49 protein-coding genes (1 of these 49 only partly in view) are annotated in these 57,342 nt (G+C 61.8%); 34 read left to right on the forward strand and 15 right to left on the reverse strand.

The genetic code is table 11. The annotated features are described in order from the left end of the window. Positions 1 to 154: 154 nt before the first annotated feature. The 5 genes from HX807_RS27240 to HX807_RS27260 all read right to left on the reverse strand — a co-directional run bounded on the left by HX807_RS27240 (position 155) and on the right by HX807_RS27260 (position 7,094). Entirely contained in the window at positions 155 to 1,570 is a 1,416-nt protein-coding gene (locus tag HX807_RS27240) for an efflux transporter outer membrane subunit (protein WP_008433861.1), read from the reverse strand. Continuing rightward, entirely contained in the window at positions 1,567 to 4,746 is a 3,180-nt protein-coding gene (locus tag HX807_RS27245) for an efflux RND transporter permease subunit (RefSeq protein WP_003210869.1), read from the reverse strand. Before HX807_RS27245 ends, HX807_RS27240 begins: the two co-directional genes overlap by 4 nt. 15 nt (positions 4,747 to 4,761) lie before the next feature. Continuing rightward, positions 4,762 to 6,003: a multidrug efflux RND transporter periplasmic adaptor subunit MexE gene (gene mexE / locus HX807_RS27250; RefSeq protein ID WP_008433857.1), complete on the reverse strand. Its 1,242-nt coding sequence runs from the start codon at positions 6,001 to 6,003 to the stop codon at positions 4,762 to 4,764. Between the two features lie 225 nt (positions 6,004 to 6,228). Next, positions 6,229 to 6,639 carry a DUF3757 domain-containing protein gene (locus tag HX807_RS27255; RefSeq protein ID WP_177051653.1) on the reverse strand — a complete coding sequence of 137 codons (411 nt, stop codon included), beginning with the start codon at positions 6,637 to 6,639 and terminating at the stop codon, positions 6,229 to 6,231. A 68-nt stretch (positions 6,640 to 6,707) separates the two neighbouring features. Further along, positions 6,708 to 7,094 (reverse strand): cupin domain-containing protein, encoded by a 387-nt coding sequence (locus HX807_RS27260; RefSeq protein ID WP_177009926.1) that lies wholly within the window; start codon positions 7,092 to 7,094, stop codon positions 6,708 to 6,710. 265 nt (positions 7,095 to 7,359) lie between these two features. Between HX807_RS27260 and HX807_RS27265 the strand changes: the two genes are divergently transcribed. Genes HX807_RS27265 through HX807_RS27280 form a run of 4 tightly spaced genes read left to right on the forward strand, consistent with a single transcriptional unit; the run spans position 7,360 to position 11,831 of the window. Beyond that, the gene (locus HX807_RS27265) at positions 7,360 to 8,346 is read left to right on the forward strand and encodes a sugar ABC transporter substrate-binding protein (protein WP_003210861.1); all 987 of its coding nucleotides are present in this window, start codon (positions 7,360 to 7,362) and stop codon (positions 8,344 to 8,346) included. Beyond that, positions 8,346 to 9,881, forward strand: a complete 1,536-nt coding sequence (locus tag HX807_RS27270) for a sugar ABC transporter ATP-binding protein (protein WP_177051655.1) — start codon at positions 8,346 to 8,348, stop codon at positions 9,879 to 9,881. Before HX807_RS27265 ends, HX807_RS27270 begins: the two co-directional genes overlap by 1 nt. After that, positions 9,868 to 10,860 (forward strand): ABC transporter permease, encoded by a 993-nt coding sequence (locus HX807_RS27275; RefSeq protein WP_102369138.1) that lies wholly within the window; start codon positions 9,868 to 9,870, stop codon positions 10,858 to 10,860. The genes HX807_RS27270 and HX807_RS27275 overlap by 14 nt, the downstream gene beginning before the upstream one ends. Beyond that, positions 10,857 to 11,831 carry an ABC transporter permease gene (locus HX807_RS27280; protein WP_177051657.1) on the forward strand — a complete coding sequence of 325 codons (975 nt, stop codon included), beginning with the start codon at positions 10,857 to 10,859 and terminating at the stop codon, positions 11,829 to 11,831. The genes HX807_RS27275 and HX807_RS27280 overlap by 4 nt, the downstream gene beginning before the upstream one ends. A 30-nt stretch (positions 11,832 to 11,861) precedes the next feature. Here HX807_RS27280 and HX807_RS27285 read toward each other — a convergent pair whose 3' ends face one another. From HX807_RS27285 to HX807_RS27300, 4 genes are read right to left on the reverse strand one after another with little or no spacing between them, the layout of a single operon-like run. Then, positions 11,862 to 12,713 (reverse strand): DUF1989 domain-containing protein, encoded by an 852-nt coding sequence (locus tag HX807_RS27285; protein ID WP_008433843.1) that lies wholly within the window; start codon positions 12,711 to 12,713, stop codon positions 11,862 to 11,864. Positions 12,714 to 12,727: 14 nt separating this feature from the next. Beyond that, on the reverse strand, positions 12,728 to 13,393 hold the full coding sequence (locus HX807_RS27290; RefSeq protein ID WP_003210850.1) for a GntR family transcriptional regulator: 666 nt from the start codon (positions 13,391 to 13,393) through the stop codon (positions 12,728 to 12,730). Positions 13,394 to 13,410: 17 nt separating this feature from the next. Beyond that, positions 13,411 to 14,919 (reverse strand): amino acid ABC transporter permease/ATP-binding protein, encoded by a 1,509-nt coding sequence (locus HX807_RS27295; protein ID WP_102369136.1) that lies wholly within the window; start codon positions 14,917 to 14,919, stop codon positions 13,411 to 13,413. Positions 14,920 to 14,935: 16 nt separating this feature from the next. Further along, positions 14,936 to 15,781, reverse strand: coding sequence for an ABC transporter substrate-binding protein (locus HX807_RS27300; RefSeq protein ID WP_177051659.1), 846 nt, complete (start codon positions 15,779 to 15,781; stop codon positions 14,936 to 14,938). 263 nt (positions 15,782 to 16,044) lie between these two features. Between HX807_RS27300 and HX807_RS27305 the strand changes: the two genes are divergently transcribed. From HX807_RS27305 to HX807_RS27340, 8 genes are all read left to right on the forward strand, one after another. Continuing rightward, complete coding sequence (locus tag HX807_RS27305) at positions 16,045 to 17,445, forward strand: DHA2 family efflux MFS transporter permease subunit (RefSeq protein ID WP_177051661.1); 1,401 nt, start codon at positions 16,045 to 16,047, stop codon at positions 17,443 to 17,445. 118 nt (positions 17,446 to 17,563) lie between these two features. After that, positions 17,564 to 18,523 carry an AraC family transcriptional regulator gene (locus HX807_RS27310; RefSeq protein ID WP_008433834.1) on the forward strand — a complete coding sequence of 320 codons (960 nt, stop codon included), beginning with the start codon at positions 17,564 to 17,566 and terminating at the stop codon, positions 18,521 to 18,523. Positions 18,524 to 18,608: 85 nt separating this feature from the next. Beyond that, on the forward strand, positions 18,609 to 19,985 hold the full coding sequence (locus tag HX807_RS27315; protein ID WP_003210841.1) for a Rieske 2Fe-2S domain-containing protein: 1,377 nt from the start codon (positions 18,609 to 18,611) through the stop codon (positions 19,983 to 19,985). Next, entirely contained in the window at positions 19,982 to 20,470 is a 489-nt protein-coding gene (gene benB / locus HX807_RS27320; RefSeq protein ID WP_102604627.1) for a benzoate 1,2-dioxygenase small subunit, read from the forward strand. Before HX807_RS27315 ends, benB begins: the two co-directional genes overlap by 4 nt. A 10-nt stretch (positions 20,471 to 20,480) precedes the next feature. Further along, complete coding sequence (gene benC, locus HX807_RS27325; protein WP_003210837.1) at positions 20,481 to 21,503, forward strand: benzoate 1,2-dioxygenase electron transfer component BenC; 1,023 nt, start codon at positions 20,481 to 20,483, stop codon at positions 21,501 to 21,503. 10 nt (positions 21,504 to 21,513) lie between these two features. Next, a complete protein-coding gene (locus tag HX807_RS27330; RefSeq protein WP_177051663.1) occupies positions 21,514 to 22,275 on the forward strand; it encodes a 1,6-dihydroxycyclohexa-2,4-diene-1-carboxylate dehydrogenase in 762 nt (253 codons plus the stop codon). A gap of 55 nt (positions 22,276 to 22,330) precedes the next feature. After that, entirely contained in the window at positions 22,331 to 23,665 is a 1,335-nt protein-coding gene (locus tag HX807_RS27335) for an MFS transporter (RefSeq protein ID WP_008433830.1), read from the forward strand. Positions 23,666 to 23,695: 30 nt separating this feature from the next. Then, a complete protein-coding gene (locus tag HX807_RS27340; protein WP_102604629.1) occupies positions 23,696 to 24,943 on the forward strand; it encodes an OprD family porin in 1,248 nt (415 codons plus the stop codon). On the opposite strand, the gene HX807_RS27345 is transcribed toward HX807_RS27340, so the two are convergent. After that, on the reverse strand, positions 24,940 to 25,158 hold the full coding sequence (locus HX807_RS27345) for a DUF2790 domain-containing protein (protein ID WP_008433828.1): 219 nt from the start codon (positions 25,156 to 25,158) through the stop codon (positions 24,940 to 24,942). The genes HX807_RS27340 and HX807_RS27345 overlap by 4 nt on opposite strands. Before the next feature lie 110 nt (positions 25,159 to 25,268). Here HX807_RS27345 and HX807_RS27350 point away from each other — a divergent pair, with 110 nt between their 5' ends. Continuing rightward, on the forward strand, positions 25,269 to 26,186 hold the full coding sequence (locus tag HX807_RS27350; protein ID WP_177040585.1) for a LysR family transcriptional regulator: 918 nt from the start codon (positions 25,269 to 25,271) through the stop codon (positions 26,184 to 26,186). Between the two features lie 2 nt (positions 26,187 to 26,188). On the opposite strand, the gene HX807_RS27355 is transcribed toward HX807_RS27350, so the two are convergent. After that, complete coding sequence (locus tag HX807_RS27355; RefSeq protein ID WP_003217152.1) at positions 26,189 to 26,983, reverse strand: helix-turn-helix domain-containing protein; 795 nt, start codon at positions 26,981 to 26,983, stop codon at positions 26,189 to 26,191. Positions 26,984 to 27,110: 127 nt separating this feature from the next. Between HX807_RS27355 and HX807_RS27360 the strand changes: the two genes are divergently transcribed. Genes HX807_RS27360 through HX807_RS27375 form a run of 4 tightly spaced genes read left to right on the forward strand, consistent with a single transcriptional unit; the run spans position 27,111 to position 30,292 of the window. Continuing rightward, the gene (locus tag HX807_RS27360; RefSeq protein ID WP_177051719.1) at positions 27,111 to 27,299 is read left to right on the forward strand and encodes a DUF1656 domain-containing protein; all 189 of its coding nucleotides are present in this window, start codon (positions 27,111 to 27,113) and stop codon (positions 27,297 to 27,299) included. A 10-nt stretch (positions 27,300 to 27,309) separates the two neighbouring features. Further along, positions 27,310 to 28,218, forward strand: coding sequence for an HlyD family secretion protein (locus HX807_RS27365; RefSeq protein ID WP_177051665.1), 909 nt, complete (start codon positions 27,310 to 27,312; stop codon positions 28,216 to 28,218). Beyond that, positions 28,218 to 30,086 carry an FUSC family protein gene (locus HX807_RS27370; RefSeq protein WP_177051667.1) on the forward strand — a complete coding sequence of 623 codons (1,869 nt, stop codon included), beginning with the start codon at positions 28,218 to 28,220 and terminating at the stop codon, positions 30,084 to 30,086. Before HX807_RS27365 ends, HX807_RS27370 begins: the two co-directional genes overlap by 1 nt. A gap of 20 nt (positions 30,087 to 30,106) precedes the next feature. After that, a complete protein-coding gene (locus HX807_RS27375) occupies positions 30,107 to 30,292 on the forward strand; it encodes a hypothetical protein (protein ID WP_177051669.1) in 186 nt (61 codons plus the stop codon). A gap of 75 nt (positions 30,293 to 30,367) precedes the next feature. On the opposite strand, the gene HX807_RS27380 is transcribed toward HX807_RS27375, so the two are convergent. Then, positions 30,368 to 31,282 (reverse strand): LysR family transcriptional regulator, encoded by a 915-nt coding sequence (locus tag HX807_RS27380; RefSeq protein WP_003217142.1) that lies wholly within the window; start codon positions 31,280 to 31,282, stop codon positions 30,368 to 30,370. Between the two features lie 248 nt (positions 31,283 to 31,530). Here HX807_RS27380 and HX807_RS27385 point away from each other — a divergent pair, with 248 nt between their 5' ends. The 4 genes from HX807_RS27385 (at position 31,531) to pgm (ending at position 37,809) form a co-directional block, all read left to right on the forward strand. Beyond that, positions 31,531 to 32,553 carry a zinc-dependent alcohol dehydrogenase family protein gene (locus tag HX807_RS27385; RefSeq protein ID WP_003217140.1) on the forward strand — a complete coding sequence of 341 codons (1,023 nt, stop codon included), beginning with the start codon at positions 31,531 to 31,533 and terminating at the stop codon, positions 32,551 to 32,553. 651 nt (positions 32,554 to 33,204) lie between these two features. Then, positions 33,205 to 34,626: a hypothetical protein gene (locus HX807_RS27390; protein WP_177051671.1), complete on the forward strand. Its 1,422-nt coding sequence runs from the start codon at positions 33,205 to 33,207 to the stop codon at positions 34,624 to 34,626. A 24-nt stretch (positions 34,627 to 34,650) separates the two neighbouring features. Then, positions 34,651 to 36,063 carry a PLP-dependent aminotransferase family protein gene (locus tag HX807_RS27395; protein WP_177051673.1) on the forward strand — a complete coding sequence of 471 codons (1,413 nt, stop codon included), beginning with the start codon at positions 34,651 to 34,653 and terminating at the stop codon, positions 36,061 to 36,063. Positions 36,064 to 36,162: 99 nt separating this feature from the next. Beyond that, complete coding sequence (gene pgm, locus HX807_RS27400; RefSeq protein ID WP_087694418.1) at positions 36,163 to 37,809, forward strand: phosphoglucomutase (alpha-D-glucose-1,6-bisphosphate-dependent); 1,647 nt, start codon at positions 36,163 to 36,165, stop codon at positions 37,807 to 37,809. Positions 37,810 to 37,933: 124 nt separating this feature from the next. On the opposite strand, the gene HX807_RS27405 is transcribed toward pgm, so the two are convergent. Then, on the reverse strand, positions 37,934 to 38,629 hold the full coding sequence (locus HX807_RS27405) for a pirin family protein (RefSeq protein ID WP_003217133.1): 696 nt from the start codon (positions 38,627 to 38,629) through the stop codon (positions 37,934 to 37,936). 218 nt (positions 38,630 to 38,847) lie between these two features. Here HX807_RS27405 and HX807_RS27410 point away from each other — a divergent pair, with 218 nt between their 5' ends. Continuing rightward, positions 38,848 to 41,316 carry a UvrD-helicase domain-containing protein gene (locus tag HX807_RS27410; protein ID WP_134326667.1) on the forward strand — a complete coding sequence of 823 codons (2,469 nt, stop codon included), beginning with the start codon at positions 38,848 to 38,850 and terminating at the stop codon, positions 41,314 to 41,316. Between the two features lie 148 nt (positions 41,317 to 41,464). On the opposite strand, the gene HX807_RS27415 is transcribed toward HX807_RS27410, so the two are convergent. After that, complete coding sequence (locus HX807_RS27415; RefSeq protein WP_003217129.1) at positions 41,465 to 41,737, reverse strand: DUF1652 domain-containing protein; 273 nt, start codon at positions 41,735 to 41,737, stop codon at positions 41,465 to 41,467. A gap of 262 nt (positions 41,738 to 41,999) precedes the next feature. On the opposite strand from HX807_RS27415, the gene HX807_RS27420 reads away from it, so the two are divergent. The 4 genes from HX807_RS27420 to HX807_RS27435 are packed head-to-tail and all read left to right on the forward strand — an operon-like array spanning position 42,000 to position 45,780. Then, on the forward strand, positions 42,000 to 42,815 hold the full coding sequence (locus HX807_RS27420; protein ID WP_003217127.1) for an AraC family transcriptional regulator: 816 nt from the start codon (positions 42,000 to 42,002) through the stop codon (positions 42,813 to 42,815). Between the two features lie 49 nt (positions 42,816 to 42,864). After that, entirely contained in the window at positions 42,865 to 44,271 is a 1,407-nt protein-coding gene (locus HX807_RS27425; RefSeq protein ID WP_003217124.1) for an FAD-binding oxidoreductase, read from the forward strand. A gap of 27 nt (positions 44,272 to 44,298) precedes the next feature. Next, entirely contained in the window at positions 44,299 to 44,640 is a 342-nt protein-coding gene (locus HX807_RS27430; RefSeq protein WP_003217122.1) for a cupin domain-containing protein, read from the forward strand. A 60-nt stretch (positions 44,641 to 44,700) separates the two neighbouring features. Continuing rightward, positions 44,701 to 45,780: a polyamine ABC transporter substrate-binding protein gene (locus tag HX807_RS27435; protein ID WP_003217120.1), complete on the forward strand. Its 1,080-nt coding sequence runs from the start codon at positions 44,701 to 44,703 to the stop codon at positions 45,778 to 45,780. 104 nt (positions 45,781 to 45,884) lie between these two features. Here HX807_RS27435 and HX807_RS27440 read toward each other — a convergent pair whose 3' ends face one another. Next, a complete protein-coding gene (locus HX807_RS27440; RefSeq protein ID WP_008433783.1) occupies positions 45,885 to 46,679 on the reverse strand; it encodes a helix-turn-helix transcriptional regulator in 795 nt (264 codons plus the stop codon). Positions 46,680 to 46,876: 197 nt separating this feature from the next. Between HX807_RS27440 and HX807_RS27445 the strand changes: the two genes are divergently transcribed. The 8 genes from HX807_RS27445 to HX807_RS27480 form a co-directional block, all read left to right on the forward strand. Next, entirely contained in the window at positions 46,877 to 48,241 is a 1,365-nt protein-coding gene (locus HX807_RS27445; protein WP_003217116.1) for an APC family permease, read from the forward strand. 9 nt (positions 48,242 to 48,250) lie between these two features. Next, entirely contained in the window at positions 48,251 to 49,351 is a 1,101-nt protein-coding gene (locus HX807_RS27450; RefSeq protein ID WP_177051675.1) for a P1 family peptidase, read from the forward strand. 364 nt (positions 49,352 to 49,715) lie between these two features. Next, positions 49,716 to 51,164 carry a serralysin family metalloprotease gene (locus tag HX807_RS27455; protein WP_003217113.1) on the forward strand — a complete coding sequence of 483 codons (1,449 nt, stop codon included), beginning with the start codon at positions 49,716 to 49,718 and terminating at the stop codon, positions 51,162 to 51,164. 74 nt (positions 51,165 to 51,238) lie between these two features. After that, positions 51,239 to 51,607: an AprI/Inh family metalloprotease inhibitor gene (locus tag HX807_RS27460; protein ID WP_050550305.1), complete on the forward strand. Its 369-nt coding sequence runs from the start codon at positions 51,239 to 51,241 to the stop codon at positions 51,605 to 51,607. A gap of 104 nt (positions 51,608 to 51,711) precedes the next feature. Continuing rightward, positions 51,712 to 53,463, forward strand: coding sequence for a type I secretion system permease/ATPase (locus HX807_RS27465; RefSeq protein WP_177051677.1), 1,752 nt, complete (start codon positions 51,712 to 51,714; stop codon positions 53,461 to 53,463). Then, positions 53,460 to 54,794, forward strand: coding sequence for an HlyD family type I secretion periplasmic adaptor subunit (locus tag HX807_RS27470; protein WP_177051679.1), 1,335 nt, complete (start codon positions 53,460 to 53,462; stop codon positions 54,792 to 54,794). The genes HX807_RS27465 and HX807_RS27470 overlap by 4 nt, the downstream gene beginning before the upstream one ends. A gap of 2 nt (positions 54,795 to 54,796) precedes the next feature. Beyond that, complete coding sequence (locus tag HX807_RS27475) at positions 54,797 to 56,134, forward strand: TolC family outer membrane protein (protein WP_177051680.1); 1,338 nt, start codon at positions 54,797 to 54,799, stop codon at positions 56,132 to 56,134. A gap of 251 nt (positions 56,135 to 56,385) precedes the next feature. Then, on the forward strand, positions 56,386 to 57,342 hold the start of the coding sequence (locus HX807_RS27480; RefSeq protein WP_177051683.1) for an autotransporter serine protease. It continues 2,001 nt past the right edge of the window; 957 of the gene's 2,958 nt are visible here — the first part of the coding sequence; the start codon lies at positions 56,386 to 56,388; its stop codon lies off the right edge, out of view.

A 57,342-nucleotide genomic window follows, 5' to 3' on the forward strand; every position in this document is an offset into this window, starting at 1 on the left:
AGCCGCTGTAAGAGCGGAACCGATATAAGCCATCACCCAAATAACGGATATGCACACACCACAAGCGAGCAAAAAAAAAGCCCCGCGACCGAATGACGGCACGGGACTAAAAATTGGCTGGATGCGACCAACCAAAGGAGCTCTTTAAGTCAAATCACTTGGCACTGGCAATCGTGGTACTCGGCTGCCACCCACCGCCCAACGCCTTGTAGATCGCGACGATCCCACGATACAGATCCACTTCGGCCTGAGCCTGGGAGTCCTCGGCGGCCAAACGCTCACGCTGCGCGTCCAGCAACACCAGGAAGTCCACCGTCCCTTCGCGGTAACGAATCTCCGCCAGATCCGCAGCAGCCCGGCTCGACTCACTCTGACGAATCAGCGAGACCAACCGCTGCTGGCGTTTGCCGTAATCACTGAAGGCATTCTCCGATTCTTCCAGCGCCAGCAACACCTGCTGCTCATAAGTCGCCAGGGCGCCATCCGCTTCGGCATCCGCACCACGCAACCTTGCCCGCACACTGCCCAGGTCAAACGCCGCCCAGGTAATGCTCGGACCCAGCGACCAGGCATTCGCCGCCGCCGACCCAATCTGCGAACCCCGCCCAGCGGTAAACCCGAGGAACCCACTGAGGCTCACCCGCGGAAACAGATCAGCCTTGGCCACCCCAATCCGCGCCGTGGCCGCTGCCAACTTACGCTCGGCACTGAGAATGTCCGGACGACGTTGCAGCAGTTGCCCCGGATCACCAATCGGCAACGCCTTGGCAATCGCCGGCAAATCTTTCGGGCTCAAATCCACGCTCAACTTGTCCGGCCGCTCACCGAGCAGGGTAGCGATACGATTACGCTCGCGAACTTCCTCGGCCTGCAGCTGCGGCACACTGGCTTCTACAGCCGCCAGACGCGCATCGGCCCGCACCACATCGAGCTGATCGCCCACACCGGCATCCCGCAGGCTGACCGTGATACCGCGTGAGTCTTCCTGGTTCTTCAGGTTGGCCACCGCGATTTTCTCGCGCAGTTGCGCGCCCCGCAGTTGACCGTAAGCGTCCACCAGCTCGGCAATCATCGTCACTTGCAGCTGATACAAGTCAGCTTCGGCAACCTGTTGGTCAGCGTCGCTGGCCTCCAGGTTGCGGCGGATGCGGCCGAACAAGTCCACTTCCCAGGCCATGTCCAGGCCCAGGTCATAACGCTCGCTGTTGACACGTTGGGTGGTCTGGCCGGGGATCTGGCCTTTGCCCACATCGCTGCTGACACGGCTGGTGATCACCGGCATCACGTCATTGGCAGCGTCGTCACGAATCGCCCGGGCTGCCCGCAGGCGGGCAAATGCCACCCGCAGGTCACGGTTGCCTTGCAGGGATTGAGTCACCAACTGGTTAAGGGTCGGGTCCTCGAACTGTTGCCACCAGATGCCTTCGAACTTCGCGTGGTCGTACTGCTTGGCGTCGGCGGCGGCCGTTACGTTGGCCGCCTCCAGTGGCTGGGTTTTATAGTCCGGGCCCACGGCACAGGCGCTCAGCGCCAGTACCAGCAAGCTCGGCAAAAATACTTTCACGCTCATTGCTGTGTCTCCAGCTTCAAGGCCTTGGCCGCTTTGCGCGCTTCACCGCGTTCAACAAACCGGCGGATCAGTACATAGAACACTGGCGTCAGCAGCAGACCGAAGAAGGTCACGCCGATCATCCCGGAGAACACCGCCACACCCATGGCATGGCGCATCTCGGCACCGGCACCGCTGGACATCACCAGAGGCACTACACCCATGATGAAGGCGAACGAGGTCATCAGGATCGGCCGCAGACGCAGACGGCAGGCTTCCAGTACCGCAGCGAGCGGATCGAGGCCTTCCTGCTGTTTATCCTTGGCGAACTCGACGATCAGAATCGCGTTCTTACAGGCCAGGCCCACCAGGACGATCAGGCCGATCTGGGTAAAGATGTTGTTGTCGCCGCCAGAGATAATCACCCCGGTGATGGCCGACAGCAGGGTCATCGGTACGATCAGGATCACCGCCAGTGGCAGGCTCCAGCTTTCGTATTGGGCGGCCAGTACCAGGAACGCCAGCAGTACGCAGAGCGGGAACACGAACAGCGCAGTGTTGCCCGAGAGGATTTGCTGATAGGTCAGGTCGGTCCACTCGTAGGTCATGCCGTTGGGCAGTTCGTCTTTCAACAGTTTCTCGATCGCCGCCTGGGCCTGGCCGGAGCTGTAGCCCGGTGCGGCGTTGCCGTTAATCTCGGCGGTGATGAAGCCGTTGTAGTGCATCACGCGGTCCGGGCCCGAGGTGTCGCTGACCTTGATGAAGGTCGCCAGGGGAATCATCTCGCCTTTGTTGTTGCGCACTTTCAGCTGGCCGATCTGGTCTTCATCCTGGCGGAACTGTTGCTCAGCCTGCACGTTGACCTGATAGGTGCGCCCGAAGCGGTTGAAGTCGTTGGCATACAACGAGCCCAGGTAGATCTGCAGGGTGTCGAAGATGTCGCTGATCGCCACGCCGTGGGTCTTGGCCTTTTCGCGGTCGATGGCAGCATCGACCTGGGGCACGTTGACCGTGTAGCTGGTGAACAGGCCGAACAACTCAGGCACGCCACGGCTCTTGGTAATGATGTTCTGCACTTCTTTGTACAGCTCGTCGTAACCCAGGTTGCCACGGTCTTCGACCTGCAGGCGGAACCCGCCGATCGTACCCAGGCCCTGTACCGGCGGCGGTGGGAAGATCGCCATGTAGGCTTCCTGGATGCTGCTGTACTTGCCATTCAGTGCACCGGCAATCGCACCGGCAGACAGGCTCGGGTCTTTACGCTCATCGAACGGCTTCAAGGTCACGAACACGATGCCGTTGTTCGGGCTGTTGGTAAAACCGTTGATCGACAAGCCGGGGAAGGCGATCGCGCTTTCCACGCCGGGCTGTTTCATGGCGATGTCGGACATGCGCTTGATCACGTCTTCGGTACGGTCCAGGCTCGCGGCGTCCGGCAATTGCGCGAAGGCCACCAGGTATTGCTTGTCCTGGGCCGGTACGAAACCGGTCGGCGTGTGGGCAAAGCCCATCCAGGTCAGGACCATCAGGCCGGCGTACAGGAACAGCGCGATACCACTGCCGCGGATCACCCTGCGTACCGTGCCGACGTAACCATGGCTGGCCTTGTCGAAGAAGCGGTTGAACGGTTTGAACAACCAGCCGCCCAGCATCCTGTCGAGGAATCTGGAGAACCCGTCTTTCGGAGCGTTGTGGCCTTTGAGCAATACCGCTGCCAGTGCGGGCGACAGGGTCAGCGAGTTGAACGCCGAGATCACGGTCGAGATCGCAATGGTCAAGGCGAACTGCTTGTAGAACTGGCCGGTCAAGCCGCTGATAAATGCCGCTGGAATGAACACCGCACACAGTACCAACGCGGTCGCGATGATCGGGCCGGTTACTTCGCTCATGGCCTTTTCAGTGGCCGGGAACGGTTCCAGGCCCAATTCGATGTTCCGTTCGACGTTCTCCACCACCACGATGGCGTCGTCCACCACGATACCGATCGCCAACACCAGCCCGAACAGCGACAGCGCGTTGAGCGAGAAGCCAAACAGGTGCATCACCGCAAAGGTACCGATCAACGATACCGGCACCGCCACCAATGGAATGATCGACGCACGCCAGGTCTGCAGGAACAGGATCACCACCAGCACCACCAGGATCAGTGCTTCGAACAGGGTGTGAACCACGGCCTCGATGGAGCCACGTACGAAGACGGTAGGGTCATAGGCGATGCGGTAATCCATGCCCTCCGGGAAGCTCTGTTTCAGCTCCGCCATCTTGGCGCGCACTTCATTGGAGATGTCGATTGCGTTGGAGCCCGGGCGCTGGAAGATCGGGATCGCCACGGCCGGCTGGTTGTCGATCAACGAGCGCAGGGCGTACTGGCTGGAGCCCAGCTCAACCCGTGCAATGTCCTTCAAACGCGTGATTTCGCCGTTGGCGCCGGCACGGATGACGATATTCTCGAACTCTTCCTCAGTGACCAGTCGGCCCTGGGTGTTGACCGACAGCTGGAAGCTGGTGTCATTCGGCGCAGGTTGCGCGCCTAAGGCACCGGCCGCCACCTGGCGGTTCTGTTCGCGAATGGCCGTGACCACATCGGTGGCGGTCAGGTTGCGCGAGGCGGTCTTGTTCGGGTCCAGCCACACACGCAGGGAGTAATCGCCCATGCCGAACAGCTGCACATCACCCACGCCGCCCAGCCGTGCCAGCTCATCCTTGATATTGAGGATCGCGTAGTTGGACAGGTAGAGCATGTTGTAGCGCTGGTCGGGGGAGGTGATGTGCACCACCATGGTCAGGTCGGGAGAGGCCTTGTCCACGGTAATACCGATGCGCGTCACTTCCTCGGGCAGTTTGGGCTGAGTCCGGGTTACCCGGTTCTGCACCTGTACCTGCGCGTTATCCAGGTCGGTGCCCAGGGCGAATGTGATGGTCAGGGTCAGCTTGCCGTCGGCGGTTGACTGCGAGGACATGTACAGCATGTTCTCGACGCCGGTGATGGCTTGCTCCAGAGGCGCGGCCACGGTTTCACCGATGACCTTGGGGTTGGCGCCCGGGAAGTTGGCACGGACCACGACGGTCGGCGGCACCACTTCCGGGTATTCACTGATCGGTAGCTGGAACAGTGAAATCGCGCCGGCGATCAGGATCAACAGCGACAGCACCGCTGCGAAGATCGGCCGCGAAATGAAGAACTTGGAAAAATTCATCTTGAGTCGTATCCCTTAACCGCGTGGAGTCGCTGTACTTGCGAGCTTGGGCGCGGCTTTATCCGGCGCCACTTGCTCCAGGTTGCTGGCTTCAAGCGCTTGTCGTTGTTGTGCCAAGGCGGCGAGGGTTTCCTTGCTGGCCATCGGGATGGTTTCCGGTGCAACCGGCGACCCCGGGCGAACGCGCTGCAAACCCTTGACGATGATCGTGTCGTCCTTGGTCAGGCCGCTGCGCACGATGCGCAAACCTTCGATCTTCGGACCCAGCTCCACCGCGCGGTAGGCAGGCTTGTCGCCGTCCATCACCAGCACGAATTTCTTGCCCAGGTCGGTGCCCACGGCTTCGTCGCTGATCAGCACGGCGGAGTAGGTGCCACTGCCTACCAGCTTCAGGCGCGCATACAGGCCTGGGGTGTATTCGCCCTTGCTATTATCAAACACGGCGCGACCACGAATGGTGCCGGTGGCCGGGTTGACCTGGTTGTCGACGAAGTTCATCTGGCCCAGGTGCGGGTTGCCGTCTTCATTGGACAGGCCCAGGTACACCGGGGTGGTCGCGCCACGGCGACCTTGGCGCGCGAGTTCGGTGTACTTGAGGTACACACGTTCATCGGCGTCGAAGTAGGCGTAGACCTTGTCGGTGGACACCACGCTGGTCAGCGCGGTGACATCGGCGGTCACCAGGTTGCCGGCGGTGATCTCGGCACGGCTGACGCGGCCGCTGATGGGCGAGCTGACACGGGTGAAGCTCAGGTTCAGCTTGGCCAGGTCCAACTGCGCCTGGATGCCGGCGACAGTCGCATGGGCTTCCTGGGCGGCGGTGGTGCGCGAGTCGGCCAGCTCGGCGGAGATCGCATTGCTCTGGCGCAGGCGTTCGCCGCGCTGGGCTTCGTTATCGCTGCGGGTGGCGGCGGCCTTGGTTTGTGCGAGTTGTGCTTCAAGGCGGCGCACTTCGGCCTGGAATGGGCGTGGGTCGATCTGGAACAACAGGTCGCCTTTCTTGACCAAGGCACCTTCGGTGAAGGCGACCTGATCGATCTGGCCCGACACGCGCGGACGGATCTGCACGGTTTCCGGCGCTTCGAGCCGGCCGGTGAATTCGTCCCACTCATTGACCGGTTGTTCCAGCACCTTGGCCACGCTGACGTGGCTTGGTGGCATGGCGGCTGCCTGTTCGGGCGCTTTGCCGCAGGCGCTCATCACCATCACGGCCAAAATGGCCAAGGGATAGCGCAAATGTTTGAGTGACTGTTCCATGAGGTGCATCCGCCAATGTATTTAAGATGGGCGGATCATGCTCGGCAGGGTGCTATCTCACGAATCGAATGAAACAAAGGTAACTATCATTCGGAATGATATAAGCGTAAAGCGAGCCCTCTAGCATGGGGCTTTCGTTAGGGAGCTATCAATGCTGTTGATGACAAAGGACTGTTGCGCAAGATGCAAGGAACAGCGCGCCGCATAAATTGTCGGGCGTGTCTGCTATTCAAATGTACAGAGCGCCGGGTTGGTTGTCGTGCATTCGTTGCCTGACCATGCGCTGCCCAGAGGCCTGGCATTGAGCTGGTTTTTCAGGGTCATGCTTACCGGTTCATGGTTCTGATCCAGGTAGTGGCATGCCACAGACGACTGGCCCTGGCTGCTTTGGATCACCGCCTTTTCAAAGTGGACCTGGTGCAGGTCCTTCTGCTCTGTCATCGGGTTTTGCCCGGTCCATTGCCGACCGTCCGGGCCGGACGCGGTGTAGGCGACCACTTCGCCGGTCGGCGTCTTTTTGTACGTATCTTTAAGGGCATCGGTGGGCGGGCAGGCGCCAGTGCCAGCGTAGACGTTGCCCATCAACGCCATCAGGGCAATCACGAGGGCTGAGGTTTTCTTGAGCTGCCTGTTCATCACGCGTGCTCCTGGTCTGGAGTAACTGTGAGGTAAAGACTAGCCCAAACAGGCAACGCCGGAAGGTGCTAAATCCACACGTCGTTGATTGCCGTGCGCTCGCCACCCTCGCTGCCGGTGTTCAGCACGCCGCAGGGTTCGATCAACAGCAACTTCACCTCACCCAATGCGTGCGGCTTGTGCTCGACGCCCTTGGGCACCACGTACATTTCCCCTTGGCCGATGGTCACCGCGCCGTCGCGGAAGTCGATGCGCAGGGTGCCTTCGAGGACGATAAAGGTTTCATCGGTGTCGGCATGGTCGTGCCAGATGAAGTCACCTTCAATCTTCACCACCTTGAACTGGTAGTCGTTCATCTGCGCGACGACCTTGGGCGCCCATTGCTCGCTGAACAGGGCGTATTTCTGGGCGAAGTTGATCGAGGCGTAATTCGTCGAAGCGTGGGAGGCGGGCATTGTAGGTTCCAGGGTTTCAGGACATTGGAGCCTTAAGTTAGGCCTAACGGCTGGCCGGATATTGAATGATCGTGCAGCGCGCGACGGTCCCGGGTGTGTGCAACTGTTGGCTGGGCAACAGCAGTCGGGCAGTTGTGGTTTGCTCGAGACAGCAAGGCCTTGTCCATTGTTTTTATCGCGTTGATTTTATTGAAAATAATTTATGGCATGGGCTCTGCAATGCACACAGGTGAACCCTTTCACCCGTTGCTCAGCGGAGCCCTGTATGCCTTGCACCTTTTTCTCGCGTTCACGTTACATCTTGCTCGGCGCAGCGTTGTTGCTGGGCCACGCCGCCGTGTCCCAGGCCGCCGAGGGCGATGACGCGGTGCCGTCCCTGGCCGGCAAGCGCATTGCCGTGAGCATGACCGGCACCAGTCACTACTTCGATATCAAGGCCTTCCAGGCCCAGGTCGATGAGATCAAGCGCCTCGGCGGCACGCCGATCACCCTGGATGCAGGGCGCAATGACAAGAACCTGGTGACCCAACTGCAAACCGTGGTCACCCAGAAGCCCGATGCGGTGATCCAGACCCTCGGCACCCTGAGCGTGATCGACCCGTGGCTCAAGCGCATCAGCAAGGCCGGCATCCCGCTGTTCACCATCGACGCGCCGTCGCAGTACAGCCTCAACAACACCACCTCGGATAATGTCGCCACCGGCAAGGCCCTGGCCGACCAACTGATCAAGGATGCTGGCGGCAAGGGCAAGATCCTGGTGTTCAACGGCTTCTACGGCGTGCCGGTGTGTGCGATTCGCTACGACCAGTTGAAGCTGGCGCTCAAGGATCACCCGCAACTGGAAATCATCGAGCCGGAGCTGCGGGATGTGATCCCCAACACCGTGCAGGATGCCTATTCCCAGGTGTCCGCGTTGCTCAACAAGTACCCGGCCGGCAGTGTCTCGGCGATCTGGGCGGCATGGGACATTCCGCAACTGGGGGCAAGCAAGGCGTTGATCGACGCCAAGCGCACCGAGATCAAGACCTACGGCGTGGACGGTACGCCGGAGGTACTGGAGCTGCTCGGCCAGGCCAATTCGCCGGTGGGCGCGGTAGTCGCCCAGCAACCGGCGCTGATCGGCAAGACTGCTGTGCAGAACGTGGCCCGCTACCTGGCCGGGCAGCGTGACCTGCCCAAGGAAACCCATGTGCCGACGCTGCTGACCACCGCCGCCAACCTGGCGCAGGTCCAGCAACTGCGGGGTGATTGATGGCCGCGTTGCACTTGCAGCACCTGCGCAAACGCTTCGGCGCCACCCTGGCGCTGGATGATGCGAGCCTGAAGGTCGAGCGCGGCACCATTCACGGCCTGGTTGGCGAGAACGGTGCCGGCAAGTCGACCTTGATCAAGGTCCTGGCGGGGATCCACAAAGCGGACTCGGGGCAGGTGAGCATTGACGGCCAGCCGTATGCCGCACTGTCGCCGCGCCAGGTGGACGCGCTGGGCGTGCAGTTCATCCATCAGGAGCGGCTGTTACCGGCGAGTTTTACCGTGGGCGAGGCGTTGTTTTTCGGCCATGAATTACGCCGGGGTCCGTTTGTGGATCGGCGCCGGCAGCAGCGCGAGGCCGAGCGCTTGCTGGCGGAATATTTTGAGCTGCAACTGCCCGCCGACGCGTTGGTAGGCGAGCTGAACAGCGCCGAGCGCCAGGTGCTGCAAATCACCCGGGCGTTGATTCGCCAGCCGAAGATCCTGGTGTTCGACGAGCCCAGCGTGGCGCTGGTCAAGCGCGAAGTCGACCAGCTGCTGCGGATCGTCAAGCGCCTGCGGGACCAGGGTTTGTCGATTCTCTACATCTCCCATTACCTGCAGGAAATCGACAGCCTGTGCGATGAAGTGACGGTGTTGCGCAATGGTCGAGATGTGGCCGTGGTTGAGCCACGGCACACCTCCAGCGCGCAGATTGCGCGGTTGATGGTCAACCGCGAGGTCCAGGAGATGTACCCCAAGGCGCAGGTCGAGCGCGGCGAACCATTGCTGCAGGTGCGTGGGCTGAACCTGGCCCGGCGCTACCGGCAGATCGACCTGGAATTGCGTCGGGGCGAGATCGTCGGCCTCACCGGGCTGGTCGGCTCGGGCGCCAAGGACCTGCTCAAGACCCTGTTCGGTGTGGTGCGCGCCGACAGCGGCAGCATTCATCTGGAGGGGCGTTTGTTGCGCCTGCGTTCACCCGGAGAAGCCATTGCCCAAGGGATTGCACTGGTGCCGGAAGAACGCCGCAGCCAGGGGATTTCACCGCTGCTGTCGGTGCTGGAAAACCTCACGCTCGCCGGGCTTGGGCGTTTCAGTCGCTGGGGGTTACTGAGCCAGCGTAAGGAGCAGGCCGAAAGCCTGCGGCTGATCGACGAGTTGGCGATCAAGACGCCGGGCCCGCAGGCTGCCGTCAGCCAGCTCAGCGGCGGCAACCAGCAGAAAGTCGCCCTGGGCAAATGGCTGAGCCGGCGCTCGGCGGTGTACCTGTTGGACGAACCGTGCGTAGGTGTGGACGTCGGCGCCAAGGTCGAGATTTATCGCGTGATCGGGCGGCTGGTGGAAGAGGGCGCAGCGGTGCTGGTGCTGTCTTCGGATTTGCCCGAGCTGCTGGGGATCTGCGACCGCATCCTGGTGTTGCATCGCGGCGAAATAGCCGGGGAGTTCCATGCCGGTGAGGCGGACAGTGATCAACTGTTGGCGTGTGCCACGGGTGCGGTGCAGTCCACAGTGGCTGTGCAGGTGAAACAGGAGGTGGCGCATGTCCCTGCTTGAAGCTGCTACTCCTGGCTTGTCCCAACGGTTATGGGTACTGCTGTTGCGGCGCGGCTCGGTGGGCGTATTCCTCGCGATTTTGCTGGGCTTTGCCGTCGCCGCGCCGAACTTCTTTTCAGTCGGCAATATCGCGAATGTGTTCAGCCAGTCGGCGATCCTCGGCGTACTTGCCTTTGGCCTGACCTGCGTGATTATCGGCGGCGGCTCCAACGTGGTGGCGGGCGGGCTTGATCTGTCGCTGGCGGCCAATTTGGGCTTGTGCGCGGCCGTGTTCAGTCGACTCAACAACGCAGGCCTCGACCTGTGGGCAAGCCTGCTGCTGACCTTGGGTTGCGGCCTGGCGGTGGGCCTGCTCAATGGCCTGGCCGTGGTGGTGCTGCGCTTGCCACCGTTGCTCGCAACGCTGGCAAGCATGAATGTACTGGCCGGGCTGGAGCTGGTCCTCACCGAAAACACCGTGGTCTCGACTGACTCACCGTTGCTCGACCTGCTCAGTGGCGGGACCTGGCTGGGCGTGCCGGCACTCGCCTGGGTGTTGCTGGTGACGGCCTTTGTGTTGACGCTGCTGATCCAGCACACCGCCTATGGGCTGCGCCTGCATGCCGTCGGCGAGTACCCGCACGCCGCCGAGGCCGCCGGGATTCGAGTGCCGGCCTACGTACTCTCCAGTTATTTGCTCTCTGGGCTGTGTGCCGCGGTGGCGGCTTTGTGTTCAGCGGCATTTTTCAGCGGCAGCACCACCGGCTCCGGTGACATGCTGTTGTCGGTGGTCGCCATAGCCTTTCTTGGCGTGGTGTTTTCCCGGCGACTGGTGGCAAGCATCCCCGGCACCTTGCTCGCGACGCTGTTGATCGGCTTTTTGATCAACGGGTTTCAGTTGCTCAACGTATCGAGCTTCTGGGTCAACGGTGTCCAGGGCGTGCTGATTCTGCTGGTGGTCGCCGCTTCCAGCGCATTGAACCGGGGAGAACATTCATGAGTCAGGTATCCATCCTGCAAGCCCATGGCGGCTGGCGTTCGCTGTTGCCCCTGACGTTGCCGCTGGTGTTCGTGGCCATCGTGGTGGTGTTTGCCTGGCAGGCCCCGGGGTTTCTCAGTGGCGGCAACCTGAAAAGCCTGGTGCTGAATAACTTCGTGCTGCTGGCGATTGTTGCGATCGGCATGACCTATGCGGTGGCGGCCGGTGGCATCGATCTGTCGGTAGGCACCGCGCTGGATTTCGCCAGCTTCAGCTTCGTGGTGTTGCTTAACGCCGGGCACGGGCTGGGTGTGGCGATTGCCGGTGCGTTGGCCGCCGGGCTGCTGGTAGGACTGTTCAATGCCGGCTTGATCGCGGGGCTGCGGATCAGCCCGTTCCTGGCCACCCTCGGCACCTTGTTTATCGGCACCAGTGCCCAGCAACTGCTCTCGGACGGCGGCCAGCCAATTTATATCGCCCAGGGTTTCAAGCCGGAACTGGCGAGCTTCAGCCCGTTGGGCGAGCCCTTGCCGCTGTTGATCTTGCTGGTATTGGCCGTGGTCTACGGCCTGTTGCTGGCCCGTGGACGCCTGGGGCGCGAACTGCTGGCCCAGGGTACCCAGCCGCTGCTGGCGTATTACTCGGGGTTGTCGGTGCGGCGCATCGTCACCACCACGGTGCTGGCGGCGGCGCTGGCGTGCGCGGTGGCGGGGATCCTGCTCAGTTCGACGGTGAGCGCCTACGTGCCGCTGTCGGGCAATGCGTTCCTGCTGAATGCGATTGGTGCGGTGTTTATCGGCACCACATTGAACCGCCAGGGCCGGGCGAATATTCCGGGCACGTTGCTGGGGGTGCTGTTCATCAACGTCATCGCCAATGGCTTGCTGTTGATCGGCTGGAACTTCTACTGGCAGCAGGTGGCAACCGGCGTGCTGATTTTTATCGTGCTGGCCTTCAGTTTTGTCAGCCGCAGGATTGCGCAGAACACCTGAGGCGCCGCGCCCCAGGTGTGGGTCTGCCCTTTACTTTTCCCAGTCGGCCTTGGCAATCAACAGGCCATGGTTGCCGTTATAGGCCGCGCGCTCGGGTTGTTTCCAGCCCTCCAGCAGCGCGTCGTCGAGGCGGTAGATTTCCACCCCCAGCGGACGGCAGACCTTCAACGGGTCTTCCGCATCCGGACCCCACATCGGCAGCGACAGGTCGCCACCGGGGCAGGTGGAGAGGGCACACAGCAGGTCGATTTCGGCGAAGAACTCCAAATAATCGCCCTGCTTGGCCGGGCAGGCTTTCATGAAGTACATGTCGTCGTGATTGAGGCCGGTGCACTGGAAAATGTTCAGCACGTCGTGCACGTCGAACTCGGTCAGGCCATGGGGCAGCACGGCGCGGGTCAGGTTGGAGTGGCAGTGGTGGTGGAAGTCTTCGCCGGTGAGCATCTTGTTCACGTAAGGGTCGCAGCGCGTGCCCAGCAAGTCATGCAGGCGCCCGCCGTGTTCGTCGATGCCATAGTCGGCCAGGCTGTCGTCGGTGATGGTGACCATCGGCCGCAAAAACGGCAGGTTCGACCACAGGCGGTCGTAGGTGGTGACGTGCGCGCCTTGCAGCTGGCGGGTGCGTGCCGCCCACATGCGTTCGCGGGGGTCGTTGGCGCTCCACACGTTGAAGTCGCCAACCTGCGGGCCAACCGGCGTGGTCACGCGGAACACATGGCCTGCCGGTACTTTCCAGGCTCGGCCGGTGCGGATCGGCACTTCGAATTGCTCGATCAGGGTGCGGCCGTCCCGGGACTCGCGCACGCGGTCATAGAAGGCTTTGTCGACCTGCAAGGCAGCGCCTTTGCTGACTTGGTAGGCCGCTGGGTAGTCCTTGTACATGGTGGGTCCTCGCTTCAGGGTTTTGGAATGCTGCTCAGGATGTCCAGCAGCAGCGATTCGGAGTCATTGAGGTAGCTGGCCAGGGCTTCGCCGGCGGCTTGCTTGTGGCCGTCAACCAGCAAGTCGTGAATCTGCCGGTCGCGCTCAAGCCAGGGCTTCTGGAAGGTTTCCTCGCTGGGCGCGTTGGAAAACACCAGGCGCATCTGGGCTGCAATATGGGTAAAAAACTCGTCCAGCAACGGGCTGCGCATCAGCCCGACAATGTGTTGATGAAAGCGCAGGCTGTGGGTGCCGAAGGCTTGCCAGTTCTCGCGGTCCTGGGCCAGTTGCGCAGCCTCGATGGACTCCAGCATCAGGTCGGACTGGTATTCGCGCAGCGGCTTGCTGGCGGCGATGGCCTGCAGCTCCAGGGTGCGTCGCACCTTGAAGATGTCACGCACTTCCTCCACCCCCAGGCGGCGCACGATCACGCCTTTGTTGCGCACGTAGCTGGTCAGGCCTTCGCGGCCCAGGTGGTGCAAGGCTTCACGCACCGTGTTGCGCGAGGCGTTGTAGGCGTTCACCAGTTCGCTTTCCACCAGCGGCATGCCGGGCAGCAGGCGGCCGCCGATGATGTCTTCGCGCAGTTCGATGGCAACCTGGTCGGCCAGCGACAGGCTGGGTTCCTTGGCTTGGCTCACGTCGGGGCTCCTTGGGCTCACGCCAGTTGGACGTCTTTGAGGAACTTGGTCATGCGTTCGCTGCGTTGCTCGAGCATGTCACGCGGTGCGGCGTCCTGGATAATCTCGCCGCCTTCCATGAACACCACACGATCGGAAAGCTTGAACGCGAAGTTCATTTCATGGGTGACGATGACCATGGTCATGCCCTCGCGAGCCAATTCCTCGATTACCGCCAGTACGTCGCCCACCAGTTCCGGGTCGAGGGCCGAGGTGGGTTCATCGAACAGCATCACCGAGGGCCGCATCGCCAGGGCGCGGGCAATCGCCACCCGTTGCTGTTGCCCGCCGGATAGCTGGTGCGGGTATTTGCCGGCGTGCTCCAGCATGCCGACCTTGCGCAACAGGGCCAGGCTCAACAGGCGCAGTTCTTCGCCGCTACCATGGGCATGGTAGACCGGCGCGAGCATCACGTTCTCAAGGGCGGTTTTATGCGGGAACAGGTTGAACCCCTGGAACACCATGCCGACATGCACGATGCCGCGCATATGCACCTTGTGCCCCAGCGCGCCTTGCGGCTCCTGGCTGCCACGCAGGAACGGCTGGCCTTGCAGGGTGATTTCGCCACGGTCGAGGCTTTCGAGGCCGTTCATGGTACGAATCAGCGTGGTCTTGCCAGAGCCTGACGGGCCGATGATCGACACCACCTCGCCCCAGCGCACATTCAGTTCGACGCCCTTGAGCACTTCCAGCTCGCCATAGGCCTTGCGCACCCCGCGAGCCTGCAAGGCAAACTCACCGGGCTCGGCCTGGCCGGGGGCACGACGCGTCGCCACTTGGTCGAGCACGGCGGGGGCGATGGCCTTGGGTTTGCGCCGGGTCACGTCCAGGTGATTCTCCAGCACCCGCAACAGCCAACTGAACACCGTCACGATGAACACGTAATAGAACGCCACGGCCAGCATGGTCTCCATCACCAGGAAGTTCTGGGTGTAGAGTTGTTGGCCCACCAGCAGAATTTCCGAAAGCGAAATCACCGACACCAGCGAGGTGAGCTTGACGATGGTGATGTATTCGTTGGCCAGTGTCGGCAACGCAACCCGCAGCGCCTGCGGCACCACAATCAACCGCTGCACGCCGCGATAACCCACGCCCAGCGCCTTGCCGGCTTCGCGCTGCCCCTTGACCACCGCTAGCAGGCCGCCCCGATGGATCTCGGCGATGTAGGCCGCCTCACTCAGCACCAGGGCGATCAGGCCCGCGGAGTAGGGGTTGGACAACACCACGCTGGTGGACGGAAACACCTGCGGCAGGTTGTAGACGAAGATCAACAGCACCAGCAACGGCAGGCTGCGGAAGAACCAGATGTAGACGCCAGCGGAGTCCCGCAGCCAGCGGCGCTCCGACTGCCGCGCCAGGGCCAGGAAAAACCCCAGCACAATGCCCAGCAGCCAGGTTTCCAGGCTCAGTTCGACCACGGTGCCGACGGCTCGCCAGAAGTCGCCGTTCCATAACAAGCCCAGGGTGTAGTGCCAATCGAATTGCATAAAGGTGCTCCGCGTTTCAGTTACCCAGTGCCGCACTGATCTCGGCGGCGTTCGGCTCGGCCAGGTTGTAGCGCGCCAGCAGCTTGCCGTAGCTGCCGTCCTGCTTGATCTGGCTCAGGGCGCCGGTCAGCGCCTGGAGCAGTGCCGGGTTTTCCTTGCGCACGGCCAGGCCGACCACCACCGGGTAGATCAATTCGTTGGAGCTGATCACGGTTTTGCCCTGCAGTTTTTCCACGGTGATCTTGGCGACCGCCGCGTCTTCCATCTGCACGTCCACCGCCTGGGCGAGCAGGGCCTGGGCGGCTTCCGGCGACGTCGGGAACTCACGCGACTCGATCGCTGGCTTGCCCGCTGGGAGGCAGTAGTCCGCCGAAACCTTGTTCAGCTTTGGCACCCACGACGCGCCCTTGATCGACCCGACACGCTTGCCGCACAGGTCTTCCGGGCGCTGGGGCTTGAAGTCGCCGGCGCTGAGCACCATCAGCGAAGAACCGGTCTTCAGGTAGCTGAGGAAATCCACCTGCTTGGCGCGTTCTGGCGTGACATACAGTGCCGAGGCCACCACGTCGAAACGCCGGGCGTTGACGCCGAGGATCAGGTTGGCGAAGCGGGTGTCGAGAAAACGTGGTTTGAGCCCCAGTTGCTTGCCCATCAGTTGCATGAACTCCGGGTCGAAACCGGCCGGGGTCTTTTGCTCAAGGTAGGTGTAAGGCGGGTAGGTGAGGTCGGAGCCGATGGACAGCTCTCCCGGTTTCAGGGGGCCCTTGATTTCGGCAGCCGACAGCAGCGGCGTCACGCACGCCAGGGTGATCGCTAGCGCCAATGTGCGCAGGGTGTTCTTGCCCGTCAGACCTTTTTGCATGTTCGTCGCCTCGGTTGCTGGATGCAGGGAGATTTGGATTGTTCAACAATCCTGTATTAGCTAATAAGCGGTTATCGTGCCAACTAATGACTTTTCCAGGTTTTTGATGGGTTTTGACGCGTGAGACAGCCGTTTTTTGCAAGCGCGCACCCCAATTCGGGGCAATTCGTTACCGGGCGCCACGTTGTGAGGCAGGCATTTCGCGGACCATAAAGGACGCACTTATTGATAAAGTGCCGGTTCGAAACCATGAGTGAACAGCAATGACGTCGACCTCCCAACGCCGCTCAACCCTGATTGCCTTGTTGGTCGCCGTCACCTTCTTCATGGAGAACCTCGATGCCACCGTGATCGCGACCGCGTTGCCGGACATCGCCAAAACCTTCGGCGTGGGCGCGGTGGACGTGAACATCGGCATGAGCGCCTACATGCTCGCCGTCGCGGTGTTCATTCCCATCAGCGGCTGGCTGGCCGACCGCTTTGGCTCGCGGCGGGTATTCGGTTGGGCAATCGTGCTGTTCAGCCTGTCGTCACTGCTGTGCGGGTGGAGCGACAGCCTGCAGACCTTCGTCGCCGCGCGCGTGTTGCAGGGCATCAGCGGCGCGATGATGGTGCCGGTGGGGCGCCTGGCGGTGCTGCGGGCTACCGAGAAAAAAGACCTGGTGCGGGCGATTTCATTCATCACCTGGCCCGGCCTGGTGGCGCCGATACTCGGGCCGCCTGTGGGCGGGTTTATCGTTACCCACGCGTCCTGGCCGTGGATTTTCTACCTCAACCTGCCGCTGGGCCTGCTGGCGCTGATCGCCACGCTGGTACTGATCCCCAAACACGACGAGGTGACGTCCCGCTCATTCGATTTCAGCGGCTTCCTGCTGGTGGGTGTCGCCAGCGCGGCGCTGTTGTACGGCGTGGAACTGCTCGGGCAAAGCCGTGGCAGCTTGTTGCAGGGCCTGTTACTCAGCGCTGCAGGCGTAATGCTCGGCGCCTTTGCCTGGCGCCATATGCGCCGGCATGCCCAACCATTGCTGGCGCTGGGTGTGGTGAGTGTGCGCACGTTCAGTGTGTGCCTGTGCGGCGGGTCGATTTTCCGGGTGGCCATCAGCACCTTGCCGTTCCTGCTGCCGCTGATGTTTCAACTGGCGTTCGGCCTTTCTGCATTCGATGCGGGGTTGCTGGTGCTCGCGGTATTTGCCGGCAACCTGGCGATGAAGCCGTTCACCACGGCGGTGATGCAGCGCTGGGGCTTTCGCTCGGTGCTGATGATCAACGGCATCCTTGGCGTACTGGCGATTGCGGCCTGTGCATTGCTGGACGAGCGCATGAGCTGGACGCTGATCCTGTTCATTCTGTTCGTGGGTGGCCTGTCACGCTCCATGCAGTTCACCTTGTTCAACACCCTGGGGTTCGCTGATATACCCAAGGCGCAGATGAGCGACGCCTCAACCTTGTTCAGCATGTTCTTCCAGCTGAGCATGGCCATGGGCGTGGCGATTGGCGCGCTGTTGTTACGTTTTGCCATGAATTTTCACGGCAATACCGGGCAGGCCGCCACCGCCGATTTCCAGCTGACGTTTCTTTTAGTGGCGGTGATCGCCGGCGTGGCGCTGCTGGATAACCTGCGGCTGCCGCCCCAGGCCGGTGAGTCGGTTTTGCAGCGAAAGTGAACCCACGATACCTTCGGGGTATGACGCAACACCTATTGAATATTGGACGGCTTGCGTCCCCCGCATCACTCTGCGGTGAAGTACATACGCAGGGCCCATAACAATAAAAGGCGCAACCATGACCGTGCTATTGAGTGAGCGCAGCCAGATTTTCGACCGTGCAGATGCCTATGCCGTGTCCGACTACGTCAACCAGCATGTCGGCAGCCACTGCATCCGCCTGCCGCCCAAGGGCCGCCCGCAGGCGAGCATCAGCCACCGGACCTTTTCCAGCCTGGACCTGTGCCGCATCAGCTACGGCGCGCCGGTGCGGGTGACCTCGGTGGCGCTGGAAACCATCTACCACCTGCAGATCCTGCTGCATGGCCACTGCCGCTCGAGCTCCCGTGGCGAAGAGCAGGTGTTGGGCCCCGGCGAAGTGTTGCTGATCAACCCGGATGACCCGGTAGACCTGACCTATTCCGCCGACTGCGAAAAATTCATCGTCAAGGTGCCCGTGCGCCTGCTGGAAAACGCCTGCCTTGAGCAGCACTGGACGTTGCCGCAGCCGGGCATCCGTTTTGCGGCGCCGCGCCACGCACTTGCCGAAATGGGTGGGTTCCTGCAATTGCTGGGGCTGATCTGCCATGAGGCCGAAAACGCCGCCGAACCCGAAGTGCAGGGCCTGTACGAGCGCATTGTGGCGAACAAGCTGTTGGCGCTGCTGGCCAGCAACGTCCTGCGGGTGATTCCGCGACCGGATCAGGGTGGGGGCTTTGAAGCCGTGCGTCAGTTCATCGAGGAGCACCTGGCCGACGACATCAGCGTCGAACAACTGATGGCCATCGCCAGGGTCAGCGAGCGTTCGTTGTATACCTTGTTTGAACGCCAGGTCGGCCTGTCACCCCGTGACTACATGCGCCAGCGCAAGCTGGAGCGGGTGCACGCCATGCTGCAACTGGCCACGGCGCGCAGCGTGACGGAGGTGGCGCTGGATCATGGGTTTGTGCATTTGGGGCGGTTCTCCGAGGCCTATCGCAAACGCTTTGGCGAGCTGCCCTCGCAAACGTGGAAGCGCCGGCTCGCGCCAGGCGGATAACGAATTGCAGTCAGCGGATATTGAGGGGTAGGGCAAGCACATAAGGTGGGGGGGCCTGATACAAGAACAACCGAGGGCCTACCCCATGATCAGCACATTCGACCGACTCGCCCGACAATTGCGCGACTCTGTCCAGGAAGATCCCGCCACCGGGGTGTTCCGCTGCCGCCGCGACATCTTCACCGACCCCGACCTGTTTGCCCTGGAAATGAAGCACATTTTCGAAGGCGGTTGGGTCTACCTGGCGCACGAAAGCCAGGTGCCGGAGATCAACGACTACTTCACCACCTGGATCGGCCGCCAGCCCGTGGTCATCACCCGCGACAAACACGGCACGCTGCACGGCCTGGTCAACGCCTGCGCCCACCGTGGCGCCATGCTCTGCCGCCGTAAGCAAGGCAACAAAGGCTCGTTTACCTGCCCGTTCCACGGCTGGACCTTCAGCAACGCCGGCAAGCTGCTCAAAGTGAAGGACGCCAAGACCGGCGCCTACCCCGACAGCTTCGACTGTGACGGCTCCCACGACTTGAAACGCCTTGGTCGCTTCGAAAACTATCGCGGCTTCCTGTTCGGCAGCCTCAGCGAGACGGTGCCGGAGCTGAGCGACTACCTGGGTGAGACCCGGGTGATCATCGACCAGATGGTCGATCAGGCCCCGCTGGGGCTGGAGGTGCTGCGGGGCAGTTCGTCATATGTGTATGACGGCAACTGGAAGCTGCAGATCGAAAACGGCGCCGACGGTTATCACGTCAGCTCCGTGCACTGGAACTACTCGGCGACCATGGGCCGGCGCAATTACGAAGCCGAAGGCACGCGCACCGTGGATGCCAATGGCTGGTCGAAAAGCCTGGGCGGCGTGTACGCCTACGAGCATGGCCATATCCTGCTGTGGACGCGCCTGCTCAACCCCGAAGTGCGTCCGGTGCATGCCCATCGCGAGGCGCTGGCCGAGCGCCTGGGCCAGGAACGCGCCGATTTTATCGTCGACCAAACCCGCAACCTGTGCCTCTACCCGAATGTGTACCTGATGGACCAGTTCTCCACGCAGATCCGCGTGGTACGGCCAATCGCGGTCGACAAGACCGAAGTCACGATCTATTGCATGGCGCCCAAGGGCGAAAGTGCCGAGGAACGCACCACGCGCATCCGCCAGTACGAAGATTTCTTCAACGTCAGCGGCATGGGTACACCGGACGATCTGGAAGAATTCCGCGCCTGCCAGACCGGCTACCAGGGCGCGACCACCTTGTGGAATGACCTCAGCCGCGGCGCCAAACAGTGGGTCGAAGGCCCTGACGAAAACGCCCGGGCCATGGGCATGAATCCGCAGCTCAGTGGCGTCAAGACCGAGGACGAAGGCCTGTTCGTGCGCCAGCACGCCCACTGGGCCCAGAGCCTGCAACGCGCTATCGAACGGGAGCAGCAAGGCTTGATCGCGACGGACAAGGAGGTGCTGGCATGAGTGCTTCCCGTGACCGCCTGCTGGACTTTCTGTACCGCGAAGCCCGCCTGCTGGATGACCGCCAGTGGGATGAGTGGCTCGAATGCTATTCACCCAAGGTCGAGTACTGGATGCCGGCCTGGGACGACCACGACACGCTGACCGAAGACCCCCAGAGAGAAATCTCGCTGATTTATTACCCCAGCCGCGACGGCCTGGAAGACCGGGTGTTCCGGATCAAGACCGAGCGCTCCAGCGCCAGCACCCCGGAGCCGCGCACCGCGCACCTGATCACCAACCTCGAAGTGCTGGCCGACGACGGGCAGCACGTGGAGTTGCGTTTCAACTGGCAAACCCTCAGCCATCGCTACAAGACCACGGATACGTACTTCGGTACCTCGTTCTATCGCCTCGACATCCGCGCCGAACAGCCGCTGATCACGCGCAAGAAGGTGGTGCTGAAAAACGACTACATCCATCAGGTCATCGATATCTACCACATCTGAGGACACGCCCATGACGTACTCCATTGCCCTGAACTTCGAGGACGGGGTAACCCGTTTCATCGACTGCAAGGTGGGTGAAAAGGTCCTCGACGCGGCCTTTCGCCAACGTATCAACCTGCCCATGGACTGCTCCGACGGTGTGTGCGGCACCTGCAAATGCCGCTGTGAAACCGGCGCCTATGATTTGGGCGACGACTACATCGAAGACGCCCTGAGCGAGGATGAAGCCGCTGAGCGCCAGGTGCTCACCTGCCAGATGGTGCCGCAGTCGGACTGCGTGATTGCCGTGCCGGTGCCGTCCGGTGCCTGCAAGACCGGCACCGCGCAATTTGCCGCGACGGTGGCGAGTATTACCCGGCATGCCGATGCAGCGTTGGAAGTCAGCTTCGAACTGGATCAGGCGCCGGTGTTCCTGCCGGGGCAATACGTGAATATCGGCGTGCCCGACAGTGGGCAGACCCGCGCGTATTCCTTCAGCAGTCGCCCCGGCGACAAACGCGCGAGCTTCCTGATCAAGCATGTGCCCGGCGGGTTGATGAGTGGCTGGCTGGAGCGTGCCCAGCCGGGCGACGCGGTGCCGATGACCGGGCCGCTGGGCAGTTTCTACCTGCGCGAAGTGGCGCGGCCACTGCTGTTGCTGGCAGGTGGTACGGGGCTGGCGCCGTTCCTGTCGATGCTTGAAGTGTTGGCCGAGCGCGAGGAAACCCGGCCGGTCACGCTGGTCTACGGCGTGACGCGGGACCAGGACCTGGTGATGGTCGAGGCGCTGGAGGCGTTCGCCCAACGCCTGCCCAACTTCGGTTTTGTCACCTGCGTGGCCGACCCCCAGACCGCGCACCCCCGGCAGGGGTATGTCACCCAGCACATGGCCGCTGACGTGCTGAACGATGGCGACGTGGATGTGTACCTGTGCGGGCCGCCACCGATGGTCGACGCGGTACGCCAGCACTTCAAGAACCAGGGCGTCACCCCCGCCAGCTTCCACTACGAGAAGTTCACCCCCAACGCCATCGTCACCGGCGACGCCGCCTGAGGAATCCCCCATGACTCCACGTTTCAACACCCAGGTTGCGCTGGTGACAGGCGCCGCCCAGGGCATCGGCCGGCGGGTTGCCGAGCGTTTGCTGGAAGAGGGCGCCTGGCTGGTGGCCGTCGATCGCTCGGAACTCGTGCATGAATTGCAGCATGAGCGGGCGCTGATCCTCACCGCCGACCTGGAGCAGCATGCCGAATGTGCCCGTGTGATGGCCGCTGCCAAGGCGCGGTTCGGGCGTATCGACATCCTGGTCAACAACGTCGGCGGGACCATCTGGGCCAAGCCCTTCGAGCACTACGCCGAGAACGAAATCGAAGCCGAGGTGCGCCGCTCGCTGCTCCCGACCCTGTGGTGCTGCCATTGCGTGTTGCCCTACATGCTGGAGCAGGGCAGCGGTGCCATCGTCAATGTCTCGTCCGTGGCCACGCGCGGAGTGAATCGCGTGCCGTATGGCGCAGCCAAGGGCGGCGTCAACGCCCTGACCGCGTGCCTGGCCCTGGAGACCGCCGGCAGCGGCATTCGGGTCAACGCCACCGCACCCGGTGGCACCGAGGCGCCACCGCGGCGGATCCCGCGCAACAGCCAGCCCCAGAGCGACCAGGAGCGCGTCTGGTACCAGCAGATCGTCGACCAGACCCTCGACAGCAGCCCGATGAAGCGCTACGGCAGCATCGACGAACAAGCCGGCGCGATTCTGTTTCTGGCCTCTGATGAGGCCTCCTACATCACGGGCGTCACCTTGCCGGTAGGAGGCGGCGACCTCGGCTGACCCAGCGCCGTACCTGCAGACACTGACTCACAACAACAATAATGAGAGCACTGCCATGCGTACCCATGACGTCAATTCGATTATCGATAATGCCCATTTCAATCGTTTCCACTGGCTGGTGGTCAGCCTGTGTGCTGTGCTGTTGATCTTTGACGGTTATGACTTGTTCATCTACGGCGTGGTCTTGCCGTCGATCATGAAGGAATGGGGACTATCGCCCCTGCAGGCCGGCGCTCTGGGCAGTTATGCGCTGTTCGGGATGATGTTCGGCGCGCTGGTCTTCGGCAGCCTGGCCGACAAGTTCGGTCGCCGCAAAGGCATCGCCATCTGCTTTGCCTTGTTCAGCGTCGCCACGGTGATTAACGGTTTTGCCAGCAACCCGACTGAGTTCGGAATCTGCCGGTTTATTGCCGGGCTCGGCTGTGGCGGCCTGATGCCCAATGCGGCCGCACTGATTACCGAATACGCACCGAAGAAAATGCGCAGCATCCTGATGGCGGTGATGTTTGGCGGGTACTCGCTGGGCGGCATGCTGTCGGCCGGCGTGGGGATTTTCATGCTGCCGCGTTTTGGCTGGTCGTCCATGTTCTTCGCCGCGGCGATCCCGCTGCTGCTGATGCCGTTGATTGTGTACTGGCTGCCTGAGTCCATCGGGTTCCTGATTCGCCAGGGCCGCAAGGAACAGGCGCGTGAGCTGCTCAAGCGCCTGTCGCCGCAGACCCGGATCGACCCGCAAGACCAACTGCTCGTCAGCGCCGGTAAAGGCAAGGGCGCTTCGGTGCTGGAGTTGTTCCGACACGGCCTGGCCTTGAGGACGGCGGCGATCTGGGTCGCGTTTTTCTGCTGCCTGTTGATGGTCTACGCCCTGAGTTCCTGGCTGCCCAAACTGATGGCGGGTGCCGGTTACAGCCTGGGATCGAGCCTGTCGTTCCTGCTGGCGCTGAATTTTGGCGGCATCGCCGGGGCGCTTGTCGGTGGCTGGCTGTGTGACCGGCTTAACCTGGTGAAGGTGGTGATCGGTTTCTTTATCGCCGCGCTGCTCTCCATCAGCCTGCTGGGTATCAAGAGCCCGATGCCGGTCCTGTACCTGCTGATCTTTTTTGCCGGCGCCACCACCATCGGCACGCAAATCCTGCTGTACGCCGGCGCCGCACAACTCTATGGCTTGAACATTCGAGCCACCGGCCTGGGCTGGGCTTCCGGTATCGGTCGTACCGGCGCCATCGTCGGCCCGCTGCTGGGCGGCGCGCTGATGGGGATTGAACTGCCGCTGCACCTGAACTTCATGGCCTTTGCCATCCCCGGGGCCATCGCCGTGCTGGCGATGACGGCGTATGCGCTGAATGAGCGTCGGGGCCGGCAGGAGGTGATCGCCGCCCCGGCGCAGTAACTGTCGATAACAATAACTAAGAGCAACGACATGAACACACAACGTATCTGGCTATCCCTGTTGGGCGTGCCCCTTGCGGCGACGGCGGCCGAGGGCGGGTTTTTCGAGGACTCCACCGCCACCTTGCAGGCGCGCAACTATTACTTCAGCCGCGATTTCTCGGACATCGTCGGCGCCAACAAGCAATCAAAGGCAGAGGAGTGGGGCCAGGGTTTTATCCTGACCTATAAATCCGGCTACACCCCGGGGCCCGTGGGCTTTGGCCTGGATGCCCTGGGCACCCTCGGCCTCAAGCTCGACAGCAGCCCGGACCGCACCAATACCGGCCTGCTCCCGGTCAAGGGCGACGGCAGCGCCCCGCATGATTACAGCCGTTTGGGCCTGACCTTCAAGGCCAGGTTTTCCAGGACCGAATTGAAGGTCGGCGAACTGCAACCGAACCTGCCGGTGCTGGCCTTCAGCGATATCCGCTTGCTGCCGCCGAGCTATCAGGGCGTGAGTGTCAGCTCCGGCGAAATCGCCGGCCTTGCGCTACAGGCCGGGCACTTGACCACCACCCGCCTGCGCAACGAAGCCGGCGACGAGAAAATGATCGCCATGCTCGGCCATGTGCCGCAACGCGGCGCTGAAAGTGATGGGTTCAACTACGTCGGCGGCGACTACGCCTTCAACACCAACCGCACCAGCGTCAGCTACTGGCATGGCCAACTCAAGGACATCTACCGCCAGGACTTTGTCGGCCTCAAGCACAGCCAGCCAATGGGTGAGTGGACGCTCGGCGCCAACCTCGGCTACTACGATGCGCGGGAAGACGGCGACAAACTGCTCGGCAAGATCGACAACCAGGCGTTTTTCTCGCTGCTGTCGGCCAAGCATGGCGGCCATATCTTCTACGTCGGTTATCAAGCCATGTATGGCGACAGTGCCTTCCCGCGGGTCTTCGCCAACATCACGCCGCTGGGCAACGAAGTACCCACCTACGAGTTTGCCTACACCGACGAGCGCTCCTGGCAAGTGCGGTACGACTATGACTTCGTGGCGCTGGGCATTCCGGGGCTGACCACCACCGTGCGTTATATCACCGGTAACAACGTGACCACCGGCGCGGGTTATGAAGGCAAGGATCGCGAGCGCGACCTGGATATCGGCTATGTGGTGCAAAGCGGCACATTGAGCGGCCTGGGCATCCGAGTGCGTAACGTCATGGCTCGTTCAAACTACCGCAGCGACATCGACGAGAACCGGCTGATCCTCAGTTACACCTGGAAGCTGCTTTAAACCCCGCCCTGGCACGTGCCCATGACCTGGTAGTTGAGGGTGTGGCTGACGCCCTGGCTGTCGAGATACACCATGGTCGCCGGTTCTACCTGGCAACTGCCCGGCACGGGCGTGATTGAAACAACGTGTTGGATATCCAGCGCTTCATTGCTGCCGGCCGCCATGGCGCCGGCGGCGGTGAAAAACAGGAGCAGGCTGAGCCATTTGATATTCATGATGAGTTCCTCTGTGAGTAGGGTTCATTTTAGTGATTGCCGCAGCGGGATAAAGACAGGAACAGGTGAATGACTCGTACGTATCACGTAGCAATCGAGGGGCAATGTTGATGGATTTGCTCAATGGCATGCGGGTGTTTGCCCGGGTTGTCGACACTGGCAGCTTTGCCGCAGCGGCCGAGGCGCTGGACCTGTCCGGGGCACACGTATCACGGTTGATCTGCGAGCTGGAAAAACACCTGCAGACCCGCCTGTTGCAACGCACCACCCGGCGCCTGGGCCTTACCGATTCGGGCGAGCGCTTTCTGTTGCGCTGTCGCGACATTCTTGAAGACGTCAGGGAAGCCACGGCAGAAGCCAGCGGCGCGCACCTCAACCCGCGCGGGCGATTGCGGGTGCATTGCATGAGCGGGTTGGGGGTGCTGATCACGCCGCTGATTGCCCGCTACAGCGAGCAATACCCGGACGTGTCCATCGAGTTGACCCTGTCCCAGCACAACCCGGACCCGCTTGAAGAGGGTCACGACGTGGTGATCTCCATCGCCCATTCGTTGCCGGATTCGGCGCTGGTCAGTCAGACGATCGGGCAGTTGTTCAGTGTGCCCTGTGCGGCACCGGGGTATCTGGCCCGGTACGGCGTGCCCGAGCATCCGCAGCAGTTGATGCAGCATCGACGGTTGCATCTGCAGGATTTCCAGGAGGATGCGTGGTTGTTCAAGGGGCAAGAGGGCGAGATTGCGATTTCGCCGGGTGACACCTTCAGGACCAATGTCGCGGATGCGATGGTCAAGGCGACGCAGGAAGGAATGGGCATCAGCTTGTTGCCGTTCTTCAGCGCCAACCCGGCGCTGCGCGAGGGCTCGTTGGTGCGGCTGTTGCCCGGATATCGGCTACGGGAGCGGAGCATTTTCGCGGTGTATCCATCAAGGCGCTTTCTGGATGCCAAGGTGCGGACGTGGGTCGGGTTTTTGCAGGCGCGATTGCCGGGGTTGTTGGCGGAGCAGTTGGCAGTGATTGAGGCACCTTGAGGCTAGCGCGTTGCCGTACGGCGAATGTAGCGCGCCGGCGACGAGCCCAGTGTCTTGCGAAACATGCTGATGAACGAACTGACCGACTCGTACCCCAGCGCCTCGGCGGTTCGTTGCACCGACTCGCCCTCGGCCAGGCTCTGCAAGGCCACGATGATTTGCCATTGTTTGCGCCATTGGCCAAAAGTCAGGCCTGTTTCGCTCTTGACCAGGCGGGCCAGGGAGCGCTCGCTCATGGCCACCTGGCGTGCCCACTGGGCCATGGTGCAACGGTTTGACGGGTCCTGGGCCAGGCCGCGGGCGATGAAGCGCAACTGCGTAGCAGCGGGGAGCGGCAGGTACAACTGCTCCGAAGGAGCCAGTTCCAGTTGTTCAAGGAGCACGCTCGCCACGCGCGAATTGGCAGAGGCAGGCGGATAATCCTGGGGCTGGGCGCTCAGGTGCAGGATCAACGCCAGGACCAGCGGCGAAAGCACCAGCGTGCAGCATTTCTCCGGTAGCGCGGCGGCGCCGGGCTCGACAAACAGATAGCCGATCCTGCCGTTGGCGGTCACCCGGTTGCTGTGGGCGATACCGCCCGGAATCCACACGCCGAAGCCCGACGGCACCATCCACACGCCATCCTCTACGGTACACACGATACCGCCGTGATATGCCACCACCAGTTGGCCTTTGCGGTGGCTGTGCACGGGGAATTCGGTGTCGTTGCGCTGGCTGCCGAGCATCAACGCGACGGCGGGCTGATCAAAACTGTCCAGTTCGAATTGATCAACGCCCTGGAGCTTCATCTCGCCCATGTTGCACCGTCTCGATTGACTGAAATTGATTATATCCTGGCAGCATACTCAATATCGGCACGACCTTGCAGTCCCTACCATCTTCATCAAGGCGATCAAGGTGATTGCCGACTGCGAGATTCAACCGATGCTCAGCGAAATCACGATTGCCCACCTCTACATTCCTCCGTTCTTGCTCTACGTCGGCGTTGCAGTCCTGGTGTACGCGCTACTGGAGCGGGCCCTGCGGCGCTGGCTGGATTGGGCCTGGCACCCCAGCCTGGCGCGTTTCTTTGTGTCGCTGATCGTGCTCTCGACCTTGGTTCTGAGCTTTTGAGGGCAGCGCGATGATCATCAAACACATCCTCAAGACCCTCGTCACCCTGGTGCTCGGGCTGGCCGCATTGCTGTTCTGCATGCAACTGTGGCGTGCCTATGAGTTGGCCCCCTGGACGCGGGACGGGCGTGTCAGCGCGCAAGTCATCCGTATTGCCCCCGAGGTGTCCGGCCAGGTCGAACACCTGCTGGTGGGCGACAACCAGTGGGTCGCCAAGGGCGCGTTGCTGTACCAGATCGATCGCAGCAGCTACTTGCTTGCCCAGCAACAGCGCACGGCCGAGCTTGCCGAGGCGCGCAGTGTTTTCGAGCAGCGCAGTGCACAGCTCAAACGCCGCAACCAGCTCGGCGATGCGATTGCGCGGGAGGAAACCGACAACGCAGCCCGGGACCTGGCGGTGGCCAGGGCGCGCCTGGATGCGGCCCGCAGCCAACTGGCCCATGCGCGGCTGGATCTGGACCGCACGACGATTCGTTCGCCGGTCGACGGCTATGTGACCCAGTTGCGGCTGCAGCCGGGTGACTACGCGGCAGCGGGCGAGACCAATATCTTTGTGGTCGATAGCCATAGCTTCTGGGTCACCGGTTACTTCGAGGAGACCAAGCTGGCTGGTGTTCGGGTGGGGGCTGTGACGTCCATCAAGCTGATGGGTTTTTCACCGCTGCTCGAAGGGCATGTGGCGAGCATTGGTCGGGGCATTGCCGACGGTAACGAGCTGCGCAGTAACAGTGGTTTGCCCCAGGTGGCGCCTACGTTCAGCTGGATACGCCTGGCCCAGCGCGTGCCCGTGCGGATTGAACTGGACAAGGTGCCGCCCGGTGTGGAGTTGGCGGCGGGGATGACCGCCAGCATCGAGGTTGCCGAGGAGGGCACGGCGCCGCGCTGGAGGCTGGTGCAATGGCTTCAGGCGTTCATGTGATGCTCCGTGCACTGCGCATGCTGGGGGCATGGGAAGCTGCTACCTCGGGCTATGTGCTGCGTAGTCTATTGGCGGCCTCATTGGCCCTGTGGCTGGGGTTCCAATTACACCTGGATTCGCCGTTCTCGGCCGCCTCAACCGTGTTGTTGCTGATCCATCCGCTGCAGGGGGCAGTGGTTGGCAAGGGCTTCCACCGGGCACTGGGCACCCTGGTGGGGTTGGCTGTGGCATTGGTCCTGACCAGCCTGTTCGCCCAGCAAATGCTGCTGTTTATCCTCGGGATCGGGGTATGGCTGGGCCTTTGTGTCGGCGCCATGACCGTGCTTCGGCACTACCAGGCCACGGCGGCGGTGGTCGCCGGCTACACCGTTTGCCTGGCCCTGGGGCCCGCCATCGTCGCGCCACAGCAAGGTTTCGAACATATCGTCGGGCGGGGCACGGCCGTTGTTCTGGGGGTGTTGAGCCTGAGCCTGGTGGCCACATTATTCAGCCGCAAGACCGTCGAGCGCACACTGACCATGGCACTTCGCGACGTCTCGTCGCGCACCCTGCGGTTATTGGCCGTGCGGTTTGACGGCGGGCCGGCGCGTGCGCAGGACCCGCTGGCCATCGATATCAGCAAAGTGGACGACCTTCTCGGGATTGGTCGGGGCGAGTCGGTGCTGATCCGCGCCAGGCTGGCGACCCTGCAGGCAGGACTTGCGTATCTGCATGCCGTGGTGCTCGACGAATGCGCGATACCTTCGCACGCTGGAATCGGCGCACAGTTGCGCCAGCTGGCTGAAGCCATGCCCGGGTTTTGCGTGGCGGCCGATCGTGTCCGGGAGCTGCAAGCCAGCCTTGAACCAGGCGCGAGCCAGCGGCGTCTGAATGAACCATTGGCCGAACTGGCCAGCGCCTTGTCGAGTTTTGCCTGCCTTGAGCGCGCGCCCCTGCCGCCGGCCCGCGCCGTGGGGTTTCACCGACACTACGGCGCTGCACTGCGTAACGGTGTGCGAGCGTTGCTGGCCACGCTGGCGACCGGTGCTGTCTGGTACCTCACCGGCTGGGACCAGGGGCCAACCTTGCTGGCCGTACTGGGTCCGTTCTGCACCTTGCTGGCCACCAGCGCGGCGCCCGAGCAAGGCATTGCGAGCCTTGCCAGGGGAACCTTCTACGCAATCCTGGCAGCGGCGGGGTGCAAGTTCCTGCTGTTGCCGCACATCAGCGGGTTCGGGTTGCTCACGGTGGTGCTGGTTGCGTTCTGGGCGGTCGGGATTCATGCCACGACCCGGCCGCGCCATGCCCTGCAAGGCGTCGCCTACCTGATTACGTTCAACACCCTGGTCGGCACCGCCGGGACCGCCCAATACGACTTCGCTGACTTCGCGAATCAAGCCCTGGCCTGGATGGTGACGCTTGCTATCTGCCTGCTGGCCTTCCAGTTGCTGCCGGGGAAACCCGCCAGCCACGCCGACGTCCTGAGGACCGCGCTGCACAAAGACACGCGCCGGTTGCTGCGTCACGGGCACCGCATGGATCTTCTGAAGTGGCAGGCCACGCAACAGCACCGGATGGTTGCCCTGCAAGCGCTGTCGGGCGCCGATGAGGCCGGTGCCGTCTCGCTTCAACTGGGTCGACAGTTAAGGTTGCTGCACCGCAAGACACGCGACCTGAAGCCTGATTCATCAATCGCCAGGTGTGTGCAAGCGGGCGACCGGCGTATTGCCAGATATGCCTTCGATTCAGCGATCAGCGCGGCCCAGGCCCGGCGTACGTCGAGATCACTGATCCGCCTTGGTGCCCGCGACCTGGCTGCTTGTTACCGGGATTTGGCGGGGTTGCTCGACCAATACCAGCGTGTCGATATCCGAACCAGTTTCAGCTAAAACAACGAAGGTGAGATGAAATGAAGCAACTCCTTATCTGGACGCTTTTCGGGATGATCGTGTCTGTGCCAATGGCGGTGCAGGCATCGGACGGGGCTGAGGCGCTGGCCCGCTGGCAACAGCAATTCAAACAAGAGCAAAAAAAGCTCGCCGAGCACCGGGCGCCTGGCCGTGATTCAAGGCACAAGGCCGATCGCCAGCGATGAGCCGGTTCCCGGGGAATTGCAATCTATTCGGAGCGAAGTGACGAGTTCGGTGTGATGCCCGGCGGTGCTGTTGCTTTATAGGCTGTCCGGGTCGCCGAAGAACATCTGAATCCGCGACCTTAACCACCTTTCCCCCGGGTCATTGTCCTGGGACCCACGCCACGCCATGTGCAATTCAAAGGTGCGCACCGGCAGTGGCGGCTCCTCAGCCCGCAAGCCACCCGCTGAAGTCAACGCTTCAGCGGCATAGTCCGGCACGGTCGCGACAATATCGGTGCCCGCCAGCAACGTCCCCAGCCCATTGAACTGCGGCACAGCCAGCACGACATGGCGCTTGCGGCCCAATTTTTCCAGTTCTTCATCCAGAAACCCGCTCAAATCCCCGGCAAACGACACCAGAGCATGGGGCCGGGCGCAGAAGTCATCCAGGCTCATGGAGCCCGGCATGCTGTCGGCTCGCAACAGCATCGGCTTGCTGCGGCGCAGGACTTTGCGTTTGGCGTTGGCCGGCAAATCGGTGGTGTAGCTCACGCCGATGGAGATTTCGCCGGAGGCCAGCAGGCCGGGCATCAGGATGTAGTTGACGCGGCGCACTACCAGCACAATGCCGGGGGCTTCGGCCCGCAGGCGCTTGAGCAGCAGCGGCAGCAGGGCGAATTCGACGTCGTCCGACAGGCCGATGCGGAATACCGCGGTGCTGGTGGCCGGGTCGAATTCGGAGGCGCGGCTGACGGCCGTGGAAATCGAGTCCAGGGCCGGGGAGAGCAGGGCGAAGATTTCTACCGCACGGGCCGAGGGCTCCATGCTGCGTCCGGTACGCACGAACAACGGGTCGTCGAACAGGCCGCGCAGGCGTGACAGGGCTGCGCTGATGGCCGGCTGGCCAAGGAACAGTTTCTCGGCAGCGCGGGTCACACTGCGCTCATGCATCAAGGTTTCGAATACGATCAACAGGTTGAGGTCGACACGACGCAGGTCGTTACGGTTCATCTTGTGTCCCAGGCGGCGTCAGTAAACTTGACGGGAGCGGTCATATAAGAACAATGACCGGCATGAATCTTACGGGGAAAGGCTGGTACTCTGCACCGGCTAATTCAGTTTTCCTACATGGCTTGGCACCTTTTCCGTATGTGCGGAATCAATGACAGGCATGTCGACTATTAACGGCGACCGGTGGTCTTGCCCCGAAAGCCCAGATAGAGTTCATGGCAATAGAGGTTACTTTGACGAGGTTTGCGATGTCCCGCACGATCCGTTTTCACAAGTTTGGTCCGGCCGAGGTGCTCAAATGCGAAGAGCATGCAGCCGCTAAGCCCGCACCGGGCGAAGTGCAGGTGCGCGTCGAGGCGATTGGCATCAGCTGGTACGACATTCTGTGGCGCCAGAACCTGGCGTCGTCCCATGCCCGCTTGCCTTCCGGCCTTGGCCATGAAATGGCCGGCGTGGTTGTGGCCGTTGGCGAGGGTGTCGACGACCTGGCGGTGGGTGACAAGGTCGCCAGCTTCCCGGCCGAGAGCCCGAATGACTACCCGGTGTACGGCGAACAGATCGTCCTGCCGCGCTCGGCGCTGACCCGCTACCCGGATGTCCTGAGCCCGATCGAAGCCAGCGTGCACTACACGCCGCTGCTGATTGCCTACTTTGCGTACATGGACCTGGCGCGGGTCAAACCCGGGCAATTCGCCCTGGTAACGGACGCCAGCCACTGTGCCGGCCCATCGTTCGTGCAACTGGGCAAAGCCCTGGGTGTGCGGGTGATTGCTGCGACCAAGACCAGTGATGAGCGCGAATACCTGCTGTCCCTCGGGGCCGAGAAGGTCATCGTCACCGAAGAGCAGGACCTGCTGATGCAAGTCAACAAGTTCACCGACAACCGCGGCGTAGACGTGGTGTTCGATGGCTTGGGTGGCCCGCAGATGTCGTTGCTGGGTGATGTGCTGGCGCCGCGTGGCAGCCTGGTGCTGTACGGCCTGCAAGGTGGCAACCAGACGCCATTCCCGGCCTGCGCGGCGTTCCAGAAGAACATTCAGTTCTTTGTGCACTGCATCGGCAACTTCACCGGCAAACCGGAACTGGGCATCATCCAGGACCAGGTGGCCTTGCAGCGAGCCCTGCGTGACATCAACCAACTGACCGCCGACAAGGTGCTGGTACCGCTGAAAACCACGGTATTTCCGTTCAGCCAGTTCGTTGAAGCGCACCGCTATATGGACGAATGTCCGTGCCGTGAACGGGTTGCCTTGCAGGTAGAAACTGTTTGATCTGTGGGAATATTCTCAAGCGAGTATTCCTGCCCCCGGGCGCATGGGGCAAATGCGCCATTTGACAGGACTTAACCTGCCCACCGCTTGAATCGGGATTTCAGCACTTCAGCCCGATAAACCAGATGTATGCCCCTGACGCCGCCCTGAATCCCAGCGCGGCGTTGTCGTGTCTGCACACTCGATACCCCATGCAAGCCCCCATCTGAACCGGTTTTAGCCGGCGTTCTGTATCTGTTAATCATTATTCAAGTGCCGATAATTGCCCCGTCACTTTTATCTCAAGGATTGAGCAATGATTGAATATATGAAATCACCCCGTACATCCGTCAAGCCCAATAATGTTTCCCATGGCTGTTTTGCCGGAACATCAATATTGAAGTGGGTTATGTCGGATGCTTCTCTAGTTTGTAAGTTAAAGCAGCGTAGGAAGTTGTCAGAGCGTTCCTAAGACTTTCGGTTTGGGCTGCGTGCCCCTTGGCTTGGCGCCTTTTCGGGACTGGAAGCCCCCAAAGGCAGGCTTGGCAGGTAGGGCCCGGTGCTAATCTCCATTGAATGTCACATGTTGTAACGCCCCTACAGAAACAACAGGTCAGGCAAATGCCGTCAACAATTGCCCGAAACTGATATTTCAACTCAGGTAGTAGAACTATGAGCGCTATTCACGAACAAGCCATGAACTATGTCTATCAACAAGTATTGCAACGCTTGATAGGGCATTTCTCTCGAACAGAACGTACCTCGCTCCAGTTATTGATTCAACGAATCGTGGTAGCGGCAGGCGGCATGGAGCGGATCGGTGAATACAAGGTGCTGGTCGCTCACGGCGCAGGCGCCGGCAGCAGCTATGTCCTGGCGTTGTTGCGCGCAGCCCAGCTGACGCTTGCAGGCCGGGCGCCGCGGACGTTTCAACTGCGGGTCGCGACCTTGCGCCATGCCGGCATGTCGCAAAATGCCCTGGACACGCTGCATCGCGGCTACAGCGCGCTGTTCATGCATGACGATGCGCGTGTTGAATTGCTGATGGTCGAGAATCAGGAAGTCTTGCCGTTCAACCACCTGCGGCCGGCCTCCAGTGCGGCGCGCGATACCAGCCGGCGCAATATGCTGATGGTGGGGCACCTGACCTCGGGAGATCTTCGCCAAACCCTGTGCAACGACGCCTACCTGGCCCTCGGTGACTTTTACCAGCGCGTCACCACCTGCAATGGGGGCGTGCACGCGCTGGTCAGCGGTGACTCCGCGCGCAAGCAGCGGGAGTACCTGGCGTGGCTGAAGAAGGCTGCGCTGGCGAGCGGTGCAGAGATCCCGCCGCGCCAGCCCCTGGTGCTCAGCGGGCTGTTCGCGCGCATGGATGAGTGGAGCAACGCCTATTACTGCGACCTTTACGGCGAGCGTTACGCCGTCGCCGATAAGTCCGACACGGACAACCATCGCCACTTGGCCTATATCGGCGCTGCCGACCTTAAGGACGCGGCCGAATACTCCTCCGGGCCGCTGTTGCGTCAGTTCATGGGCTATGAACCGGACGAGTTTGGCTTTCATTTCAGCCACGCGAGCTATGCGAACCCGTTGCTGATGGCCCATCTGCGGGGCCTGCAGGCCGAGTGCCTGCGGGAACTGGATTACGAGGAGGGCGCACAGGGCTTCATGCAGCAGGCCGCGCTGTTCATGCGGCGCAAGCAGATTCCCGAACACCTGATTGCCCAGGCAGCGACCCAGGATGGCCGAGCGCTGGCGGCCGACTACGCCCAGGCGATGTTCCGATTGGATGAAAGCCAACTGAACTGCCTGATGTTTTCGCCGTTTATCCGTCACGGCGAGCGCCTCGAAAGCTTTTTGCGCCAATGCCACCCCGGCATGCTGGTGGCGCTCCCCGAGCTGCACAAGGCGCTGCAAGGCAAGCCGGTGGCCGAGATGCTGGTGCAATGGGCCATCGACACCAGCGGGTTGCCGATCGACCTGCTGCAACATCTCTATCGCAAGCGGCCCGCCACCGGCGTGCCGGGCATGGCCGAGACGCCACAGCAAGGTGCGCCCGCCCTGGCAGCCTACCAACTGGCGGGGCGTTAAGCGGGTGGCGGCGGGTGACCAGCGATGAACCTCAGGGACGACCGGCAAACCGACTTCGCCTACCAGGCGGTGTATCGCTACATGATCAACCTCATCGGCGAGGTGAGCACGGATGCCCGGGTAAAACTGCCATCATTGCGGCAGCTGGCGGAGCGCCTGAATGTGTCGATCTCGACCATTCAATACGCTTACTCGTTGCTCGAGAAGGAGGGCCGGGTGTACTCGGTGCCCAAGTCGGGCTACTACGCCTGGCCGGTATTGAATAGACCGCCAGGCAGCAGCGGTGGCGACCTGCTGGAGCGCCTCTATGCCAGTGCGCGACGCCCGGGAATGCGCGTGCTCAGCGCCGATGAGCCGGCACTTGCGGCGTCACTGGACGCAGCGCTGTTGCTGCTCGAGCGCGAACTGTTGCGGCATTACCCGCATCATCTGCAGCCATGGTCGCAGCCCTGTGGTGTGTGGGAACTGCGGGCGACGCTCGCGGCGCGCTATACCTCGTCGCCGACCCGTTGCTGGCAGGCGGACGAGGTATACATCGGCGCCGACTTGCGCGGGGTACTGGAAATCCTGATCGAGGTGCTGGGTCTCAAGGACGCTGCGATCATCGTCGAATCCCCGTGTGACTGGCTGATCCTGCGGTTGTTGCAGGGGGCAGGCGTGAGGGTTCTCGAATTGCCATTCACGGCGGACGACGGCCTGGACCTGGCGTTGTTCGAGCAATTGCTCAGCACCGAGCCGGTGCAGCTGGCGTTGCTGTCATCCGGTGTCAGCCTGCCGTCCGGCGTAGTCCTGTCCACCCATGACCGCCTGCAGCTAGTGCGATTGCTGGACCAGCATGGCTGTTGGTTGTTAGAAAATGACAGCCATGGTGACCTCGGATTCGGGCAGCCAATCACCGCGTTACGGGACCTGGCCAATCCCGAGCGGCTGATGGTGTTTTCCACGTTCGAGAAGATGCTCGGGCCGGAAGCGCCGTTTGGCTATTTGCTGTCGCGCCACCTCAGCGGCGAGCTGCAGCGCCAGTTCCTGTTGCGCGCATTCCGGTTGTCCTCTATCCGCCAGCGCGCGATTGCGCGGCTCTATCAAAGCGGGCGCATCGACCAGCATCTGCGGGAGTTGCGACCGCAACTCAAAGAGCAGGCCCGGCTCATGGGCCTGCGGCTGGACACGCATCTGGGCAACCAGGTGAGCTACCGAATGCCTGCCGCTGGCGCGACCTTCTGGTTGCGCTCAGAGGCCCCGGTGGATATGCGCCAGGTGTTCCAGCGCCTGCTCACCCGGCAGGTGGTGATTGCGCCGGGGGAGTTGTTCAGCCTCAGTGGCCTGCACTGCCAGCATCTGCGGCTGAGCCATGCCGTTGACGGCGCCCATAACCTGGAGAATGCCCTGGATGAGCTGGCTCTGGCGCTCAGGCAGGCACAGACCGGCGCTGAATGAAATTTCGCTGATTGCTGTAGGATTTATAACGTCGCGGAGCAGTCCAAGTCCCAGTAAACTGCACTTTTTTCCGAATCCTTCTCTTTCCGAGGTTTATGCATGACTCTCAGTCCTTTTGCGGGCAAGCCGGCACCAGCTCAATTGCTGGTAGACATCCCGCGACTGGTAACGGCCTATTACACCGGCCAGCCTGATGCAGCGATCTCCACCCAGCGCGTCGCCTTTGGTACCTCCGGGCACCGCGGCAGCTCGTTCGACCTCAGCTTCAATGAATGGCACGTGCTTGCCATCAGCCAGGCCATTTGCCTGTACCGTGAAGCCCAGGGCATCAACGGCCCGCTGTTTGTCGGCCTCGACACCCACGCGTTGTCCACCCCGGCCGGCGCCAGTGCGCTGGAAGTGCTGGCCGCCAATGGCGTGCACGTGATGCTCGCCGAAGGCGATGAGTACACCCCGACACCGGCGATTTCCCACGCCATCATTTGCTACAACCGCGGCCGCACCAGTGGTTTGGCCGACGGCATCGTGATCACGCCGTCCCACAACCCGCCACAAAGCGGCGGCTACAAGTACAACCCGCCCAACGGCGGCCCGGCCGACACCCACATCACCAAGTGGATCGAAGCCAAGGCTAACGAACTGCTGGCCAATAAGCTGGCCGGGGTCAAGCGCATCACCCATGCCCAGGCGCTGAAGGCCGACACCACTCATCGCCACGACTACCTCAACACCTACGTGGCCGATCTGGTCAACGTCATCGACTTCGATGCCATCCGCAACGCTGGCTTGCGCCTGGGCGTCGATCCGCTGGGCGGAGCAGGGGTGCGTTACTGGTCGGCCATCGCCGAGCATCACCGCCTGAACCTCGACGTGGTGAACACCGAAGTGGATTCGACCTTCCGCTTCATGAGCGTCGACTGGGACGGCCAGATCCGCATGGACCCGTCCTCCAGCTACGCCATGCAGGGGTTGATCGGCCTCAAGGACCGTTATGACGTGGCCTTCGCCTGCGACCCGGACCACGACCGCCATGGCATCGTGACGCCGTCCGGTGGCTTGCTGGCGCCGAACAACTACCTGGCCGTGTCCATCGACTACCTGTTCCAGAACCGCCCCGAATGGCGCGCTGATGCTGCGGTGGGCAAGACCGTGGTCAGCAGCGGCTTGATTGATCGCGTGGCCAAGCGCATTGGCCGTCGCCTGTACGAAGTGCCGGTGGGCTTCAAGTGGTTTGCCGATGGCCTGTTCGACGGTTCGCTGGGTTTTGGTGGCGAAGAAAGTGCCGGCGCCTCGTTCCTGCGCAAGGACGGCAGCGTGTGGAGCACTGACAAGGACGGTTTGATCCCGGCGCTGCTGGCGGCGGAAATGACCTCGCGCAAAGGCCAGGACCCAAGCCAGATTTATCGCGGGCTGACCGATGCACTGGGTGAGCCGTTCGCCATTCGCGTGGATGCCAAGGCGACTCCGGCGCAGAAGGCCTTGCTGGGCAAGCTGTCGCCAGACCAGGTGACGTCCACGCAGTTGGCGGGGGAAAGCATCCAGCAGATCCTCAGCCACGCGCCGGGCAATGACCAGGCGATCGGCGGGCTGAAAGTCATGACTGAAAACGGCTGGTTCGCCGCACGGCCATCGGGCACCGAGGACATCTACAAGATCTACGCAGAGAGCTTTATCGGCGAAGATCACCTCAAGCAACTGGTGGAAGAGGCCCAGGTGTTGGTGGACGGGGCGATCTCGGCTAACTGATACCAAAGTGACTGATTAACCTGTGGCGAGGGAGCTTGCTCCCGCCGGACTGCGCAGCAGTCCCATTTTTGGGCGCGCTTCGCACCCCAGCGGGAGCAAGCTCCCTCACCACATTCAAGCTCGGTCAGGCGAGGTCGACCAAGACGATCTCGCTGTCCTCAACCGCTGTCACCCGCAGTACCTGCTCATCCTCAACCGCCACACCGTCTCGAGCTTGTGCACGCAAGCCATTGACTTCAATCACCCCGGTGGCCGGTACCAGGTACGCCCGGCGTCCGTTGTCCAGCCGATACTCGGCACTTTCACCGGCTTTCAGGTTTGCCGCTACCAAGCGTGCATCGGCCCGAATCCGCAGGCTTTCGCTGTCTCCGGCCTTGCCACTGGCCAGGGTCACAAACCCTTCGCGGTCACCCTTCGGAAACGGCTTAGCGCCCCACGACGGCGGCAAACCGGCCTCATTGGGAATGATCCAGATCTGGAAAATCTTGGTCGGCGTAGCTTCCAGGTTGTACTCGCTGTGGGCGATCCCGGTGCCGGCGCTCATTACCTGGACGTCGCCGGCCTCGGTGCGGCCCTGGTTGCCCAGGTTGTCGGCATGGCTGATGGCGCCTTCACGCACATAGGTGATGATTTCCATGTCCCGGTGCGGGTGCTGCGGGAAGCCGGTGCCCGGTGCGATGAGGTCATCGTTCCACACCCGCAGGTTGCCCCAGTGCATGCGCTTGGGGTCATGGTATTCGGCAAACGAGAAGTGGTGGTGAGCGTCCAGCCAACCGTGATTGGCGCCGCCCAGGGTGTTGAAAGGTCGAAGTTCAAGCATGATCGTCTCCTGTGGATGGGAGCCATCATCCAGCAGCGCCAGATCGATAAAAAGCGTAAAAAATGCTGGATTCCTATCGAATGCTTCGATGCCGATGCTCAGGACTTGTCTTCACTTCATCGCCTAACTGCATGAGCGCAAAGCAATTGGCTGGAACTGTGGGGCATTTGCGGCGACCATAGGGCTCTTGTCCGAGTTAAAGCATCGCAGGAGTCCGCGTGCCGCAACACACCCCCGATCTGCCTCCCGAACTGCGGCCACTGGCCGAAATGCCCCTGTTGAAACGGCTCGCCGCCCGATTATTCGGTCACGGCCTGACGCGCCTGCGGGCACAGCACCGTTTCTCATGGCTGCATGGCCAGGCCGACGGCTTTCGCAGTGGCCACACGGCCGGCGTGGAGTATGGCTATAAGGAAGGCAAGGCGGATGGTATCGAAGAAGGCCGCCAGGTCCTGCTGATTCGTGACTTCCGGCCGGATGAGCACACTGCGCCGGGTGTTGACGACAATCTGTTCGATGATTGGCGCCTGCCGCTGACCGCCGAGTTGAAAAAACGCATCAAGGCTGATGTGGCGCGCCTGCTGCCGGCCCATGCCCAGCCGAGTGCGGCGCAATGGAAGATGATTTTCAGCGATACGCCGTCCACCTCGGTGATCGCCGGCGCCGGCGCGGGTAAATCCACCTCGCTGGTGCTGCGTATCCTGCTGCTGACCCATTACCTGGGCTTCGAGCTGAGCTCGATGACGGTGGTGACCTTCACCCGTGAGTCGCGCAAGGACTTCATCAATAAGCTCATGGAAATTCTCGCCTTGTGGGGCCAACCCCTTGGTATGAAAGACGCGCAAGCGGTGGTGCGGACCTTTCACTCACGCATCCTGCCAATGGTGCGCAGCCTGCCGGGCCTTGAACGGCTGCAGGCGTTCGAGAACCTCAATGCGCGGACCGAAGCGGGTTTTGATGAGGCCGACAGCAACCCCTTCGAATTGCGGATCAACGACGCCCAGCGCCAGCAACTGAATGCCTGCTATCACCGGCTGCATGGCCGCCATGAACGCTTCCGCGAACTGATCGCTCCGCTCGCGCGCCATGCCCTGCAACTCAAGGAGCTGGAGCGCGATCACCCGGACGTGCAAAAACGCGTGGCGGTGACCGAACTGGCGGCCAAGCGCGATGAAGAACTCTGCGATGTGATCGAAGACCTGTGGTTTCGTGCCGGCGCCTGGCCGATCAAGGGCATCGAGCCCAATCGCCAGACGTTCGATATCAACGGCGCGAAGTTTCACTGCCATGGCTACATTGCCGAACTGGATGCCTGGGTCGTACTGGGCTTCGACCCGCGGGAAAATGCCCAGGTCAGTCGACCCGGGTCCAAGCTGTCAGTACGTGCCGAATGGGCGGTAAAGCGAACCCTATTTCAAGCTTTCTGCCGTAAACCATTGATATGGCTAGAAAGCTACGAGTCTTCCAAGCGGCTTTTAAGCAGCCTGGCAGGTGACGCAACAGCGGGCCCGGGCTTCGATTACAAGGTCAAGGGCGAGCTGGGTTCGGCACCGTTGCTGGACAGCTTTGTTGCCGCCGCCGGGTTCATCGAGAACCTCGGGCTGGATGTGCCCACCGCCGTGGGCAAGATGAGTTTTGCCAAGGATGATCCAGACCGTTTTTACTTCGAGGCACTGAGCATTTTCTGGAAGGCCCTCGAGGATCACTTGCTGGACCAGTCGCCACCGGTCATGACCTACAACCGGATGTTCTCGCTGTTTGGCGAAAACACCCCGGAGAACCTGAAGTTGCTCAGCGACCCGCTGCTACGGCCGATGTCGCACCTGATGATCGACGAATTCCAGGACGTATCGCCGCAGATCGTCTCGTGGATCCGGGCCAGCCTGCGGGAGATCCGCAGCCGTGGGCCGGCCATGCACGTGGGGCGTGGGGCCCAGTGCTCTTCGCTGTTGTGCGTGGGCGATGACTGGCAGTCGATCTATGGCTGGCGTGGCAGTTCGCCCAAGTATTTCATGGAGTTCAACAAGGAGTTCCCGTCACCCACGACCACCCGGGTGATGCTGGGCGAGAACTACCGCAGCCATCAGCACGTGATCGATGCTGCCGAGCACATCGTGCGGGCGGCCCCGGCCATCAGCGGCAAGAAAGCCAAGGCCAGTGGAGCCGCGAAGGAGTTGGTGCCGGTCACGGTGCGTGACCGTGACGATGCGGCGCTGGGCCAACAACTGCTGGCGCACTATCAAAAGGGTGACTCGGTGTTAATGCTGTATCGAAAAAGCAGCGATAAGTCATTGATGCAAGAGCATATTAAATCGGTAGTTAATGTGGATTCTAGCTTGCCGTACGGCAGCCGCCGGCTCAAGCAACTGACTTATCACAGCGCCAAGGGCCTGCAGGCGGATGCGGTATTCCTGCTGGGTGACTGCCAACACTTGACCAGTTCGCCGTACAAGAACCAGGTCTACCGCATGGCAGGACTGGGCAAGGACGGCGATACCGAAGCTTACGACAGCGCGCAGAAAGACGAAGTGCTGCGCCTGGCCTACGTGGGCATTACCCGGGCGGTGAGCCATTGCTATTGGTATGTCGACGGCCAGGATGGCCAAGGGGTGAATGTGCCAAAGGCTTCGGACCGGGTTGCCGGGGACAAACCGTTTTTTGACGACCAGCGCATCAGCAAATCATAAGGGGTGACGTTGAATCCTGTGGTGAGGGAGCTTGCTGTGGCGAGGGAGCTTGCTCCCGCTGGAGTGCGCAGCGCTCCCAGGATTTTGGGGCTGCTACGCAACCCAGCGGGAGCAAGCTCCCTCGCCACAGGATACCTGCGTTGCCAGATCAAGCCCGCAGCGACAGCGGCGGCACAAACGACTCCAGTTCATCCTCAACCGCCTCGATGATCCGCTCTACGTCCGCAGCGTTCATCACCGTGGCGCAAGGGATACCGGCAATTGCAATCAGGGTTTCTCCGCTGGCGCGGTCGAACAGGCGGGCGATCATACTGCCGGGAGCATCCATGCTCGCCTCAAAGCCCATGGGATGAAAGTGCCAGCGCATCAACTGGCAGGCGTTGGGGAATGTCACTTTGTTCATGTTGCCCACCTTGTTCATTGAGCGCTTCCTTTAGCTCGCTGCAGGGGCGCCATGACCGTCACTGGTCCTGGCCGTCGTGAGCACTAAAAATAGCATTCGTTCGCATCGGGCATGGGAGTTTTTTCGTCCCGTCCGGCAGTTGTTTTCAATAACGTTGATATGGGTCACGTGCTGCGTGGTATTAAGCGAAAGGCCATTAGTCGGAAATATCAAATGGCCGTTGAGCGGGTACGGGCAGTTGGGCAAGCTGCCTCTTTTTTTCACCGGCGTAGAGCGCTCAATGCAAGACATCATTCCGGATGACTCCCAGAAAACCCAAGCTACGGCCAAGCTGGTACTGCGTCACCATCTGTGCTGGCGGGATCGGGACCTGGATGGAGTGATGTCGTACTACCATCCGGACATCCAGTACCACGATTTCTTCCAGAACCGCGTGGTGGGTGCCGGCGAGCTGCGCGAATACCTGCAAGCCAGCATGCCCCGTGGCGCCGACGAAGCGATCGAACATACCGACCGCATCCGCGCCGACGGCGACACCGCGTTCATCCAATACCGCATCACCTTGCGTGGCGGCCAGGGCCTGGTGTCGTTTCGCACCAGCGAAGCGATTACCGTGCGCGATGGCTTGATCTGGCGGGTCAACGAGTACGCCTCCCTGGTACACGAGCAGTCTGCCAGCCGCCGCGAGACCACACGCCCGACCGTCAGCCGCCTGGGCCTGTCGCCGCAGCAACTGAGCTACATGGCCAACGACCTGCAACAGTACTTCGAGCGCCAGCAACCCTATCTGGACCCCGAGCTGGACCTGCAACGGGTGGCGAAGGAGTGCGGGTACAGCCGCAATCAGATTTCCTACCTGTTGAACCAGGTGCTGGGGCAAAGTTTTTATCGCTACGTCAACCAGGCACGCCTCCAGCATTTGCTGGCTGCACTGGAAATGGCCGCGCCGCCGATCCGCATCGACGAACTGGCGTTTGCCGCCGGCTTCAATTCGACGTCGGCGTTCTACAGCAGCTTCCGCCAGCACACCGGCCAGTCGCCAAAGGCCTACGTCAAACAAATTTCCCTGCGTGCACGCGCGCAAGACAGCCCCTGAGGCCAGGCTCTAGGATCACTGCCATCGAAGTGTGGTGGTGGAGCTTGGCATGCCTGCATGGCGCAATATCAGTTTATGGATGGACCAGCTGGACGAGCCGCTGCTGGCACGCGCGTCCCTGGAGCAGGACCTGGACGTCAACGTGGCCATCATCGGCGCCGGCTACACCGGGCTCTGGACCGCGTATTACCTGAAGCGCCAGGCGCCCGAGCTGAAAATCGCAATCATCGAGGCGCAAACCGCCGGGTTCGGTGCCTCGGGCCGTAACGGCGGCTGGCTGATGGGCAATCTGCTGGGAGAGGACCGCCTGTTGGCCGGCCTGACCCCGGAACAGCGCCGGGCCTCGTTCGACCTGCTGCACGCCATCCCCGACGAAGTCGCGCAAGTGATCGAGCGCGAAGGCATTGACTGCGACTACCGCAAGGGTGGTGTGCTGTATTGCGCCGCGCGCTACCCCGAACAGGAAGCCACCCTGCGTGCGTACCTGGCCAAACTTCACAGCCAGGGCCTGACCGACGACGATTACCGTTGGCTTGGCCCGCAACAACTGGCCGAGCAGATCCGTATCGCCAAGCCTTATGGCGGCATCTATGCACCCCACGTTGCCACGATTCACCCGGCCAAGCTGGTGCGCGGCCTGGCGCGGTTGGTGGAGCGGATGGGCGTCAAGATCTACGAAAACAGTCCCGTCACTCATTGGCAGTCCGGCAGCCTGCGCACGGACAAAGCCTCGGTGCGCGCCTCCTGGGTGGTGCCGGCGGTGGAAGGGTATGCCACCACGCTGGCTCCGCTGGGGCGCTATCAGTTGCCGGTGCAAAGCCTGATCGTTGCCACCGAGCCGTTGCCGGCCAGCACCTGGGACGAGATCGGCCTGAATCGTGGCCAGGCGTTCGGCGAGAGCAGCCGGCAAGTGACTTACGGCCAGCGTTCGGCGGACAACCGCCTGGTGTTCGGCGCTCGCGGGGGTTATCAGTTTGCCGGCAAGTTGCGGCACAACTTCGAGCTCACCGACAGCGAAGTCGAACTGCGTCGCTACCTGTTCGGCGAACTGTTCCCGCAGCTCAAGAAAGTCCGGATCACCCACGCCTGGGGCGGCAACCTGGGCATGTCCCGGCGCTTCAAGCCGCACATGCTCTGCGATCACGCGGCAGGCATCGCCCTGGCCGGTGGTTACGGCGGCGAGGGCGTAGGCGCCAGCAACCTCGGTGGCCGCACCCTGGCGGACTTGATCCTGGGGCTCGATACGCCGTTGGTTCGCCAGCCATGGGTGATTCATCCGGGCCGGCTGGACGGGCTCAAGGCCTGGGAACCGGAACCCTGCCGCTGGCTGGGCTACAACGCGATCATCCGCAGTTTTGTGCATGAGGACCAGGTGTTGGCCAACCCCAATACCGCCCCGTGGCGCCGCAAACTGGCCAGCGGGGTTGCCGGGTTCATGGAAGGTTTCATGCACTAAGTCGTTTCAATCACCACAGGTATGAACATGAGCATTACCCAGTTCAAAGACACACTCAGCGCCCATTTGCCGGACTCCTCGCCCGTCGCCGTGCCACTGGGCACACCGGTCGCGGTGGCCTCGACCTTGAGCGTGGAACGTAGCGACGGCGTCGAAACCGGCATCTGGGAATGCACGCCCGGGCGCTGGCGCCGGCAGATCAAAGCCCAGGAGTTTTGCCACTTTATCCAGGGACGCTGCACCTTCACCCCCGACAACGGGGAAATGCTCCACATAGAAGCCGGCGACGCACTGATGTTGCCGGCCAACAGCACCGGTATCTGGGACATCCAGGAAACCGTGCGCAAGACCTATGTATTGATCCTCTGATTCTTTGATCTTTGATCGCCTGCCATAAAAACAGCCCTAAAACCGCCAGGAAATCGAACCATGAGACCCATTGCCCTGTTGCCGCTGGTATTCGTCGCCACCCTCAGCCAAGCCGCCGAGACGGTGAAGATCTACAACTGGTCGGACTATATCGCCCCCGACACCACCAGGAACTTCCAGAAAGAAACCGGCATCGGTTTCACCTACGACGTGTACGACAGCAACGAAACCCTCGACGGCAAGTTGATGACCGGCAAATCCGGCTATGACGTGGTGTTCCCCTCCAACCACTTCATGGCCCGGCAGATCCAGGGCGGGGCGCTGAAGAAACTCGACAAGAGCCAGTTGCCCAACTGGAAGAACCTCAACCCGGTGCTGCTCAAGGCCCTGGAAAACAACGACCCGGGCAACGCCCACGGCTTCCCGTACCTGTGGGGCAGCACCGGTATCGGCTACAACATCGACAAGGTCAAGGCGGTACTCGGCGACAACGCCCCAGTGGATTCCTGGGACCTGATCTTCAAGCCCGAGAACATGCAAAAACTGCAGAAGTGTGGCGTCGCCATCCTCGACAACGGCCCGGAACTGCTGCCCGCGGCCCTCAACTACCTGGGCCTGCCGCACCACAGCAAAAAGGCGGAAGACTACAAAAAGGCCGAGGACCTGCTGATGAAAGTGCGGCCATACGTGGCGTATTTCCATTCCTCGAAATACACCGCCGACCTGGCCAATGGTGACATCTGCGTGGCCGTCGGCTTCTCCGGCGACATCCTCCAGGCCGAAAGCCGCGCCAAGGAAGCCAAGAATGGCGTGAATATCGGCTACAACATTCCCAAGGAAGGCGCCGCCATCTGGTTCGACATGGTCGCCATGCCCGCCGATGCCCCGGATGAAAAAGCCGGCTATGCCTTCATGAACTACCTGCTGCGCCCGGAAGTGATGGCCAGCATCACCAACTACGTGCACTACGCCAACGGCAATGCCGCGGCGGACAGCCTGGTGGACCCGGCAATCAAGAGCGACACCAAGGTGTACCCAAGTCCGGAAATGATGGGCAAGTTGTTCGCACTGGAAGCAATGCCACTGAACATCGACCGGATTCGTACGCGGGTGTGGAACACCATTCGTACCGGGCGTTGATGATCGTTCCCACGCTCCGCGTGGGAATGCATCCTGTGACGCTCCGCGTCACGACTTCAAAAGCGCATGCGGAGCGTCCAGGGCGGCGTTCCCACGCCGCGGAATCAAGGATTCTCCAAGTCATGCCCCAACGACTGGATAAACAACGAAAACAGCTCCGGCTGCGACGAGATATCCAGCTTGGCATACAGGTGCCGGCGGTGAACCTTGACCGTATCCGGCGAGATATTCAGCCGTTCGGCCATGGCTTTTGACGAAAACCCGCGCAACACCAATCGCGCTATTTCCAGCTCCCGTTCCGACAACACGCCACAGCCGAAATGACTCAACGCGTCCCGTATCTGGCTGGCCATTTCCGCCGGCGCGGCCACTCGCTGGGTGCTTTGCTGCCAATGCTGCTGCATCAACGGCAACACCCAGGCCGCGAGCATGGTCATCAACCCCGTTTCCTCGCCGGTAAACAACCGCTGCATTCCCAACGACAGCGATAACGTCCCCGCACCCGGCAATTGCAGGATGAATTGCACCTCGTCTTCCAGCACGTTGTCGTGGAAGTAATTGAGGAAGTATTCACTCTGGCGAAAATGATCCGGCGCCACTTCCTCAAGGCGGTACACGCCACTGGCATACCCCTCGCGACACGCCTGGAAAAACGGGTCCAACAGGTACAAGCCATTCAGATAAACCAGCATCGACGCCGGTTTGCTGCTCGGTTGTGCGTCATATTCTTCCAGCGCTTCGGGCGGGCCATCGGCGGGGTAGAAGATCGCCAGGGCATTGTCGAAGGGCAGGCATTGGTGCAGCAACAGCACCAGTTGCTTCCAGAAACGCCCGGTGCCGATCTGTGCGACGGTACGCCCCAGGCCCGCGTGCATGCCGACTTCCCTGAACAGGCTCATGTGCAGCTCCACGCTAAGGATTCAGGCCGCAAGGGTTCGACTTTTGCCCGGCGGCGTCAAGGGGAGTACTCCAATAGGGGAATTGGCCGATCTACACAGAGTGTTTAAGTTGGCCGTCAGTCAGCGGGGAACATACCCTGCGCCGCTTCACCTTTTCGTTTCTGCCTCAAACCAAGAACAATCAAGAGGATAACGATATGAGTGCTCCTTCCACGCCCGACGGCGTGCTGAAACCCACCCTGAGCGTATTCGATGTAGTGGCCATCACCGTCTCGGCGGTCACCCCGGCCAGTTCAGTGTTCGTGATTGCGCCGTTTGCCATCCAGCAGGCCGGCAGCGGGGTGTTCCTGGCCTTTGTGATGGCCGCCTTGCTCGCGCTGATGTTCGCCTTTTGCTACGCCGAACTCGGGCGTGCCCACAACAGCGCCGGCGGCGAATACGTGTATGCCAAGCGGGTGTTCGGCGGCATGGCCGGCTACGCGACGTTCCTCACGGTACTGGTGATGCTGCTGTTTATCCCGCCGGTACTGGCCACCGGGGCGGCGACTTACCTGAATAACGCCCTCGGCACCCAATTCGATTCGCAAACCGTGGCCCTGGTGATTGTGGTGTGCAGCTACGCCCTGGGCATCCTCAATATCAAGCTGAATGCCTGGATCACCGGCACCTGCCTGCTGCTGGAAGTGGCGGCGTTGCTGGTGATCGTGTTTATCGGCTTCGGCAACCCGGTGCAGCCGGTCAGCGTGCTGTTGCAACCGCAAATCGTCGAGAACGGCGTGCTGCACCTGGCGCCCTGGGCGCTGGTCATCGGCGCGGTGGGCATCGGCCTGTTCTCGTTCAATGGCTACGGTCCCGCCGTATTGCTGGCCGAAGACATGAAGTGCGGCGGCAGGGGCGTGCACAAGGCAGTGTTGTGGTCCCTGGGCCTGGTGGTGGTCATCGAGCTGGTGCCGATCACCGCCTTGCTGATCGGTGCGCCATCCCTCAGCGCGATGATCAGCAGCCCCGACCCGATCGGCTACCTGCTGACCAGCCACGGTAACGAAACCCTGTCGCGGCTGGTCAGCGCCGGGATCTTCCTGTCGGTATTCAACGCCATCGTCGCCATCGTCATCCAGATTGGCCGGGTGGTGTTCAGCAGCGGCCGCGATGCGCTGTGGACACCCACCATCAACAAACTCTTCACCCGGATTCATCCACGCTGGGATTCCCCGTGGTTGGCTACGCTGTTCCTGGCGGTCCCTTCGGCATTGCTCAGCTTCAGCTCCAACCTGGCGGACCTGACGTCTTTCAGCGTGCTGCTGATCATGCTGGTGTACCTGATCGTGGCGTTGAGCGCGTTGATGAGCCGGGTGTTGCTGCGTGACCGCGAGCACCCGTATCGCATGCCGTTGTGGCCGGTGCCGGCCTTGCTGGCGGTGCTGGGTGCCGGCTACCTGTTGGTGACCCTGGCGATTGCCGCCTCGGTTCGCGACATCATGATTATCATCGGCCTGTTGGCACTGTCGGTGATCCTGTATTGCATCAGTGGCCGGTTGAGTCCGGCGTTTCAGAAATTGTAAGGAGTGGTTATGCGTGCACGTCAATTGGGCATCACCTTGGGACTGGGTACGCCCGGTGAGTTGAATGCCATCACCGACGTTCCAGGGGTTCGGGTCGGCCACAGTACGATCAAGAGCCGCATCGACGGCAAACAGGTACGTACCGGCGTGACGGCGATCCAGCCCCGGGCCGGTGCCGCGCGGTATCAGCCATGTTTTGCCGGCTACCACGTGCTCAACGGCAATGGCGACGCCACGGGGCTTGAGTGGATCAGCGAATCGGGGTTGCTGACCACGCCGCTGGCGATCACCAACACCCACAGCATCGGGATTGTGCGCGACACGCTGATCGCCCTGGAGCGCGAAAGCCTCGAAGACCCCGCCGTGTACTGGTGCATGCCGGTGGTGATGGAAACCTACGACGGCTTGCTCAACGATATCTGGGGCCAGCACGTCGGCCCGGAGCATGTGCGCGAGGCGCTGGCCAACGCCGAGTCCGGGCCGGTGGCGGAGGGCGCCGTGGGCGGCGGCACCGGGATGATCTGCCATGAGTTCAAGGGGGGCATCGGTACCGCGTCACGGCGCTTGCCGGCGGAGCAGGGTGGCTGGACCGTCGGTGTGCTGGTGCAGGCCAACCATGGCAAGCGTCAGGAACTGCGCGTGGATGGTTACCCGGTAGGCCGGCAATTGATGGACATCCCGTCACCCTTTGCCGATCGCGGCACACCCGGCATGGGCTCCATCGTGGTGATCATCGCCACCGATGCGCCGTTGCTGCCCCATCAATGCCAGCGCCTGGCACAACGCGCGTCCATCGGGATTGCGCGCACGGGTGGCGGTACCGAGGACTCCAGCGGGGACCTGTTCCTGGCGTTCGCCACCGGCAATCAGGATTTGCCGGTGGCCGACTACGGGCGCAAGGGCTCGCCCCTCAGCACAGCCCTGCAAATGGTCAATAACGACCACATTTCACCGCTGTTCAGCGCGGCGGCGGAGGCCGTGGAAGAGGCGATCATTAATGCCATAGTGGCCGGCGAAGACATGACCACCGACCAGGGTGTGCGGGTGCCCGCGCTGGATGCCCACACGCTCCTGCAGGCATTGCGCCAAACCGGCTGGCGCGGCCAGTAAGTAAACTAAGTCTTGTCCCGGTAATACGGGACAAACACTTAAATAGTGGCTATTCAATACTAACAATGACACGGTGACACTTTCTTAGTGCACCTCAGTCAATACTTTGGATCCATTCGTGGCTAAATGTCTTTAGGAGTATTTAATATTTAAATAGCTGGATTTTAATAACGCGCTATTTACCAGTGTTTGCAGGTTTTGTTCACCGGCCCAACTTTATCCTTGGATAAAAACCGCTGGACGAATGATTTCAGGTTGTGTCAGTTTTCTTTCGCCTTCAAAAGGGGCGAGTGATCGGACTTACTCGCCAGAGTGGGTCCGGTCGGACAAAAACTGTTCCACTTGCAAACAAGGAAGTACGTTTATGTCAAAAGTAAAAGACAAAGCTATTGTGTCGGCGGCTCAAGCAAGTACCGCTTACACCCAGATCGATAGCTTTAGCCATCAATACGACCGCGGTGGCAACCTCACGGTCAATGGCAAACCGTCGTTCACCGTTGACCAGGCCGCCGACCACCTGCTGCGTGAGAACGCCGCGTACCGGGACGTGGATGGCAACGGCAAGATCGATCTCACCTACACCTTCCTGACTTCGGCTTCGAACGCGACCATGAACAAGCATGGGATCACCGGGTTCAGCCAGTTCAACACCCAGCAGAAAGCACAGGCCGTACTGGCCATGCAATCCTGGGCCGATGTGGCCAATGTCACCTTCACCGAGAAAGCCTCGGGCGGTGACTTCCACATGACCTTCGGCAACTACAGCGGCGGCCAGGACGGCGCAGCGGCCTTTGCCTACCTGCCAGGCACCAACGCCAAGTACAACGAAAGCGGCCTTGACGGCACTTCCTGGTACCTGACGAACAACAGCTACACGCCGAACAAGACCCCGGACCTGAACAACTATGGCCGGCAGACCCTGACCCACGAAATCGGCCACACCCTGGGCCTGGACCACCCTGGCGACTACAACGCCGGGACCGGCAACCCTTCGTACAAAGACGCGGACTATGGACAGGACACGCGTGGCTACAGCGTCATGAGTTACTGGAGCGAGAGCAACACCAACCAGAACTTCAGCAAAGGCGGGGTAGAAGCCTACTCGTCCGGCCCGCTGATCGACGACATCGCCGCGATCCAGAAGCTCTACGGCGCCAACTACAACACCCGTGCCGGTGACACCACCTACGGCTTCAACTCCAACACCGGGCGTGATTTCCTCAGCGCCACTTCATCGGCCGACAAGCTGGTGTTCTCGGTATGGGACGGTGGCGGCAACGACACCCTGGACTTCTCCGGTTTTACCCAGAACCAGAAGATCAACCTCAATGAAACCTCGTTCTCCGACGTTGGCGGCCTGGTGGGCAACGTTTCCATCGCCAAGGGTGTGACCGTGGAGAACGCCATCGGCGGTTCGGGCAACGACCTGCTGATCGGTAACGCAGCCGCCAACGTCCTCAAGGGCGGTGCCGGCAACGACATCATCTTCGGCGGCGGCGGTGCAGACCAGCTGTGGGGCGGCTCAGGCAACGACACCTTCGTGTTCGGCGCCAGCTCCGACTCCAAGCCGGGTGCGGCCGACAAGATCTTCGACTTCACCTCGGGTTCCGACAAGATCGACCTCACCGGCATCACCAAAGGTGCAGGCCTGACCTTCGTCAACGCGTTTACCGGTCATGCCGGCGACGCGGTGCTGTCCTACGCTTCGGGTACCAACCTGGGCACATTGGCCGTGGACTTCTCCGGGCACGGCGTGGCGGATTTCCTCGTCACCACCGTTGGCCAGGCAGCCGTCAGCGACATCGTGGCCTGATACACGCGTAAAGGAGGGTGGCGCACACGCGCCGCCCTCTGCCCTTGCATCCACCCCATGAACGGGCGAAGGTGATGACGCTATTTCGCAGTACCGTGGCCTGGAGTTTCCAGGTGTTGCTTATGTCGGCAGGAGCCACAGCAATGGCAAGCAGTCTGGTTTTACCTACTTCCGCGCAGTTGGCCGGGCATTGGGCGCTGCACCAGCAAGAGCAGGTGTGCGCACTGGACTTGATTGAGCAGGCTAACGCGTTGGGGGGCGATGTGGAGTGCGCCGGACAATGGCTGGGGGAAGCCCCCGTTAGTTGGACGCCTACTCCCGATGGTATTTGGCTGATGAATGCCGAAGGCACCGGCATAACCCATTTGAATCGCCAGAAAGAAGGCGAATATGAAGGTCGCGCAAAAAACGGCGCGGTATTGATATTGCAACGTGCACCGTAATAGTTCGTTATAACGATATAACCCGATTTTAATGTTTGCCCGCCCCTTATTGGGGCGCTCGGTAAACTATTGCGCGTCATTCGGCTCAGGGAAGATCAGGCAACATGGCGAAGACCACTCCCGTTGCACCATTGTTCAAGGCACTCGGCGACTACAAAAGTATTCTGATCAGTATTGGCTGTTTCACGGCATTGATTAACGTATTGATGTTGGTGCCGTCGATTTATATGTTGCAAGTCTACGACCGCGTGCTGTCTTCACAGAACGAAACCACCCTGGTGATGTTGACGCTGATGGTGGTGGGGTTCTTCGCCTTTATCGGTGTGCTGGAGGTGATCCGCAGCTTTATCGTGATTCGCATCGGCAGCCAGCTGGAGCGGCGTTTCAACCTGCGGGTCTACAAGGCCGCTTTCGAGCGCAACCTGCAACGGGGCGAAGGCCATGGCGGGCAATCCCTGGGGGACCTGACCCACATCCGCCAATTCATCACCGGGCCTGCGCTGTTCGCGTTTTTCGACGCGCCGTGGTTTCCGATCTATCTGTTCGTGATTTTCCTGTTCAACGTGTGGCTGGGTGTCTTGGCCAGTGCCGGTGCCGTGCTGCTGATTGCCCTGGCGTGCCTTAACGAATACCTGACCAAAAAGCCTCTGGGTGAAGCCAGCGGTTATTCCCAGCAATCCACCCAATTGGCCACCAGCCACCTGCACAACGCCGAAACCATCCAGGCCATGGGCATGCTCGGTGCATTGCGCAATCGCTGGTTCAAGGTGCATTCGCAGTTCCTGGGCCTGCAGAACAAGGCCAGCGACACCGGCTCGATCATCAGTTCCCTGAGTAAATCCCTGCGCCTGTGCCTGCAATCGTTGGTGCTGGGCCTGGGTGCGCTATTGGTGATCAAGGGCGACATGACCGCCGGGATGATGATCGCAGGCTCCATTTTGATGGGCCGGGTGTTGAGCCCCATCGACCAGTTGATCGCCGTGTGGAAGCAATGGAGTTCGGCCAAGCTGGCCTACCAGCGCCTCGACAACCTGATGCGCGAGTTTCCGCCCCAGGGCGAGCAGATGGCCTTGCCGGCGCCCAAGGGCAATGTGAGTTTCGAGCAAGTCAGCGCAGGCCCGCCGGGGCGACGTGTGCCGACCTTGCATCAAGTCAGCTTCAACCTGACTGCGGGCGAAGTGCTCGGCGTGCTGGGTGCTTCCGGCTCCGGCAAATCGACGTTGGCCCGCGTACTGGTAGGCGTGTGGCCAACCCTGGCAGGCACCGTGCGCCTGGACGGAGCCGACATTCATCGCTGGGACCGCGACGACCTCGGCCCGCATATCGGTTATCTGCCCCAGGACATCGAACTGTTCAGCGGCAGCATCGCCGACAACATCGCACGCTTTCGCGAAGCCGACCCGGAGCGGGTGGTGCAGGCCGCCCAACAGGCAGGTGTGCACGAATTGATCCTGCGCTTGCCCCACGGCTACGACACCGTGCTCGGTGACGAGGGCAGCGGCCTGTCCGGTGGGCAGAAACAACGGGTCGCCCTGGCCCGCGCGCTGTACGGCGGGCCACGCCTGATCGTGCTCGACGAGCCCAACTCCAACCTCGACACCGTGGGTGAAGCCGCCCTGGCCAGCGCGATCATGCAGATGAAAGCCCAGGGCAGCACGGTGGTGCTGGTGACTCACCGTTCCTCGGCGTTGGCCCAGGCCGACAAGCTGCTGGTGCTGAACGAAGGTCGTTTGCAGGCATTTGGTCCGAGCCAGGACGTGCTGCGCGCACTGTCCGGCCAGCAGGAAGCACCACGAGAAAAGGCCGGGGTCAGTCTCAGCCGTCAGTATCAAGCCGGAAGGAATCCAGGCGCATGAGCAGCGACAGCAGCATTCAAATCAACCGCGATTACGAACAGACCCACCCCGAGCACGACGCGCGTTTCTTCGCCCGCATGGGCTGGCTGCTGACGGTGGTCGGCGCCGGCGGGTTTTTCCTCTGGGCCAGCCTGGCGCCGCTGGACCAGGGGATCCCGGTACAAGGCACGGTGGTGGTATCGGGCAAGCGCAAGGCGGTACAAACCCTGAGCCCCGGCGTGGTCAGCCGGATCCTGGTGCGTGAAGGCGAAGCGGTGAAACAGGGCCAGCCGCTGTTCCGTCTCGACCAGACGCAGAACCAGGCCGACGTGCACTCGCTGCAAGCCCAGTACCGCATGGCGTGGGCCAGCGTGGCGCGGTGGCAGAGCGAGCGGGACAACCAGTCGACGGTCACCTTTCCGGCGCAATTGAGCGGCAACCCGGATCAAGCCCTGGCATTGGTTCTCGAAGGCCAGCGTCAACTGTTCAGCAGCCGCCGCGAAGCCTTTGCCCGGGAACAGGCCGGGATTCGCGCCAGTATCGAAGGCGCCACCGCGCAACTGAACGGCATGCGCCGCGCCCGCAGTGACCTGACCGCCCAGGCGCAATCCCTGCGTGACCAGTTGAACAACCTGCAACCACTGGCCGACAACGGCTACATCCCGCGCAACCGGCTGATGGAGTACCAGCGTCAGTTATCCCAGGTGCAACAGGACCTGGCGCAGAACACCGGCGAAAGCGGGCGGGTGGAGCAGGGCATCCTCGAATCGCGCCTCAAGTTGCAGCAGCACAGCGAGGAGTACCAGAAGGAAGTGCGCAGCCAACTGGCCGACGCGCAGTTGCGCAGCCTGACCCTGGAGCAACAATTGACCTCCGCCGGTTTCGACCTGCAGCACAGCGAGATCAACGCGCCCGCCGATGGCATCGCGGTCAACCTGGGCGTGCACACCGAAGGCGCCGTGGTGCGTGCCGGTGAAACCCTGCTGGAAATCGTGCCCCAGGACACCCGCCTGGAAGTCGAAGGGCGCCTGCCAGTGCACCTGGTGGACAAGGTCGGTGCGGACTTGCCGGTGGACATTCTCTTCACCGCCTTCAATCAGAGCCGCACGCCGCGGGTGCCGGGGGAGGTGAGCCTGATCTCCGCCGACCAGATGCTCGACGAAAAAACCGGCATGCCTTACTACGTGCTGCGCACCACCGTCAGCAGCAGCGCCCTGGAGAAACTCCATGGCCTGGTGATCAAGCCGGGGATGCCCGCCGAGATGTTCATCCGCACCGGCGAGCGCTCCTTGCTCAATTACCTGTTCAAGCCGCTGCTGGACCGCGCCGGCTCGGCATTGACCGAGGAATGAGCATGAAGCCGATGTTCATCGCCTTGCTGCTCGCCTGCGGCAGCGCCCAGGCCGCCATGGGCCCGTTCGATGTCTACGAACAGGCCCTGCGCAACGACCCGGTATTCCTCGGCGCCATCAAGGAACGCGACGCCGGCCTGGAAAACCGCACCATCGGCCGCGCCGGCCTGCTGCCCAAGCTCTCGTACAACTACAACAAGGGCCGCAACAACTCCCAGGCCACGTTGCCCGACGGGCGCGGCGGCAATTATCACGATGACCGCAACTACAACAGCTATGGCTCCACGTTCACCCTGCAACAGCCGCTGTTCGACTACGAAGCCTATGCCAACTACCGCAAGGGCGTGGCCCAGGCACTGTTTGCCGACGAGAGCTTCCGCGACAAGAGCCAGGCGCTGCTGGTGCGGGTGCTGACCTATTACACCCAGGCGTTGTTTGCCCAGGACCAGATCGACATTGCCCGCGCCAAGAAAAAGGCCTACGAGCAGCAGTTCCAGCAGAACCAGCATCTGTTCCAGCAGGGTGAGGGCACCCGCACCGACATCCTGGAAGCCGAGTCGCGTTATGAGCTGGCGACTGCCGAGGAAATCCAGGCGCTGGATGAACAGGACGCCTCGCTGCGCGAACTCGGGGCGCTGATTGGCGTGCAGAGCGTCAACATCAACGACCTGGCGCCGCTGAACCCGAAGTTTGCCGCCTTCACCCTGACCCCGGCCAATTACGACACCTGGCACGAACTGGCGCTGACCAACAACCCCAACCTGGCCTCGCAACGCCAGTCCGTGGAAGTGGCGCGTTATGAAGTGGAGCGCAACCGTTCGGGGCACCTGCCACGCATCACGGCGTATGCCAGCTCGCGCCAGCAGGAATCCGACAGCGGCAACACCTACAACCAGCGCTACGACACCAACACCATCGGCATCGAAGTCAGCATGCCGTTGTATGCCGGTGGCGGCGTCTCGGCTTCCACCCGCCAGGCCAGCCGCGCCATGGAGCAGGCCGAGTACGAACTGGAAGGCAAGACCCGCGAAACCCTGATCGAACTGCGGCGCCAGTTCAGTGCTTGCCTGTCGGGCGTCAGCAAGTTGCGGGCGTATCAAAAGGCGCTGACCTCGGCTGAAGCGCTGGTGGTCTCGACCAAGCAAAGCATCCTCGGCGGCGAGCGGGTCAACCTCGATGCGCTGAACGCCGAGCAGCAGCTGTACAGCACCCGTCGCGACCTGGCCCAGGCACGGTACGACTACCTGATGGCCTGGACCAAATTGCATTACTACGCGGGCAACTTGCGTGACACCGACCTGGCCAAGGTGGACGAGGCGTTTGGTCCTGAGAGCCGCTGATGCCTGGACGAGTAGCACTTGGTGCAAGGGAGCTTTGGTGGCGAGGGCGCTTGTTTTGGCAAGGGAGCTTTCTGTGGCAAGGGAGCTTGTTGTGGCAAGGGAGTTTTCTGTGGCAAGGGCGCTTGTTGTGGCGAGGGAGCTTGCTCTCGCTGGGCTGCGTAGCGGCCCCAAGATCTTGGGAGCGCTGCGCACTCCAGCGGGAGCAAGCTCCCTCGCCACAGGTATTTCAACAATAAGAAAAGGGACTCTTCATGATCACTGGTTCACCTCGCTTCAAACCCTTCACCGCAGGCTCCTTGCTGCTGCTGTCAGTGGCGGCCCACGGGCAGTACATCGAAGCCGGCAAAGTCGGCGACCCCGGCAGTTGGCGTTCCGCCGAGTTCCAGAGCGACTGGGGCCTGGAGCGGATGAAAGCCAACGAGGCCTATGCGAGCGGCATCACCGGCAGTGGCGTGAAGATCGGCGCCCTGGACTCGGGTTTCGACCCCAACCATCCCGAAGCCTCAAAAGACCGCTATCACGCGGTCACCGCCAGTGGCACCTATGTCGACGGCAGTCCCTTCACGACCACCGGCGCGCTCAACCCAAACAATGACTCCCACGGCACCCACGTCACCGGCACCATGGGCGCGGCCCGCGATGGCGTGGGCATGCACGGCGTGGCGTACAACGCGCAGATCTACGTCGGCAACACCAACGCCAGCGACAGCTTCCTGTTCGGCCCCTCGCCAGACCCCAAGTACTTCAAGGCGGTGTACAGCGCGCTGGTGGATTCCGGCGTGCGCGCGATCAATAACAGTTGGGGCAGCCAACCCAAGGATGTCAGCTACCAGACCATTGGCGACCTGCACGCTGCCTATGCCCAGCACTACAACCGGAACACCTGGCTGGATGCCGCGGCCGATGTGGCCAAAGCCGGGGTGATCAACGTGTTCAGTGCCGGCAACAGCGGCTACGCCAACGCCAGCGTGCGTTCGGCCTTGCCTTATTTCCAGCCGGAGCTGGAAGGCCACTGGCTGGCGGTATCGGGCCTGGACAAGGCGAACAACCAGAAATACAACCAGTGCGGCATCGCCAAGTACTGGTGCATTTCCACCCCCGGGGCGTTGATCAACAGCACCATTCCCGATGGCGGTTATGGGGTGAAATCCGGCACCTCGATGTCGGCGCCTCATGCCACCGGCGCACTGGCGCTGGTGATGGAACGC

The organism is Pseudomonas sp. D8002 (assembly GCF_013385695.1).
Classification (GTDB): domain Bacteria; phylum Pseudomonadota; class Gammaproteobacteria; order Pseudomonadales; family Pseudomonadaceae; genus Aquipseudomonas.

Bases quoted from the DNA above. Each gene is read 5' to 3' on its own strand.
- HX807_RS27240 (WP_008433861.1), bottom strand. From the start codon at position 1,570: ATGAGCGTGAAAGTATTTTTGCCGAGCTTGCTGGTACTGGCGCTGAGC.
- HX807_RS27245 (WP_003210869.1), bottom strand. From the start codon at position 4,746: ATGAATTTTTCCAAGTTCTTCATTTCGCGGCCGATCTTCGCAGCGGTG.
- mexE (WP_008433857.1), bottom strand. From the start codon at position 6,003: ATGGAACAGTCACTCAAACATTTGCGCTATCCCTTGGCCATTTTGGCC.
- HX807_RS27255 (WP_177051653.1), bottom strand. From the start codon at position 6,639: ATGAACAGGCAGCTCAAGAAAACCTCAGCCCTCGTGATTGCCCTGATG.
- HX807_RS27260 (WP_177009926.1), bottom strand. From the start codon at position 7,094: ATGCCCGCCTCCCACGCTTCGACGAATTACGCCTCGATCAACTTCGCC.
- HX807_RS27265 (WP_003210861.1), top strand. From the start codon at position 7,360: ATGCCTTGCACCTTTTTCTCGCGTTCACGTTACATCTTGCTCGGCGCA.
- HX807_RS27270 (WP_177051655.1), top strand. From the start codon at position 8,346: ATGGCCGCGTTGCACTTGCAGCACCTGCGCAAACGCTTCGGCGCCACC.
- HX807_RS27275 (WP_102369138.1), top strand. From the start codon at position 9,868: ATGTCCCTGCTTGAAGCTGCTACTCCTGGCTTGTCCCAACGGTTATGG.
- HX807_RS27280 (WP_177051657.1), top strand. From the start codon at position 10,857: ATGAGTCAGGTATCCATCCTGCAAGCCCATGGCGGCTGGCGTTCGCTG.
- HX807_RS27285 (WP_008433843.1), bottom strand. From the start codon at position 12,713: ATGTACAAGGACTACCCAGCGGCCTACCAAGTCAGCAAAGGCGCTGCC.
- HX807_RS27295 (WP_102369136.1), bottom strand. From the start codon at position 14,919: ATGCAATTCGATTGGCACTACACCCTGGGCTTGTTATGGAACGGCGAC.
- HX807_RS27300 (WP_177051659.1), bottom strand. From the start codon at position 15,781: ATGCAAAAAGGTCTGACGGGCAAGAACACCCTGCGCACATTGGCGCTA.
- HX807_RS27305 (WP_177051661.1), top strand. From the start codon at position 16,045: ATGACGTCGACCTCCCAACGCCGCTCAACCCTGATTGCCTTGTTGGTC.
- HX807_RS27310 (WP_008433834.1), top strand. From the start codon at position 17,564: ATGACCGTGCTATTGAGTGAGCGCAGCCAGATTTTCGACCGTGCAGAT.
- HX807_RS27315 (WP_003210841.1), top strand. From the start codon at position 18,609: ATGATCAGCACATTCGACCGACTCGCCCGACAATTGCGCGACTCTGTC.
- benB (WP_102604627.1), top strand. From the start codon at position 19,982: ATGAGTGCTTCCCGTGACCGCCTGCTGGACTTTCTGTACCGCGAAGCC.
- benC (WP_003210837.1), top strand. From the start codon at position 20,481: ATGACGTACTCCATTGCCCTGAACTTCGAGGACGGGGTAACCCGTTTC.
- HX807_RS27330 (WP_177051663.1), top strand. From the start codon at position 21,514: ATGACTCCACGTTTCAACACCCAGGTTGCGCTGGTGACAGGCGCCGCC.
- HX807_RS27335 (WP_008433830.1), top strand. From the start codon at position 22,331: ATGCGTACCCATGACGTCAATTCGATTATCGATAATGCCCATTTCAAT.
- HX807_RS27340 (WP_102604629.1), top strand. From the start codon at position 23,696: ATGAACACACAACGTATCTGGCTATCCCTGTTGGGCGTGCCCCTTGCG.
- HX807_RS27345 (WP_008433828.1), bottom strand. From the start codon at position 25,158: ATGAATATCAAATGGCTCAGCCTGCTCCTGTTTTTCACCGCCGCCGGC.
- HX807_RS27350 (WP_177040585.1), top strand. From the start codon at position 25,269: ATGGATTTGCTCAATGGCATGCGGGTGTTTGCCCGGGTTGTCGACACT.
- HX807_RS27355 (WP_003217152.1), bottom strand. From the start codon at position 26,983: ATGGGCGAGATGAAGCTCCAGGGCGTTGATCAATTCGAACTGGACAGT.
- HX807_RS27360 (WP_177051719.1), top strand. From the start codon at position 27,111: ATGCTCAGCGAAATCACGATTGCCCACCTCTACATTCCTCCGTTCTTG.
- HX807_RS27365 (WP_177051665.1), top strand. From the start codon at position 27,310: ATGATCATCAAACACATCCTCAAGACCCTCGTCACCCTGGTGCTCGGG.
- HX807_RS27370 (WP_177051667.1), top strand. From the start codon at position 28,218: ATGCTCCGTGCACTGCGCATGCTGGGGGCATGGGAAGCTGCTACCTCG.
- HX807_RS27375 (WP_177051669.1), top strand. From the start codon at position 30,107: ATGAAGCAACTCCTTATCTGGACGCTTTTCGGGATGATCGTGTCTGTG.
- HX807_RS27380 (WP_003217142.1), bottom strand. From the start codon at position 31,282: ATGAACCGTAACGACCTGCGTCGTGTCGACCTCAACCTGTTGATCGTA.
- HX807_RS27385 (WP_003217140.1), top strand. From the start codon at position 31,531: ATGTCCCGCACGATCCGTTTTCACAAGTTTGGTCCGGCCGAGGTGCTC.
- HX807_RS27390 (WP_177051671.1), top strand. From the start codon at position 33,205: ATGAGCGCTATTCACGAACAAGCCATGAACTATGTCTATCAACAAGTA.
- HX807_RS27395 (WP_177051673.1), top strand. From the start codon at position 34,651: ATGAACCTCAGGGACGACCGGCAAACCGACTTCGCCTACCAGGCGGTG.
- pgm (WP_087694418.1), top strand. From the start codon at position 36,163: ATGACTCTCAGTCCTTTTGCGGGCAAGCCGGCACCAGCTCAATTGCTG.
- HX807_RS27405 (WP_003217133.1), bottom strand. From the start codon at position 38,629: ATGCTTGAACTTCGACCTTTCAACACCCTGGGCGGCGCCAATCACGGT.
- HX807_RS27415 (WP_003217129.1), bottom strand. From the start codon at position 41,737: ATGAACAAGGTGGGCAACATGAACAAAGTGACATTCCCCAACGCCTGC.
- HX807_RS27420 (WP_003217127.1), top strand. From the start codon at position 42,000: ATGCAAGACATCATTCCGGATGACTCCCAGAAAACCCAAGCTACGGCC.
- HX807_RS27425 (WP_003217124.1), top strand. From the start codon at position 42,865: ATGCCTGCATGGCGCAATATCAGTTTATGGATGGACCAGCTGGACGAG.
- HX807_RS27430 (WP_003217122.1), top strand. From the start codon at position 44,299: ATGAGCATTACCCAGTTCAAAGACACACTCAGCGCCCATTTGCCGGAC.
- HX807_RS27435 (WP_003217120.1), top strand. From the start codon at position 44,701: ATGAGACCCATTGCCCTGTTGCCGCTGGTATTCGTCGCCACCCTCAGC.
- HX807_RS27440 (WP_008433783.1), bottom strand. From the start codon at position 46,679: ATGAGCCTGTTCAGGGAAGTCGGCATGCACGCGGGCCTGGGGCGTACC.
- HX807_RS27445 (WP_003217116.1), top strand. From the start codon at position 46,877: ATGAGTGCTCCTTCCACGCCCGACGGCGTGCTGAAACCCACCCTGAGC.
- HX807_RS27450 (WP_177051675.1), top strand. From the start codon at position 48,251: ATGCGTGCACGTCAATTGGGCATCACCTTGGGACTGGGTACGCCCGGT.
- HX807_RS27455 (WP_003217113.1), top strand. From the start codon at position 49,716: ATGTCAAAAGTAAAAGACAAAGCTATTGTGTCGGCGGCTCAAGCAAGT.
- HX807_RS27460 (WP_050550305.1), top strand. From the start codon at position 51,239: ATGACGCTATTTCGCAGTACCGTGGCCTGGAGTTTCCAGGTGTTGCTT.
- HX807_RS27465 (WP_177051677.1), top strand. From the start codon at position 51,712: ATGGCGAAGACCACTCCCGTTGCACCATTGTTCAAGGCACTCGGCGAC.
- HX807_RS27470 (WP_177051679.1), top strand. From the start codon at position 53,460: ATGAGCAGCGACAGCAGCATTCAAATCAACCGCGATTACGAACAGACC.
- HX807_RS27475 (WP_177051680.1), top strand. From the start codon at position 54,797: ATGAAGCCGATGTTCATCGCCTTGCTGCTCGCCTGCGGCAGCGCCCAG.